This window comes from Saccharopolyspora tripterygii (assembly GCF_054778355.1).
Map to the genome: position 1 here is coordinate 1 of NZ_BAAGZP010000035.1, position 55,938 is coordinate 55,938.

The following is a 55,938-nucleotide window of genomic DNA, read 5'->3' on the forward strand; positions in this document are numbered from 1 at the left end:
GTCCCTTCTCATGCCCGCACCCACCCACCACCCAAGATCAAGTTCAGGAACAGGCTCTCAGACCGACGGCGTCGCCGGGTGGCGGGTGAGTCGGCGCAGCGCGTCCGCGACGTTCTCCCGGTGTTCCTGGAGGGCTTCGGCAGGAACGCCATCGGGCGTTGCCCTGGCCACCAGGTGGTCGGTGGCCTCGCGCAGGACCGCGCTCGTCGCCGCAGCTTGCATGCGAACTTCGAGGGTGTCGGCGGGCATGCCCATGCGCTCGGCGAGCACCTCCGCGAACGCGGGCTCGGCGCGTTCGCGCAGCACCAGGTAGAGCGCGCGCAGCGCGGGCTCGTCGTGGGTCATGCGGATGACCGCGAGGACGGCTTCGATGTCGTCGCCCGCGTCGAGCACCGGCGTGTAGGCGGCGCGCAGGTGCTCGGCGAGTTCGAGCTCCGGCGGCCAGGTGCGCAGCACCGACTGGAAGGCGTCGATGGACTTCGACAGCAGCGGCTCCACGCAGCTCTCCTTGCTGCGGAACCAGCGCCACAGGGTGCGCTCGGAGATCCCGGACGCGCGGGCGATCTGCTCGCCGGAGGTCCCGGCGACACCGTGCGCGCGGAAGAGCCGCACGGCCTGACGGGAGATGTCGAGGCGCTGCTGCTGGCGCTGCTCGTCGCTGGCCGGTGGTCGGCCGCGGCGGGGCCGTTCAACCATTGAGACCTCCCTCAGCTGTGCCGGGATCCGTGTTGACACATCGTAATCCGGCCAACATTCTTGTCAGTGACTGCCAATTAAGTCTCCCGAGGAGAGCTATGAGTTCTGTCGCCGAGCGACCGCAGCTGCCCTTCGAAAGGCCGAACGTGCTCGACCTCGCCCCGCTGTACGAGGTGCTGCGCCGGGAGGCACCGGTCGCGCCGGTCACCACCCCGGCAGGTGACCCCGCATGGTTGGTCACGCGGTTCGAGGAAGTCCGGACACTGCTGGGCGACAAGCGGTTCGGCCGTTCCCACCCCGAGCCGGAGCAGGCCTCGCGCGTGTCGACGGCCGCGGTGCAGAACGGCCCGACGGGCAACTACGAGACCGAGGAAGCCGACCACGCGCGGATGCGTCGCCTGCTGACGCCCGCGTTCTCGGCCAAGCGGATGCGGATGCTCACCGACCACGTGCAGACGCTGGTGGACGGCTACATCGACCAGCTGATCACCGCGCACGACGCGGGCGGCACCGCCGACCTGCACTCCAGCCTGGCCTTCCCGCTCCCGGTCGCGGTCATCTGCCAGCTGCTCGGCGTGCCGGAGAGCGACCACGAGCACTTCCACTCGCTCTCCGAGCGGATGGCGACGCTGTCCGCCGACGACGACCCGCTGCAGGCGCGCGAGGAGTTCAACCGCTACATGGTCGGGCTGACCGACATCAAGCGCGATGACCTGGGCGAGGACGTGCTCTCGGATCTCGTGCGCGCTCAGGACGAGGACGCGGATTACGACTACGACGAGATGATCCGGCTGTGCGTCGGGCTGCTGTTCGCCGGTCACGAGACGACCGTCAACCGGATCGGCCTCGGCGTGCTGTTCCTGCTCGCCCAGCCCGAGCGCTGGAAGGCGCTGACCGAGGACCCCGACGGCCGGGTCAACCGCACGGTCGAGGAGATCATGCGGCTGGGCGCGCCGGGTGATCTCGGGCTGCTGCGCTACGCGCACACCGACGTCGAGATCGCGGACGTGACGATCCGGCGCGGCGAAGCCGTCATCCTGTCGGTCAACTCGGCCAACCGCGACGAAACCGCCTACACCGACGCGGAATCCTTCGATCCTGACCGCGAGGAGCGCACGCACCTGGGCTTCGGGCACGGCGCGCACTTCTGCATCGGCGCCAGCCTCGCGCGCACCGAGCTGCGGATCGTGTTCAACACGCTCGCCAAGCGCCTCCCCGGGCTCCGCCTGAGCAAGGACATGGACGAGCTGGAGGTCCGCCCGACCATCACCGGCGGCGTCACCTCCCTGCCCGTGACCTGGTGAACGCACTTCAGCGGTGGCGGTTCCGGCGGGAACCGCCACCGCTGAGCCGTCACCGGCAGGTGGTGTCCTGCTCGGGCAGCCGCCCGTCGACCAGGAAGTCGGTCGTGGTGTTGAGGGCGCAGGCGTTGTCGCCCAGCAGGTAGACGCCGTGGCCGCTGCCTTCGACGCTGACCAGGCGGGACCGGTCGCCGAACTTCTCATCGAGGATTTCGGCGTTGCGGTGCGGGGTCACCGGGTCGCGGCGGTTCTGCAGCACCAGGACGTTCGCCGGCCCCTGGTCGTCGATGGCGACCGGCGGCTCCGCCGGGTCTCCCCAGAACGCGCACGGGAAGATGTTCGCGCTCGCGGCGCCGTACATCGGGTAGCGCTCGCGGTCTTCGGCGACGTCGCGCCGGTAGGTGCCCAGGTCCGAGGGCCAGTCCACGTCGTTGCAGGTCACGCCGAGGAACACGGAGAACTGGTTGTCGGTCGGGGGCACGTCGGGGGCGGCAGCGGGCTGCGGTGCCTTCCCCTCCCCCTGCACCGATTGCCAGGTCTGCGCGGTCGATCCGTAGGACGCCTCCGCGTACAGGCCGACGAACGTGGCCAGCCGGAACACGCGCCCGTCGATGCCGTTCACCGGAGCCGCGTCGAGGCGTTCAGCGGTCCGGAAGTACGTCTCGCGCACCTCTTCCGGCGTGCGCCCCAGGCCGTAGGCGTCGTGCCGCGCGGCCACCCACTTCGCGAAGTCCGGGAAGGTCTCCTCGAAACCGAGCGCGTACCGCCGCAGCGCGTCGCGATCGAGGTGGGTGTCGGACAGGTTGCTGTCGACCACGATGCGGTCGGATCGCTCGGGGAACATCGACGCGTAGGCCGCGCCGAGCGCCGAACCGTAGGAGTAGCCGAGGTAGTTCGTCTTCTCCTCGCCCAGCGCCGCCCGGATGCTGTCAAGGTCGCGGGCCATGTTCGCGGTCGAGAGGTGTCGCATCCGCCCGTCCCCGTCGTGCGCGGCGCACTGCTCGGCGACCTGCTTCGCGGTCTCGGCCTGCTCGGCGACCGCCGCGTCATCGACCGCGTAGGGCGGGATGTTGCCGAGGTAGTCCTGATCAGGGGTGAACCCGCAGCTCACCGGCGATGAATGCCCGATGCCCCTGGTGTCCATGCCGATCACGTCGTAGCTGTCGAGGACGCTCGCGGGCATGCCGCGCGAGGCCAGGAAGCCCGGGAACGCGAGACCGGATCCGCCCGGGCCGCCGGGGTTGAGCATCAGCACTCCCCGGCGCTTGGCCGGGTTCTTGCCGGCCAGCCGCGAGATCATGAGCTCGATCTGCTCGCCGCCGGGATCGCCGTAGTTCAGCGGCACGGGAATCGTGGCGCACTCCAACACCACCGTCTCGGCCTTCACGTCCGCCGGGCACGGACCCCACGCCGGCCCCGGCCGCTGCGCCGTCGCGGTGGGCGCGACCACCACCGAGCTCGCCAGTCCGAGCAGCGCGGCCACGACCGCTGCACGCCTTCGCTTCATCGTTCCCCATCTCTTCACCACCAAGGACTGAAGAATTCGAGCCCATGCCGTGGGGGCATGGTCAAGCCGCTTGACCGTGCCCCAGGGGCACGGTGTGCACTGGTGCGTGATGAGTTGGAGCACGCGTGAGCTGGCGGATCTGGCCGGGACGACGCTGAAGACCGTTCGCCACTACCACCAGATCGGACTCCTGGAGGAGCCCGATCGGGCGGCGAACGGCTACAAGCGCTACCGCATCAAGCACCTGATCCGGCTGCTGCGGATCCGCAGGCTCACCGATCTGGGGGTGGCGCTGTCGGACATCCCGGCGATCGAGTCCTCCGAGGAGACCGCGGAGGAGACGCTGCGCGCGCTGGACTCCGAGCTGAAGTCGAGCATCGAGCGGCAGCAGCAGATGCGCGACGAGATCAAGCTGATCCTGGAGCACCGCAGCCGCCCGGACCTCCCGCAGGGATACGACGGGGACGTGTCGGGGATGTCGGAGATGGATCGCACCTGGATGATGCTCTACTCGCAGGTCTTCGACGACAACGCGCAGGCGCTGCTGCGCGAGTCGACCGAGGACGAGAAGTCCGAGGCGCAGCGGGAGTTCGAGGAGCTGCCCGCCGACGCCGACGAGGAGACGCGGCAGCGGCTCGCCGAGGCCTACGCACCCCTGGTGCGCAGCCAGTTCGAAGCCGTTCCCGCCCTGGAGGACCTCGCGAAGAGCGACGTCCCCGCCAACGCGGTCATGCTCCACGCGGTCGTGGAGCTCTACAACCCCGCTCAGCTGGACGTCCTGCAGCGCCTCAACGCCCTGCTGAAGATCTCGGAACCCGACAAGGGCTGACCGGTCCGAGAACCGCAGCACTCATCCGAATCCTGCGGTGTCCCGGGGTGTTCGTCGGAACTACTCGCCCTTGGGGCGGCTGTCGAGGATCGCCGCTTCTTCCGGAGTGGGCGCGGTGCCGTCGAGGTGGGCGGGGAGCCACCAGCGCTCGTCCTCGCCTGCGGGTTTCTCGGGGTACCCGGCCTGCAGGTCGTCCAGGATCGCCGACATGCGAGCACGGAGGTCCTCGGTGAGCACGTCCGGATCGTCCTGCTGCGTGGGCCAGAACGGCTCGCCGGCGTGGATGTGGATCGGCAGGTGCCGCTTGGTCAGCGTGCGCGGCTTGCCCTTCGTCCACAACCGGTGCGTGCCCCACAGCGCCATCGGCACGACGGGCACTCCGGCCTCCGCCGCCATCCGGACCGCACCGGACTTGATGGGCTTGACGGTGAAGGATCGGCTGATGGTCGCCTCGGGGAACACTCCGACGACCTCGCCCGCGCGCAGCCGCCGCACGGCCTCGTCGTAGGACTCGCGTCCCGACGTCCGGTCCACCGGGATGTGGTGCATCCCGCGCATCAGCGGCCCGGCGATCTTGTTGTCGAAGACCTCCTTCTTGGCCATGAAGCGCACCAGCCGCTTGGCGGGGTCGGCGCCGAGACCGCAGAAGATGAAGTCGAGGTAGCTGACGTGGTTGCAGGCGATCACCGCGCCTCCGGTGCGCGGGATGTGCTCTGTGCCTGTCACACGTAGCCGGTTGTCCAGCACGCGGAACATGGCCTTCGCCGCCAAGATGACGGGCGGATAGACGATTTCAGCCATTTGAGCAGGTTACGCAGCCGTAGGTTCGCGCGGTGCACCCGTGCGTCAACAGTCACATTTCCCGAGGTGGAGGCGTGCCTCCGTTGGCGGGAACGCGTTCCGACCAAGATCCACCATGCGGTGCGGCCGTCGCATTTCGCTTCCGCGGCCCGGTTCTGGCCTAGCGCTCGCCGTAGATGGTTTCGCAGGGGATGCCGTCGGAGTCGTCGTCCATGTCCGAGGGCGACCCGAGCGAGTACCAGTAGCCGGTGACGTCGGTGAACGACATGCCGCGGGCTTGCAAGGTCGCGCAGTCGTGCGTGCCGCCCGGGGTGGCGGCCGGAGCGTTCTTCTCGCCGTAGACCGTTTCGCACGGGATGCCGTCGGAGTCGTCGTCCATGTCCGAGGGCGACCCGAGCCCGTACCAGTACTGGACGACCTCGTTGAAGTCCATCCCGGATCGCTGCAGGTCTTCGCAGTCGTGCGTGGAGCGCACCTGCGACGGCTGCGGACTCCGGGGAGGCTCCGCGGGGGACGCCTGCGGCGGTGCCTGCGGAGCGCTGGGCGGCACGATGTTGATGGTGCACCCGCCCGCGAAGGCCGCGAGCAGCACCGCACCGCCGAGAACCCGAGCCTGCCACCGTTCCACGAGAGCCAGGATGCGCAGCGCCTCCCCCGCCCACCACGGGACAAAGCCCCTGGCGCATCCGGCGATCGCCCCCGCACACCGGGTGAGCTGCATCGCAGAGGCATCACGTGAGCTTGCGATGACTCTTCCCTAGATATATCTTCCTACGAAGAAGACGTTCAGGAAGAAAGCTTCCGGACAGACACTTCGCGCGGACCGCGAGGTCGCCCCAGACCACTCAGAGGGGGGTGGGCACGGCGTCGGTGCCGGCATGGGGATGCCTGGCACCGACGCCGTGTGTCATGTCGGGGCCTTTCAGCGATTGCTCACCGGCCCGCGAGGTAGGCGCGGAACTCCTCCGGCGGGATCGGCCTCGAGAAGTAGAAGCCCTGGTAGGCGTCCACCGACACGGCGCGCAGCAGCTGGTGCTGCGTCGCCGTCTCCACGCCTTCAGCGATGCACATCCGACCCAGCGTGCGGCTGAGCTCGGTCATGACGCGGGCGATGCCGAGGTCATCGGGGTCGGTACCGACACCGGAGACGAACATCCGGTCCAGCTTGATGATCTGGGCGGGCAGGTCCTTGAGCAACGCCAGCGACGAGTAGCCGGTGCCGAAGTCGTCGACCGCGAACTGCACTCCGTCGGCGACCAGCTCGTTCATCTCCTGCAGCTGCTGGGGTTCGAGCCGCGCGAACACGGTTTCCACCATCTCCAGGACCAGATCGCCCGGCTCGGCCCCGGTTTCGCGGATCACCGCGCGCACGGAGTCGGCGAAACCCGGCACTTCTGGCCGCAGGCCGGTCAAGTTCACCGAGACCTTCACCCTCCCGCCGTCGGGACGCCGCCAGGACACCGCCTCTCGCAGCGCGGTGCGCAGCACGCAGGTGTCGAGCTCGGCGAGCACATCACCGCGCGACGCGATTTCGAGGACCACGTCAGGCGTGAGCGGGCCGACGTCGGGGTGGTTCCAGCGCAGCAGCGCCTCGGCGATCACGACATGCCCCTCGTTGTCGACGACCGGCTGGTAGTTCAGCTCGATCTCACCGCGGGCGAGGGTGTCGTGCAGATGCTGCTCGACCACCAGCTGGTCGGGGTCCGTCCCGGAGTGGACCTGGCCGCGCACGCGGGCGGCGAGCATCGCCGACTCGGCGGAGCGCAGCAGGTCCACGACATCGGTGTCCTTGTCCTCGACCGCCTTGACGCCGACCGCCGCCGAGACGTGGACCCGCCTGCGCCGCAGCGGAACGGTCATCCGGAACAGCCCGGAGACCTGCTGGGTGAGCGATTCGAGGTCCTGATCGTCCTCGACGCCCTCGCAGAGGATCACGAACTCGTCGCCGTAGAAGCGAGCGGCTTGGCAGCGCGACGGGAGCTCTTCGAGCAGCCGCCGCGCGACCGCGGACAGCAGTTCGTCACCCGCCTCGTGCCCGAGGGCGTCGTTGACCCGCTTGAAGTTGTGCAGGTCGCAGAACAGCACCGCGAGGCTCCCGGGCTCGGTCACCGGCAGCAGCTCGGTGAGCCGATCCCGGAAACCGCGCCGGTTGAGCAACCCGGTCAGCTCGTCGTGGGTCGCTTGGTGGCGCAGCGTCACGGCGCGGGCGAGCTGCTCGGTGATGTCGTGGACGGTGATCATCCAGCTGCGGTCGCCGTCGTCGCTCACCGACGCCGCGCTGTGCACCTGGCAGGGCACCGGCGAACCGTCGGAGCGCGCGAGCACCCGGTGCGGGACGAGCAGCTCACCGGTCGAGCGGGTGCTCCCGGCGACCAGCCCGCCTCCCGTGTCACCGGGGGCCAGCACGTCGACGTCGCGGCGCCCCACCAGCTCGCCGACCCGGTATCCGAGCAGGTCGCAGAGAGCCCCGTTGACGTCGAGGAACCGCCCGTCGTCGTCGAGCAGCGCGATGGCCGACGGCGCCAGCTCGAACAGGTCGGCCATCCTGCGCTTGGCCCGCTCGACGCGGGCGGCGGTCTCGCTCTCGTTGCGCACCACCTTGATGAACCCGTCGAGCTCACCGTCAGGAGTGCGCTGCGCGGCGATCACCACGTGCGCCCAGTACCGGCTGCTGTCCTTCCGGACTCGCCAGCCCCGGTCTATGAAGAACCCGTTGTCGGCCGCCTCCTGCAGCTCCCAGTCCGGGTAGCCCACGGCGACCTGCTCGGGCGGGTAGAACAGCGAGAAGTGGCGTCCGATGACCTCGGGGGAGTCGTAGCCGCCGAGCCGGGCGGCCCCCGGGTTCCAACTGGCGACATACCCCTCCGCATCCAAGGCGAAGATCGCGTAGTCCCTCATGTCCTCGGCGGTGAGGATCTTCTGCGCACCCGCCCGCACCGCCCAGGGTTCGCTCTCGTTGTGGTCCATGGCAGGCCCCGTCCCCTCGGCGTGCCCGCAACGTAAGACCAGGTAGGCGGTCCGAGCAAGCCAAGCAGCGAAAACGGCGGATCCGCCTCCGCACGCGGGCGCCTACGTGGTCGGCACGGAGGGCTGGATCGCGGGGGTGAGCCAGCGGCGCAGGAACGCGCGGAGATCGTCACCGCTGCGGCCGGGCAGCGGGTCGTTGACGAACGACAGCAGCACGCGCAGCAGGAATTCGAGCAGTTCGGTGAACTCCTGGCCGGAGAGCCCCAGCTCGTCCCAGTCGACCTCGGTGCGCGAGAAGGCGATCCGGCAGGCCTCGAAGGCGCGCACGGAGGTGGCGCCGCGCGAGAAGGCGTCCGGCCGACCCAGGTCGAGGAAGAGCCCGAGGTAGGGGTCCTTGGGGACCTGCTCGATGGAGTAGGCCATGGCTTCGACGATGACGTCCGCGGGCTCGCGGCGGCCGACGAGCTGCGCGACGAGCCGTTCCAGGAAGCTGTTGAGCGCGGCGTACCCGACCGCGATGAACAGCTCCTCGGTGCTCGGGAAGTAGCGGTAGACGGTCTGGCGGATGACCCCCAGCTCGCCCGCGACGTCCGAGAGGCTCGTCTTGCCCGGACCGTGCCGGTCGATGCACCGCATCGCCGCATCGATGATGCGGGCCTTGGCCTCCTCGCCGTCACGCGGCGGCGCACCGTTCCACGCCGGACGTTTCATGACTCGAGTATGGCCGAGCGGACCTGCGACGCTGCCCATTGCCTCCTGACAATCATACATCTACGGTATGTCTGTATGACGCGCTTCGGCAAGCCGAACGTGATCAACCCCGCGATCCGCGAGGAGGCAACGGTGCCTGACCCGACGATCCCGGCCGGACTCGACTTCTCCGATCCTGGGCTGTGGGCCCAGCGGACCCCGGTCGACGAGTTCAACTCACTGCGCAGGACAGCGCCCGTGTGGTGGAACGCGCAGACCGACGGCATGGACGCTCCCTACGACGACGGCGGGTTCTGGGTCGTCACCAGGCACGCCGACATCCGCGAGATCTCCCGCGACGCGAAGCTCTACTCCTCCGAGGCCAACGGCGCGATCATCCGCTTCCCCGGCTACACCACGCCGGAGGCGTTCGAGGCGATCCGCACGATGCTGGTCAACATGGACCCGCCCAAGCACACCAAAATCCGCTCGATCATCAACAAGGGGTTCACCCCGCGCGCGGTGGAGAGCCTGCGCGCCGCGCTGACCGAACGCGCCCAGGACATCGTGACCAAGGCGCGCGAGGAGGGCGGGGGCGACTTCGTCGAACAGGTCGCCTGCGAGCTGCCGCTTCAGGCCATCGCCGAGCTGCTCGGCGTGCCGCAGGACGACCGCAAGAACCTCTTCGACTGGTCCAACCAGATGCTCAACTTCGACGACCCGGAATTCGGCGACCCGGTCGCCGCGGCCGCCGAAGTGCTCGGCTACGCGATGACGATGGCCGAGGAGAAGCGCGCCTGCCCGATGGACGACATCGTGTCCAAGCTCGTCGCCGCCGACGTCGACGGTCAGTCGCTGAGCTCCGACGAGTTCGGGTTCTTCGTGATCCTGCTGGCGGTCGCGGGCAACGAGACCACCCGCAACGCCACGACGCACGGCATGAAGGCCTTCGTGGACAACCCCGACCAGTGGGAGATCTACCGGGAGCGGCGTCCCGCGACGGCTCCCGACGAGATCGTCCGCTGGGCCACCCCGGTCACCTCGTTCCAGCGCACCGCCACCGAGGACGTCGAGATCAGCGGCCAGCTCATCCGCGAGGGCGAGCGGATCGGCCTGTTCTACAGCTCGGCGAACTTCGACGAGGACGTCTTCACCGACCCGTTCCGCTTCGACGTATTGCGAGACCCCAACCCGCACTTGGGTTTCGGCGGGACCGGAGCGCACTACTGCGTCGGCGCGAACCTCGCCAGGCTGCAGCTGGACCTGATCTTCAACGCCATCGCCGACGTGCTGCCGAACCTGCGGCAGGTCGCCGAACCCGAACGGCTGCGATCCAGCTTCATCAACGGCATCAAGCACTGGCAAGTCAGCTACGAGTAGAAGGATTCGCGCATGGCAATCGTGAAGTCGCAGCCGGCCGCGGAAGACGGGCGGCGGCGTCTCTCCCTCAGCAATCCGGTGGACCGCCGTCACGTCGGTGACCTGGAGGTCAGCACCAAGGCCGAGGTCGACGCAGCGATCGAACGCGCCCGCAAGGCCCAGGACGAGTGGGCGGCGCGGCCCATCGCCGAGCGCGCCCGGATCCTGCGCAACGCGGTCGACGTGCTGGTGCGGCGGCGCGACGAGATCGTCGAGCAGGTTCGCGCCGAGACCGGCAAGCCCCGCCCCGAAGCGCTGACGATCGAGGTCGTCCCGGCCTGCGACTTCGTCAACTTCTGGTGCAAGCGCGCACCGAAGTCGCTGCGCGACGAGAAGCGCAGGCTGCACGGCTACCTGCTGCCGATGAAGAAGCTGCGCATCAAGTACCAGCCGCTGGGCGTCGTCGGCGTGATCACGCCGTGGAACGCGCCGTTCGTGCTGTCGCTGAACCCCGTCGTGCAAGCGCTGCTGGCGGGGAACTCGGTGGTGCTCAAGCCTTCCGAGGTCACCCCGCGCTCCGGCGAGCTCGCGGTGAAGGTGCTGCACGAAGCGGGCGTGCCGACCGACGTGCTGCAGTGCGTGCACGGCGACGGCGAGACCGGTGCGGCGCTGGTGGACGGGGCGGTCGACAAGATCTCCTTCACCGGCAGCGTCAAGACCGGCCGCGCGATCGCCTCGGCCTGCGCGAAGAAGCTCACGCCCTACACCCTGGAGCTCGGCGGCAAGGACGCGATGATCGTCTGCGACGACGCCGACCTGGAGCGCGCCGCTTCAGGAGCCGCTTACCTGTCGATGTTCAACTCCGGCCAGGTGTGCTTGAGCGTCGAGCGGATCTACGTCGTGGAGTCGGTGGCCGACGAGTTCGTCCGGCTGCTGAAGGAGAAGGTCTCGAAGCTGCGCTACGGCTCCGCGGACGGCGACGTGGGCCCGCTGTTCTTCGACGGCCAGATGGACGTGGTCAGCAGCCACCTGGAGGACGCGAAGGCCAAGGGCGCCGAGGTGCTGGTCGGCGGGTCGCGCGCGGACGGCGAAGGCCTGTTCTTCCAGCCCACGGTGGTCGTCAACGCCACCCACGAGATGGAGCTGATGACCGAGGAGACCTTCGGTCCGGTCGCCACGGTGATGCGGGTTCGCGACGAGGCCGAAGCGATCCAGCGCGCCAACGACTGCCAGTACGGCCTGGGCGGAAGCGTGTTCACCAAGGACGCGGCGAAGGCCGAGCGCATCGGCGGGCAGCTCAAGACCGGTTCGGTCGTGCACAACGACGCCGCGGTCATCTACGGCGTCCCGGAAGCGCCCTTCGGCGGCCGCAAGGACAGCGGTGTCGGGCAGGTCAACGGCCTGGACTCGCTGCGCGGTTTCACCCACGCGCAGCCGATCCTGCTCACTCGCGGGAAGTCGAACAACGAGAGCGTCTGGTACCCCTACACCGACAAGACGATCCGCAACGTCGACGGCCTGATCCAGTACGGCTTCGGCAACAAGTTCATCCGCAAGCTGCTGTCCTGAGGCTCGGCAGCGGGCGGTTTTGGTCCGAATCGTCCATGATCAATGTCCGTTTTGCCAGGTCAATTCGGACCAAAACCGCCCTCAGGCAACAAGCGCCCCATCGACACGACGTTGGTGAACATCCACGCGCGGAACCGGGGATCGAGCACCACGTCCCGGAACCTCGTGAGTTCCGCTTCCGTGACTCCCTCGGCGAGCAGCCGGGTTTCCATCTGGTCGATGTAGCACCGGAACAACCGGCCGCCTGCGTCACCACCGGTGAAGGTCTGCCCGAACCGGCGGCTGCGCACCTCGGAGAGCCCGGCCGCCACGAGCTGGGAGTCGACCTCCTCGGCCCACGTGTAGGAGATCCCACCGGCGGCCCCGATCCGGTGGCAGCACACGCCCACGACCTCGTTGAACAGCTCGCCATCGCCGGGCTCGGTCTCGGCGACGACCTCCAGCGGCGGCCCGACGAACTCGCTGAGCACCAGCCACCCGCCGGGTTTCAGGGCATCGATGAGCTGCCGCAGGACCTCCTCCCGCTCGGTCAGGTGCAGGAGCACCATCCGCGCGTGGATGAGGTCGAAGGGCCCGCCGGGCGCGCCGTCCCGGATGTCGTGGCGGCGCACCTCCAGGCCCGGCCGCGATCGGATGTGATCGGGGTGCAGCTCAACGGCGACGACGTCGCCGGTGCGCTCGGTGAGCCAGTTCGCGACGGTCCCCAGCCCCGATCCCACGTCCAGACACCGCCACCCGGGCTGGACGATCTCCCCGAGCACCCGGGTGGAGTCGTCGTCGAGCAGCTCGGACAGGCAGATCAGCTGCTCCAGCCCCAGGTCACCGCCCGAGGTCAGCTGGTACTCCGATTTCGCACTCGTCATGCGGCGATGCTGAGCTCGGATACTTTCGCGTCGCTTTCAGATCATCCGAGCCCGGCCCGGGGCCGCTCAACGGACGCGTCCGCGGTGGTGGGCAGCGGGCAGTTTTGGTCCGAACCGTCCATGATCAACGTCTCTTTTGCCCGGTCAATTCGGACCAAAACTGTCCCCAGCCCCGAACGCGCTCTCGCGACAAGGCCACATCACCCCCGCCGCACGGGGATCACCAGGCGGGACGGGTGCCCGGAACGCGTCGGCGCCGGAACTGCCGCGACGGGACGACGCGGGCTCGGTCGACCGCCAGGGCGAAGACCAGCGCGCCGGCCACCAGCCAGGCCACCAGCTGCAGCACTCCGCCGGCGGCGCCTCCGCTGCCGGTGACGATGGCCGAAAGCGCCTGCACCACACCCTGCGTGGGCAGCAGTCCGCTGATGTCGCGGAGGAAACCGGGCACCGTCGAGACGACCCCGGTGGCGGCGGCCAGCACGAGCACCGCGATCGAGATGATCCGCCCGACGCTGCCGAACACCGCGATCAGCGCCTGGTTGACCACCACGAACGCCAGCGCCGCCAGCAGCGTCACGCCCGTGAACGCGGCCCACCCGCCGATCCCGAGCCCGAGGAACGGCGCGAGGATCGTGCTGACCAGCACCGATCCGATCGCGGCGACGGCGGCTCCGGGCAGCACCGAGCCGAACACGAGGTTCCAGGTGGAGCGGCGCGAGGTCGCGGCGTCGGCCGGAACCGCCCTCGTCACCGCGTAGACGCCCATCGCCGCGGTCCAGAACGCGACGGCCACCAGCAACGCGATCAGCGACTTGCCGAAGCCCGGCAGGTTCGACTCCAGCGAAGCCGGGCTGGAGGCCACGCTCTTGAGGTGCTCGCGTTCCTCGTCGGAGTAGCTGGGGAGCTTGTCGCCCGCCGGCGCGATCTGGTCGGCGAACTGGCGGTTGCCGTCGGCGACCTGCCTGCTGCCGTCGGCCAACGCCTGCACACCGGTACCGAGCTGCTGCGAGGCGCCGTTGAACTGGTTGAGCCCGTCGGAGAGCTGCCGCGCTCCCCCGGCGAGCTGGTGCGCGCCGCCGTCGAGCTGCTGCCCGCCCTGGGCGAGCTGGCCGACGCCCGCGACGAGCTCACCGGACTTGTCGGCGAGCATCTGGTTGCCGTTGGCAACCTGCTCGGATCCGTAGGCCAGTCCCTGCATCCCGTCGCGCAGGTCGCGCGCGGGCTTCTGGATCTGCTCCTTGACCGAGTCCAGCGCGCCCTGCTGCTGGCTGAGCCGCTCGACCTCGTCGCGCAGCTTGGCGCACAGGTCGATGGTCGCGCCTTCCGGCGGGCACTGGTCGACGATCTTCTGCAGACCGTCGAGCGAGCTGGACTCGCTGGGGATCTTGTCGGTGACAGCGAGGATCTGGTCGGCCAGCGGCGTGAAGGTGTTGGCCATCTGCCGGTTTCCGGCCGCGACCTGCTTCGCGCCGTCGGCCAGCTGCTGGGTCTGCGCCGGCATCTGCTGGATCTGCTGGTGCAGCTGGGTCAGGCCGCCGGAGAGCTGCGAGACACCGCCCGCGAGCTGCTCGGTGCCGCCCGCCAGCTGGTTCCCGCCGTCGGCGAGCTGACCGGTGCCGCCGGTCAGCTGCCCGACGCCGGTGGAGAGCTGACCGACGCCGTCGGCGAGCTGACCGCTGCCGTCGGCGAGCTTGTTGGCGCCGTCGGCAGCCGTGCCGAGCTGGTCGTGCATCTCGGTGAAGCCGCCGTAGAAGCCGTCGAGCAGCTGCTCGAGGATCTGCTTGTTGAACACCGACACGCTGTCCCGGGCCGCGGCCGAGACAGCGGCGGCGTCGGCGGGCGCCGCCGCGGGCGAGGTCTTCACCTGGATGCCGGCGCGGGTGGCGTCCAGCGGTTCACCGGTCATGGCCGATGCGGCGTTCTGGGAGAACCGCGGCGGGATGATCACCGCGGCGGAGAAGCGGCCTTCGCTCAGGCCCTCCTCGGCGTCGTCGGTGTCGGTCATCTCCCACGAGTAGCCGGAATCGGTGCTGTTGACCAGCTTCGCGGCCATCTCGCGACCGAGCGGGGCCATCTGGCCGTTGATCGTCGCGGGTTCGTCGTTGTTGACCACGGCGACCTTGGCGGCGCCGTGCTCGGACATCGGCGCCCAGAACGCCCACGCCAGCACACCGACGATGAGCACCGGCACGAGCACCAGGCCGGTCCAGGTGCGCCACCCGACCGAGCCGCCTGCGCGCCTGCTCGCGTTCGTGAAGGGGTTCAGCATTTCCCTCATACCTCCAGGAGGCGGCCGGCGAACGCGGGAGCGTCCGGCCGCGCGGAAAGCCGCATCGTGCTCAGCCGGTGTTCCGGCAGCAGGCCGGAGACCAGGCTCGGGTTCTGGTGGGTGACCACGAAGGCCACCGGCTCACCGTCCGATGTGGACGCTTGGGCCAGCAGCGAGGCGATCTCGGTCCGCTGCCGGTTGTCGGCGACGGCGTCGAGTTCGTCGATGAGCACCAGCCGCACGCCGTCGGCCAGGGCCGCGGCGATCTCGGAAGCGGGCGCGACGCTCTCGCGGCAGCGCACGAGCGCGGCGCCCGAGCGGACAGCGCGGGCGCGTTGCGGCAGCAGGTGACCCAGCACCCGCACGTCGCCCTGCACCCCGGTGATCCGGCCGCCGAGGGCGTGCAGCAGAGCCGAGGACAGGTCGTCGTCATCGCCCTGGACCGCCAGCACCCCGCCCGGCCGCAGGCCGATCCGCACGCCTTCGAAGATCGGCTCCTCGCGGTCGTCGAGCACGCTGAATCCCCGTGCGCTGACGACCTCGTCGTTGCCCGGCCAGTTGGCGAGCTTGATCTCGTGCTCCAGCGCTTCGCCCTCGACGTCGAGCGCGGGGAGCTTGCGCGACAACCACTTCGGCAGCCACCAGGCCCGGTCGCCGAGCAGCGCCATCACCGCGGGCACGAGCGTCATGCGCACGATGAACGCGTCGACGAACACGCCGACGGCGAGTCCGAAGGCGATGGGCTTGATGTTGGAGTCGCCGTGCGGGACGAACGCGGCGAACACCGAGATCATGATGACCGCGGCGGCCACGACGACCGGGGAGACGTTGGAGAAGCCGGCTTCGATGGCGCGCTTGGCGTCGCGGTTGTGCGTGTAGTCCTCGCGCATCCGGGACACGAGGAAGACCTCGTAGTCCATGGCCAGGCCGAACAGGATCGCCATCAGCAGCAGCGGCAGGAAGCTGATCACGCCGCCGACGTGGGTGATGTTGAGCAGTCCGGCCAGGTTGCCCTGGTTGAACACGAACGCCGTGGCGCCGAAGGTCGCGCCGACCGACAGCAGATAGCCCAGGGCCGCCTTGACCGGCACCCACACCGAGCGGAACACCATCGCCAGGAGCACCAGCGTCAGGCCGACGACGATGACGCCGAAGGGCAGCAGCGCGTCGCTGAGCTTCTCCGACAGGTCGATGCCGATGGCGGTCATGCCGGTGACGGCGATGCCCGCGCCGTAGGTCTGCTCGAAGTGCGGGCTGAGGTCGCGCAGCCGGTGCACCAGGTCCTCGGTCTGCTGCGATTCACCGCCGGAGGTGGGCACGACCTGGATGATGCCGGTGTCGATGGTCTCGTTCGGGCTGGCCATCGGCACCGCGGCGACGCCGGGCAGCTTCCGGATCTCGTCGGCCATGCCGTTGACCTGGCCGAGCGGATCCTTGGTGCCGATGACGTCGGTGGTGACGATCAGCGGCGAGTTGTACCCGGGGCCGAACTGCTCGGCGACGGCGTCGTAGGTGTCGCGCGCCGGGGTTCCCACCGCCTGCGCACCGGCGTCGGGCACCGAGAGCCGCAGGTCGGCGGCCGGCAGCGTGCAGACGCCGAGCCCGAGGATGACGACCACGATGGTCAGCAGCGGTGCCTTGGTGACCGCGCGGACCCAGCGGAGGCTGAACTTGGTGCGCGGGCGGGCGCGGGTGGTGCGCTTGGCGCGGGCCGCCTTCGGGCGCAGCCGCTCACCGGCGAAGCTGAGCAGCGCCGGGATGATCGTCAGCGACGCGGCGACGCCGACGGCGATCGACACACCGGCGAGGATGCCCATGACGGTGAGGAACGGGATCCCGGGAACCGCCAGCGCCAGCAGCGCGATGATCACCGTGACGCCCGCGAAGATCACCGCGGAACCGGCGGTGGCCACCGAGCGCGCGATCGATTCGGGGACGGAGAGCCCTTCGCCGAGCTGTTCTCGGTGTCTGGAGACGATGAACAACGAATAGTCGATGCCCACCGCGAGCCCGAGCATCAGGCCGAGCATCGGGGCGGCCGAGGACACGGTGACGAAGGCCGTGGACAGCAGCACGATGGTCATCGACACGCCGACGCCGACGAGCGCGGTGATCAACGGCATCACCGCTCCCACCAGCGACCGCAGCATCAGCAGCAGCACGAGCAGCGCCACGATCACGCCGACCGCCTCGGTCGCGCCGACGGCGGGCATGTTGACCGCGAAGATCGAGCCGCCCGCGTGGACGTCGCTGCCGGGCCCGAGCTGGCGCTCCAGGGTGTCGGCTTCGGAGAGGAGGCTGTTCTTGACGGCTTCCGGGACCGCGGTGGGCGCGTAGCTGAGCTGCACGGTGATCAGCGCGGTGTCGCCGTCCGGGGAGACCTGGTTCTTGACCATGTCGGACAGCGGGTCCATCACCGCTGTCACGCCCTCCTGGCCCTCGACCCGGTCGATCACGGCCTCGATGGCCTCGCGTCCCTGCGGCGAGTCGATGCGCTCACCGGGCGCGGTGGTGGCGACCAGCTGGGCGCTCGAACCACTCATCTGGGGGAAAACGTTGTTGAGGTGGTCGAGCGTGTCCTGCGACTCGGAGCCGGGGATCGCAAGCTCGGTCTCCATGCCCTGCTGGAAGAGGGCAGCGCCGGTGCCCAGCACCGCGAGCAGGACTAACCACGCGACCAGCACCCAGGCTCGACCGCGGACCACTGCCCGCCCCAGCCGGTAAAGCAACGAAGACAAGGGGAACACTCCCGGTATTTCGATACACGGTGTATGCGATACAGACTGTATATTTCCCGAGATCCACGTAGCTCGTGCCCGCAGGCAACTGTGAGGCGAAACACCGCAGGAGAATCCGGGGCATGACCGACCAACCGCGCCAACGGGAAACACGGCGACGGGCGCAGACGCGTCGACGCTTGATCGACGCCGCACGCGAGGTGTTCTCCGAGCACAGCATTCGCGACACACCGGTGGAGCTGATCTGCGAGACCGCGGGCTTCAGCCGCGGAGCGTTCTACTCGAACTTCGACACCAAGGAGGACCTGTTCCTCACGGTGTACGAGGAGGAGATGAGCCTGCGCATCCAGAAGACTCGCGCGATCGTCGACGACGTGCTCGTCGCGGGCATCGCCGACCGCGGGTCGCTGCACGAGGCGATCGTCAAGGTCGGCACGGCCTGCGCGGAGTCGCTGATCGCCGATCAGAACTGGTACATGCTGGTCACCGAGTTCCGCGCGCACGCCCTGCGGCATCCGCACCTGCGCAAGCGGGCGGGCGAGTCGCTGGACCACCTCAACGACTCGATCGCCGAGCTGCTGCACGAGGCGCTCGACCGGCTCAACCTCCGCCTGGTCGTCGACACCCGCGACGCGGTCCGCGCCCTGACCTCGGTGTACGAGGGGCAGCTGGAGCACGCCGCCTTCAGCGACCCGTCGTCATCATCGACGAAACCGCTTTTCACCCAGATCTTCCCGAGGATGGTGGAGTCCTTCATCGAACCCGCGGATTCTGCCGACTGATCAGCGGATTACGCATCCTTCCTCTTCATAACCTAAAATGAGAGCCGATGCAGGAAGATATGTATTCGGTAGAGCAGGTCGCGGCGCTCCTCGGCCTGCACGTCCGCACGGTTCGCAGCTACATCCGCTCGGGCAGGCTCCACGCCGTCCGCATCGGCAAGCAGTACCGGATCTCCAAGTCCGACCTGGAGCAGCTCACCGGCAGACCCGCCGAAACCGCCCACACCGCAGGCGCTGTGGAGGTTTCCAGCATCGTCCAGATCGACGGCGTGGACCGCTCAGCAGCAGACCGCCTCGGCACCCTCGTGCTCGCCGGAGTCGGCGCCGACCGCACCCTGCGCGTGCAGACCATCCACGACGAGGACCGCAAGCGCCTCAAGATCATCGTAGTCGGCGAGCTGGCCGAGACCGCCGAGGTCCTGCAACTCCTCGACTCAGTCCTCAACAGCGAAAGCGGCCTCTTCACAGCGGAGTGACCCCCGGCCGACCGCAGGCGATCCCAGTTCCGGTCGTGATGCCCGAGATGTCTGTTCAGTGGGGTGGGGAAGTTTTCATGAAAACTTCCCCACCCCACTGAACAGACATCTCGGGCGCGAAACCCTCTCGATGTGGACTAGCAATGGGAATCCCCGAGCAATGCCCAGGTGAAATCCGCTTCCCCCGGCTAGCTTGAGCGGATGGGAGGCCCAGCTCCCCGAGCAGGTCCGCGAACTCGTCCTGGAAGACCAGCGGCGGCGCAACGACATCTGCTGGTCGGTCTTCGACTGCTGACTCAGGGGTCGTTGCAGAATCGCCTTGCTTGGCGGTGCGGGCTGAGTCCCACACCTGAGGCAACGGCTCCGCCGCATCCTGCAACGACCCCTCAGTCGAGGCAGAACTCGTTGCCCTCGATGTCCTGCATCAGCTGGCACGACTCGTTGAACTCGTCGGCGAGCAGCAACTCACCCCGAACGGCCCCGAGCTTCTCCAGGCGCGAGCACTCGGCCTCCAGCGCGGCCAGGCGCTCCTCCCCCACGAGTCCGGCCCCCGCCCGGACGTCCAGGTGCACCCGGTTCTTGACGACCTTGCCCTCCGGAACCCGCTGGAAGTACAGGCGAGGCCCCGCGCCGGTCGGGTCGACGCACACGAATCCAGCACCTTGCCGCTCCACGGGCAGCGTCCGGTCGAACTCGGCCCACGACGCGAACCCCTCCGGCGGCGGAGGGACGACATATCCCAAGATCTCGCACCAGAACCGGGCGACCTGCTCCGGCTCCGCGCAGTCGAAGGTGACCTGGACCTGCTTGACCGACCCCATCAGCCCACCGTAGCGACCCGACGTCCCGCTGTCCCCGCCTTTTTCGACCAGCGCTCGTTCACGAAGCGGGCCGCTCAGCAGCGTCGAACGCGGGCGTGAGCGGTGCCAGCGCCACGCGGATCCGGTCGGCCAGCGAGCCGGACGGCACGACCAGCCCCGCGCCGGGATCCCCTGCGTTCCCGCCCTGCTGAAGCCAGTCCTCCAACGCGATGCGCACCGCCGCGGCCACGCTCGCCGCGAGAACGCGGGCCGCGTGCGATCCGGTGTCGGCCAGCCGTTCGGCGATCGCCGCCGCGAGAGCGGGCTCGACGTCGGCGGTGGCGCCGAGGAACGCGTCCCGCAGCGCGGTCCGGGTGGTGATCAGCAACAACGCCTCGTGCCGGCCTTCACCGGTGTCCGCGTACTGCTCGACGACGGCTTCGGCGACGGCGTCGGCCAGGCGCACGTCTGCGGGCCGGGCCGCGACGGCCGACGCGACCCGCGCCTCGCGGTCCGCGGTCACGGCGGCGACGATCGCCTGCTCGCGGCTGGCGAAGTAGTTGTTGTAGGTGCGCGGCGAGACTCCGGCCGCCTCGGCGATGTCCTCGACCCTCACCTGTTCCGGCCCGCGTTCCAGGGCGAGCCGCAGCGCCGCCTCGCGCAGCGCGTCGCGCGTGGCCTGCTTCTTCCGCTCTCGCAGCCCTGGTGAGGTCGTCACGGCGCCAGCGTTCCACACGAGATGCGTGCACGCAAACTTGCGTGCACGCACTTTTGATGCCAGTCTCGACCGGACCGAGGCCGACAGCGAGGACGTCATCATGCGAGCACGAGGAATGACCTACGACACGGGATTCGTCGTGCACGGCACGACATCTCGCCCGGACTTCGACCTCGCGGTGGTCCGGCGCGAGCTCGCCATCATCCGCGATGATCTGCACTGCAACGCGATTCAGATCATCGGCGGTGACCCGGAGCGGCTGGAACTGGCCGCCGACGCGGCCGCCGAACTCGGCTTGGAGGTCTGGCTCTCGCCCTATCCGCTGGAACTGGAGCAGGGGCAGGTCCTGGAGCTCTTCCGCGACTGCGCCGAGCGAGCGGAACGGCTCCGGCAGCGGGGTGCGGCGGTCGTGTTCGTCGCGGGGGTCGAGCTGAGCGTGATGAACCACGGGTTCCTCCCGGGCGAGAGCCAGGAGGAGCGCGTCGCACAGCTTATGAGCGACCCGGCCGAGGCGATGCGCGATCTCGGGGTGCGTCTCAACGCGTTCCTCCGCGACGCCGCGGCCGCGATCCGCGAGCGCTTCCTGGGCGAGCTCACCTACGCAGCCATCCAGTTCGAGCAGGTCGACTGGGAACCCTTCGACTTCGTGACGTTCGAGCTGATCCGCTCGGCCGAGGTCGCCGACCGCTTCCGGGACGCGGTGCGCACCTTGGCCCGGGGCCCGAAACCACTGGCCATCACCGGTTTCGGCACCGCGGCCTACCGCGGCGCCGGAGACCGCGGTGGACGGGTGCTCGACGTGGTCGAGCACGACCCGGAGACCAGGGCCCCGATCAGGCTGAACGGCGTCCACGAGCGCGACGAAGCCGGCCAGGCCGCCTACCTGGACGAGCTGCTGGAGATCTTCGAGACCGAGGGCGTGGACAGCGCGTTCGTGTTCCTGTTCGCCCTGCCCGGCTACCCGCACCGCCCGGACGGAGACCCCAGGGACGACCTGGACCGGGCGAGCCTGAGCATCGTCAAGCTCCTCGAAGGCCGCCGAGGACACACCTACCCGGACATGACGTGGGAGCCCAAAGCCGCCTTTTCGGCCGTGGCCCGGCGATACGCGTCCGGCGACCCGCGCTAAGCGCGGCCCAGGAAGTAGGCGAGACCCGAGGCGGCCAGCATGACCGAGGTGAGTCCGGCCAGCTGCAAGATCGAGCGGTTCGTCCGGTCCCCCATCGACACGAGAACGATCGCCAGCCCCGCCAGCCACAGCGAGAGCCAGATCCCGAAGAACAGCTTGAGCAGCTGGTAGTCGGTGACCTCGCTCCCGACCTCGTTCGGGTCGAAGCCGGCCCACGCCGACCTCAGGTACAGGACCCACGGCCACAGGCTGAAGGCCAGTGCGAGACCGCCGATGACTCCACCGGTTGCACTCGCCGGATCCGACCGATCCTCTTCGCGCTCTTCCTCCACGGCGTCCGAGCACCCCCATCAGCTCGAAGGACAAGCATGACCAGGGGCAAGCCTGACCGAGGTGAAGATCATCGAGGGGACGTTCGCGGGAACGCCGCTACTCATCTTCGACCTGAGTAGAAACCCTTCGCTCGATCGAGCGCCGGATCAGCGGGAGGCCACCCCGATCAGGTCGGCCAGGTGGTCGAGCAGGAGGGCGTTGACGGCTTCGGTGCGTTCGAGGTGGACGAGGTGGCCCGCTTCCGGGATGGAGTTGACGGCGCGCAGGCCGGGGACGTTCGCCCTCAGGGTGGCGAGGGGATCGTGCCCGCTGAAGCCCTCCATGTCGGTGTCGCGTTCGCCGTAGAGGAAGTAGGTCGGGGCGGTGACCACGGCATCGGCGTAGTCGGCGGTGAGCTCCCAGTTGCGGTCGATCGCGCGGTACCAGTTCAGGCCCCCGGTGAACCCGATGCGCTCGAACTCCCCCGCCAGCACCTCGAATTCGGCTTCCGACAGCCAGCTCCACGGCAGTTCCGGCGCGGCGGGCAGCACGTCGAGGTAGCCGGTGCCCTCCGCGGGATAGCTCCAGGTGTCGAGGTAGTGGTAGTCGCCGCTGAGCGCGTAGTAGACGCGGGCGAGGAAATCCCGCGGGTCGGCGGCGAGTTCCGCGTCCGCGACGCCGGGGCGCTGGAAGTAGTCCAGGTGCAGGAAGTGGCGCTGCGCGGCCTTCGCCCACAGCTGCGACGGCAGGCGGGGTGCGCGCGGGACGAACGGGTTGTTGAGCACGATCGCTCCGGTGACGCGCTCGGGCGCGCGCAGGGTCAGCTCCCACACGAGGGCGGCCCCGAAGTCCACGCCGACGAACACCGCGTTCTCGGCACCGATGTCATCGAGCAGCCCCAGCAGGTCGCCGATGACCTCGCGGTTGGCGTAGGCGCCGACGTCGGACGGCGCCGAGGTCTTCCCGTATCCGCGCAGGTCGGGCGCGATGGCGCGGTAGCCGGCCGCCGCGACGGAGGCCATCTGGCGATGCCAGATGTAGCCCGTGTGCGGGAAGCCGTGGCAGAAGATCACGGGGTGGCCTCCACCCTGCTCAGCCAGGTGCATCCGGACGCCGTTGGTCGTCACGAACCGCTCGGTGCGCTCCACGGCCACCCCCCAATTCCTAGAACATGTTCTATTCGTAGGGTACTGTCGCGAAGTCATGAGCGGAACACCTCGGCAACTCCACGGGAAGATCGCAGTCGTCACCGGCGCGAGCCGCGGCATCGGCAAGGGCATCGCCCTGGAACTCGGCGCTGCAGGCGCCACCGTCTACGTGACCGGACGATCGAAGTCCCCGGGCAAGCTCCCCGGAACCCTCGACGAGACCGCGGCCGAAATCGACGCGCTCGGCGGCACCGGCGTCCCGCACGTCTGCGATCACCGCGACGACGACGCGGTCCGCGATCTGTTCACCACCGTCCGAGCCGAGCACGGCCGCCTGGACGTGCTGGTCAACAACGTCTACAACTCGCCGGCCACCGCCCGCTGGATCGGCAAGCCGTTCTGGGAGGTCCCCCCGGAAGCCTGGGACGAGACCTTCGACATCGGCGTCCGATCCCATTACGCGGCAAGCGTGTTCGCGGCCCCGCTGCTGATCGAGTCGAACGGCCTGATCGTCAACGTCTCCTCCCCCGGCTCGACCAGGTACATGCACAGCGCCGTCTACGGCACGGCGAAAACAGCCCTCGACAGGCTCACCGCCGACTTCGCCCACGACCTCACCGACACCGGAGTCACCGCCGTCTCGATCTGGCCAGGCATCGTCGACACGGAATTGCTGCAACTCGTTCCACCAGACGCCGAGGGCAACCGAATCGTCGAACTCCCCGGAGAAGGCCGCTTCGACCTCGCCGAAGCAGAAACCCCCCGCTTCGCCGGCCGAGCAGTCACCGCCCTCGCAAGCGACCCGGATCGCCGCACCCGCACCGGCGTGGCATGGCGAGTCGCAGACCTGGCGGAGTCCTACGCCTTCACCGACGTGGACGGCCGGGTGCCACGGGGGGATTGATCTGATGGCCGTAATGGTGGCGTTCAGGCTGCCGCTGTCCGATCACTTTCTGACGACGGACCAGCGCGAACGAGGCGAGCGGCTTCAGAGCAGCCGACTTCGTCGGAGAGCAAGCGACGGCCAAATGCTCGCGACTACTGAGCACAACAAGGCGGCCCCGGCGCCCCTGAGCTGTTCGAGTGATGTGCGTCAGACGCCCCTTGAAGCAGACCATAGGCCGATCGCAGTCCGATACGGTACGCCAACGTCACGCAGTCGGAGAGGTGATCGTTGTGCGCTGGGACGGCGGCCAGCCGTTGGGGAACGACGGGCAGCCAGCGACTCCCGCCGTGTTCGGATCCGAATACTCTGGGTTTGAGTCCGATTACGCAGTACAAACGGCATATCTGCCCTGCGAACGCGTCGGGCCTCGCGATCGTGAAGCAAACATCGAGCTTCGCAAGGACAGTGACCAGCGAGTAGTGATGTTGGCCTACTCCTCGCTGGAGGAGCTGATTCGTGGCTGCGGCGAGGCACAACCATGGATAGCTGTCCCCGTCGATCGAGTCTCACAGGTACAACGAGACACAGCCGCCGAAATCGTACTCTGGGACCTCAATCTCCCCGATGAAGCACGGCGTCAGAGCGAGGCAAGGGAGGACCAGTGAGCGACCTGAATGTCTCGCCGGAAGCGCTCCATCGGATCGCAGGTGACATGCGAAATTCCGCTGCTGGGCTAGACGAAGCAGCATCGAACCCTGTCGGAGATCTGAACGCAGGAGAATCGACGCCACAAGTACAGATCGCTATCGCAGCCTTGACTCGTGCAGCTGCAGGCTTACTGGATGGCGCGAAGCACACAGCAGACGAGGTCGAAGCTGGCAAGACCGACTACATGACGACCGATGAGGGCGCTGGCAACAGCATGCCCAATGTGGGCGGAGGCAACTGATGCCGGACTCCCTGAATACCGTTGTCGAGTCTGACGCAGAATCCTGCCGCACAGCTGCTCGCTGGATCCGCCAACTATACACGGGCGTGCATGACCTCGGCACCGGACTCCACAAGGCCGAATCTGAATCAGAGTCAGTGTGGGAAGGTCGAGCTGGGGACGCTTTTCGCGCTCTAGTCAGCAGTAACGGCGGCGATGCTGATCAAACCGCGGAGTTTCTAAACCGCCTCCGCATTGCACTTGAGTCGTTCGCAGACTCCATCACTACTGTTGTTGCTCGAATCAACCAGGCACGAGGAGTTGCCCAAGAAGGCGGACTTGTCGTCACTCCGACAACGATCGAAGAACCGCCAAAGCCCAACATCCCGCTCTATTCACCAGCGCCCGGCGCACGCAGCGAGAACCGCGAACGTTCGCCAGAAGATCAACAAGTCCTGGCAGAGTTCCAGGCCTTGGTCGATGCCTGGAACGAAGTGAAGGTGACGGTCGATGATGCGCGAAGTACGGAGCAGAAAGCCCACGAAACGCTGACCGCAAGCCTCAAGATGATGAAGGATTTCACGAGTTACCTCGTTCCTCAGGGGTGGGCGTGGGCACCGGTTACGACCGGGGCGTACTCAGGGCCATACGTCACTGCTCGAGACTTGACCGCTGCTGCCTCAACGGCACAGGCAAAAGCCGATGGCGCGCTCGCCGTACTCATGGATCCAGGTCTCAGCCCAGCCGACCGCCAAAAGGTCTTGTCGAATCAGGAGTTCTGGGCAGGCAAGGTCGACGCCGCGCGAACCTCGGCGCAGTCGGCTAAGAACATCGACGCTCGAATTCCAGGCGCACCGGGGTTCAAAGGGCTGGTGGGTTGGTCGGCACGCGGAGTCGGGGCGGCTGGCGCAGTCATCACGGCATACCAAACGTACGACGCGATCCAGAAGGGCGTTGCTCCTGACAAGGCGATCACCAAGGGTGCGGCGACAACGGCAGGAGGGGCAGCGGTAGGAGTCGGGATGTACGCGCTGGCAGGCGCCGGTTATATCAGCGGCGCCGTCGCCACAGGAGGAACGCTGGTGGTCGGGACCGCTGTGGCAGCCGGCATCGGCTACCTGGTGGACCAGCACTATTACGACTGATTGGATCAGGTTCAACAGATGAGCACTGAGCTCCCGCCCCGGCCAGATGCGACAACAGGCGAGCCACGCCCTCCAGCCGGCCCGACCGTACTGGGGCCGCCGCCGCAGGAAAGCGACGAGCTTCAGTCAGCCGGGAAACCCCCTGCGGAACGCGGCCCGGCGCTGGAAACAGTCGGACACCAGCGGCTTCAGATGCTCGGCGGCTTCGCTCTCCTCGTGCTCGTCGTGGGCATCGCGTTCACATGGATCCACGGAGACCTCACGTGGATGCAAGACCCATTTCCCTGGGGTCTCATCGGTCTTCTGATCGTCTTCGCCATCGTGCGTGATTGGAACAACACCCACCTGACGGCCGGAGCCGACTGGCTGCGTGTCAACCGACATTGGGTCAACACGTATGACCTGGCTGAAATCCGCCTATCCGGAGCTATCAGAGGTTGGACGCTCCATCTGACCGATCGAGACGGCCACAAGGTTCGCACCTACATCGCAACGATCGAGACGAACCGCAAGCTGTGGGCCTTGGTCTACAACGGAATGTCCCATTCCGTGCACAACGGAGCTAAGATAAATAACCTCGCAGCCGGCATCCTCCGACTGCGCCCCGGGTTCGAAGAACTCAGGACCGAAGCTCACCGTCCCACGATTCCAGACCGCGTTGCGTGGACGTTCCTGTTCCTCATCGTTGCTGTCTTCGCCGCCGTATACGTCTTCCGCCCAGATCTGCTCGGCCCAGCGCTCGCCGTTTTCGCCGTGGTCGTGCTTGTAGCCTTCGCCGCAATCGGGTTCGCACTCAGCAGAACCAGCAAGCGCGAAAAAGCCATCGACGCAGACTCCCCCGATCTCAAGCAAGACGAGGAGGCTTAAAGACGGCATCAGATCACCGATTGCCGCGCTATTGGCACTAGGCATCACCACCGCACTGCCCCACGCGACACCGAGTCGTCGCAGCTGATCGAACTACGTCTCGGACGACTCCGTCGAACGGCTACCAGAATCAGTTGATTCCCCGACTGCACGCCACGCCCAACGCCGAAGGACACCGGGTCGGCCTTCACTGGCACCGGCACAGCTGGTCCAACGATCTTTGGTTTTCCATCCTGCGACTCGGACATCGAATTCCTCTTCCCTTTTGAAGCTCCTCCAGTTCGGCACACTCAGCTGCTCGTTGCTACTCGTCCCCGAAAGCACGCACAGCCTCAGGGTCGATCCCGGCCTCAGACAGCAAGGCGAGGCGGCACTCGCCGCAGGACTTGAACGTCACCCAGTCCATCTCCGAGGGCTGAGCCATCGCGGCGCGACGACCGCACACGGCCTCCTCGGCCGCTTGCCCTTCCCATCGCCGACCGCGGAAGGCGTGACGCACTCCGCGTTCTCCCTCGACAACCGGCAGCCAGTAGTGACCTGGGCTAGCCATAGGGAACCCACAGGTCATCCACGCGCTCGTTCGCCAACCCAGGAGCACCTGGCGAACCGTGCGGCGCGAGTTCGAGCAGCTCCATGACCACATCGGCGACGCCCCCGTGCCTGTGCCAAAGAGCTGGTGGCGTACAGCCGCTCGCGAAATCCTCTACCCGGAAACGAGCTGCAGAGGCGCGGTCAGCGGACTCGGCGACGAACACGTCCATCGCTCCGCTCGCGACACGAAACCCCTGCACACATGCCAAGTCATCAAGAGTTGGCAGATACCGGAAGCGGAAACCCGCAAGGACACTGGCTTCCAACGCGGCGAGATGCGACCGCAGCCAGGATTCCGGCCGCACTCCATATCGCCGAGCTTGTGTCTTCAAGTTGCCCTCCAGATTCAGCCCGAGCTGAGGCCCCCGACACGACCAGTCGAAGTTAAGGTGAGAGTACAACTTGCAATGCAAGTTAGCGTCTACACGAAAGGGGCGTCTTGCTTGGCAAGCAGCACTGACCAGGCAAACTTGGCTGGCCCAGACGATCACTGCCGCAAGGAGGCAACCCGCATGGCGAAGCCCGGCCGCACAGGGAAAGTCCCTGGCCCCAAGGTCCTTCGGCTTCAGCTAGGCCGGGAACTCCGCCGCCTCCGGGAACAAGCCGGCGTGACCTCACGCGACGCGGTCGCCACTCCCCTCGGCTGGGACGTCAGCAAGGTCAGTCGCGTTGAACTCGGGCAGAGCACGGTGACGTTGAAGGAGATCGACCAGCTCCTGGAGCTGTACGGCGCACCGAAGGATGACTCCGCACATGTCCGGAGCCTTGGCGAGGCTGCTCGGAAACGCGGTAGCTACGGGAAAGTTCCCGATTGGGCCAAGGGCTACATCGGTATGGAAGCCGATGCCGACATCCTCAAGATCTACTACGGCGAACTGGTGCCCGGTCCGCTCCAGACCGACGACTACGCGCGAGCGATCCTCTCGACCTCCGTCACGGTCGCAGCTGCCGACATAGATCGTCTCGTCCAGACGCGGGCTCGCAGGCGCGAAATCATCGCTCAGGACGACCCGCCAGAAGTTCAGATCGTTCTGGGCGAAGCTGCACTACGCAGGCAGGTCGGTGGACCTGACGTGCTGCGTGCTCAACTGGATCACCTGCGCGAAATCGCAAAACTGCCACACGTGACTCTGCAGGTTCTCCCATTCAGCTCCGGCGAGCACGCAGCGCTGGAAACACCCTTCACCCTGCTCTACCTGACCGAGGTCGACGCCACCTACGTCTACCTCGAAGACCTGACCAGCGCAGACTTCTGGGACCGCGCCCCACACGTCCCCGTCTACGAGATGGTCTTCGATCGACTGCAGATCGCCGCGCTCGGAAAACGTGAGACACTGTCAGCGCTCGACCGAGCGATCCAGGACCTCGCGTAGTGGAGCTGAGCGCATGTTATCGCCGGACCTCACCAACGCCGTGTGGCGAAAGAGCAGCCGCAGCAGCGGAGGTTCAGCCAACTGCGTCGAGCTGGCCACCGACGGCACCACCTGGGCAGCCATCCGCGATAGCAAAGACCCGGCCGGGCCGGCGCTCGTCTTCCCGCGCAGCTCGGTGAGCTCATTGCTACTGCAGGTCAAGGAAGGCAGACTCGACCTGCGGTAGCTGCCATTCTCCAGCACCTGAATGCGCCACAGCTGACTTCCCGCAATCGGAAGAACCTATTTTGCGGATGCAGACTCTTCCTTCTTCTCTTCGTCTGGCACGGCTTGAGCCCCACAGCAAGCCCTGATGGCGTCAGGCGTCAACTTGACTCCCTCAGGCGCGTTGCGAAGCACGAAGTGAAGTTCGGGATCCTCGACGAGCGTCTGAAACTCGGGCGGCAGGGTGTCCAAGCGGATCGGCTCCGAGCCGTCGCCCATCGAGTTGAGGTTCGCTTCCAGGTACTCGGTCAAGATAGGCCAACGCGTCTGCAGGACGAGCCAGAAGGCAAGCAGGTCACTACCGACATCACTGCCTTCAATTGTCCGGACCGATCTCAGCACTCCGTACGTATTGGTGAACCGCTTGAGGCTGCGAGGGTTGCTGTCGAGCAGGTGACCGAACTTCTGGAGACTGTGCTCACGAATCTTCGACACCTCAGCGGACTCAAGGCGCTCAACTGCCTGTTGCTTATTGAGTTCCCGGGCTTCCGGCGAGGCAGCACTCCACGCGGCCACCACCTCCTCCTCGCTTTCGCTGTACCGGATCTCGCTACTCAGCTTGTCGCCCTCTTCGCTGGAACCCGTCCGTGATGCGTTGATCTCCTCAACCTCAAGAACGCTGTTAAGGAACGTCTGCTTGGTACCAGCGCTCAAGGTCGGCATCGGAACTGTCAGCTGGAACAGCTTGTTGATGAAGAGATGCCCCAGGCCACGGCCGGGCTCGTCAACCGCGCCCTTGAAAGACCCGTGCGCAGTCTCGTAAGCACGACGTAACCAGTTCCCGTGCGCGGCAACAACGAAGTAGGCAGCCTTCCCGCCGTGGTTGGGAGAGTCACGGACCAGGGTCTGGACTGAATCAAGAAGATCCACCACATGGCGATCACTGCAGCGGTCGAGGTCGTCCAAGAAGAAGACCACTCGTTTCGGCGAGCTCTCGAGCAGCCAGCTGAAGTACCAGGAAACTTCATCCATCGGGTTCTTGTGAACTTGCTCAAGCCTCTTCGCGCCACGAGCCGAGTCCCACCACACGAACCGGCTTACGACCAACGCAACTGCGCCAACGACGCCGGCCATGCTGATCCAAGTCTTCACGTTGCTGACGATGGGCCCGACAGGCTTCGAGCCGAACAGGTAGGACCAGGCAGCCCACGCAGCTACGGCGAGGCTGCCTATGAAGAGTCCGGTCGCGATGTAGGGGGTACTTCCCCGGAGAGCCCGCTTCCTTACCTCCGAGAGCCTGAAACATACGCGGCGCCACAGTGATCCTCGATCATTCGAAATCTCAGTTCGTAGCTGAGCAAGCAACGCCCACCACGATGGCGTGACGCTCGCATGCTTCCAGGCATCGAACTCGACGACCAGGTAGTCGTCACTAATCTTCTGCTTGAGCAGCTCAAGGATCGTGCTCTTTCCTGTCCCCCAAGGCCCATCGATGTGAATCAGGAACGAGGAGTCCGCATCATCCTTGGAGAAGTTCCTGATCCGACCAGCTATGACCCGAGCGAGCCCATCCCGTTTGAGCTCGTCCTTCGTCGCCGGCCTATCGCTACTCCACTTGTCGTGGGCAGATACTGGAGCTTGTGATGGCTGCTCGTCATCAGCTTCGGGTGCGGGATCGGCGTTGAAATCGCTGGCGACCGCTGCGTCGACGTCACCGCGTACCTTGGGGCGTTCATCGTCGGAGATAACCGGCGGCTCTACGATCGAGGGATCCAGAGGCTCAAGCCTGAACACGATGACCCGCCGTCGCTGACCATCGCTTCCTTCAGACTCGCCGTAGTACCAAGGTTCCTCATTCGCGAGTCGGAACTCACCCACGTACTCGACATAGGCCTTCTTGCTCCCATCCCGGAAGAGACGCACCTTGCGTCCGGGAGTCGCGAGGGCGTTGTTCCCACGCGCAAAGGTCTGGTCGCCGGTCTGGCCTTCCCCCGTGTAGTGGTAGGTGCCGTCCTCGTGCCAGCCGTCGTACGTGTAGCCGTACTGCCCACCGCCACCCCCGGTGAAAATCAGGATGTTCGGGGAGTCCGCAATCGGCGCGATCCCACTCTGGCGGTTGCCTCCATACTGCGCGTGCAGCTCGGTCCGGCGGAGCTCAGCCCCCGGCTCGATGTTCCATCCATCAACGTCGATCGCCACAGCGAGGCACCCTATTCGGTGTCACCCCATTGCATGATCAAAATGCTCAACTACATGCGGGTATTTCGTAGGCTCACACGAACGGAGTACCGTCGAACAGGGCATCGGGTGGCAGCGTCGGCAGACCAGGTTCAACCTTGCTCAAGCCCATGCGCGAACCTAACGACGCGATCGAGACGTCAGAACTCATGAACACTGACCCTGTTTTCCACCGAGGATTCGTCCCAGGTAACCGTAGAAGGCGCTTGCGTCGATTTCCTCGACGACGGTGGCGGTCGGTTCGAGTCCGTGGATGCCCCAGGACATTGCTGCGTAGCCGCGGGTGAGTTCGCCTTGGGTTTCGACGTCGACGTGGTACTGGCCTGTGTGGGTGACCAGCTCCGGATGGAGCAGGATGGCGGCTGTCAGGGAATCCGGGTGGGTGGTGCCGTTGATTCCGACGCTGCGGTCGAACTCGAGGGTTGTAGCGCAGACTCGGGTGAAGAAGTCGGACAGCGGGGTGTTGAGGGCTGCGATCTCGTCGAGTTGGGGTTGTCCGAAGAGTGCGCAGTCGAGGGTCAGGGGTGCCCAGGGAATGACCGTGATGGTGAAACCGGCTGCGAAGACGGCCTTCGCCGCTTCGGGGTCGACGTAGAAGTTGAACTCCGCTGCGGCGGTAATGTTTCCGCGGGCGTTGTTGCTGCCGCCCATGACATACAGCGCTTTGACGTTGTCGACGAACGTCGGGTCTTTCACCGTGGCTGTGGCGATGTTGGTGAGGGGGCCGATGCAGACGATGGTGAGTTCGCCCGGGGATTCGGCCGCTAGGCGGATGAGGGCGTCCACCGCGTGTTCCGGATCCGGGGCGAGGCCGGTCATGTCCATGGTCATGCCGCCTACTCCGTCGCCGTGGACGTTCTCGGCGCTTTCCCACGGGCGGACCAGGGGGCGTCGGCAGCCGAGGTGGACCGGGACCTCGCCCAGGCGGCCTGCGACGTTCAGGGTCAGGAAGGCGTTGTGGATCTGCTGGTCGAAGCCGACGTTGCCGGCGACCATGGTGATCGCGCGGAGGTCGGCTCGGGGGTCGAGGAGGCCGACCAGGAGGGCGATGCAGTCGTCCTGCGCGGTGTCCGTGTCGATCACCATCGGGACCTTCGGGGTGGTCATGTCGGCTCCTGTTCGGGCGGATGTCGGGCGCAGCCGCAATACTCGCCCCGCGATCAGCCGACGCACCAGGGAGGCGACATGCCGACGCAGATCTCGACGTTCTTGATGTTCCAGAACGGCAAGGCCGAAGAGGCGATGAACTTCTACATCGGCCTGTTCGACGACGCCGAAGTGCTCGCCATCAGCCGTTACGGGCCCGGCGAGCAGGGAGTTGAAGGCTCCGTGCAGCACGCCACGTTCACCTTGTGCGGGCGGCAGCACATGTGCATCGACTCGCCCGTGTCGCACGCCTTCGACTTCACGCCGTCGGTGTCGCTGTACGTCGACTGCGTCGACGAGGAGCAGCAGGACCGGCTCCACCAGGCGCTTTCCGAGGACGGCGCGGTGATGATGCCGCCGGACGACTACGGGTTCTCCCGCAAGTTCAGCTGGGTCGAAGACCGGTACGGGGTGTCCTGGCAGCTCAACCTCCCCAGCAGCTGAACGATCTTGCGGCGCTAAGGTCTGCGCATGACGACCGTCAGCGCAGCAGAATCGCTCACCGTGCTCCGGCCGGACGTCCGCGAAGCCGCCGAGAACGCCGACGCCGCGGTGCTCCGCCCCGACCACGCGTCCCAGCTCGACCACGCCGACCGGGCGCGGATCGCGCTGCGCGTCGCGCTGGTCAACGAATCCCCCTCCTACGCCGACGCCGTCTCGGCCGAGCTCGGTGCCGACGACGCCGACGTGGTGCGGGACGTCGAACGCTGGGGTGAGCTGCCGGAGGCGACCCAGGCGCTGCTGGCGCACTGCGAGCAGGTCGCGCTCGACCCCGCCGACGCCGGTGCCGAGGAGATCGCCGAGCTGCGCCACCACTTCTCCCCCGCCCAGGTCGTCACCGCCACCCAGGTCGCCGCCTACGCGAGCTTCCGGGTGCGGTTGGAGAGCGGGCTGCGGCTGGTCGCCGACGCTGGAGACGGTCCCGCGTCCCAGCCGGGTCTCACCATCGAGGCCGGTGCGGCGGCCGACGGGTTCGCGCTGTCCACACCCGACCAGGCGTTCCCGTCGATGCGGTGGGTGTCGTGGGTCGTGCCCGGCGGCGAATTCGTCGAGACGCTCAAGCTCGACGCCGCAGTGCTGTCGGCGCAGGCGCTGCTGCGCGAAGCGATCATGACCGGGCACGGCGCTCTCGACCGCGCCGATCGGGAGCTCGCGGCGCTGGCCACCTCGCTGATCAACGGCTGCGGCTACTGCACCGCCGTGCACGGCAAGCGGCAGGTGGAGCTCTCCGGCGATCCGCTGACCGCCGTCGCGCTCGCCGAAGCCGGACCCGCCGCGATCACCGACGAGCGGCTGCGGGCCGTCGTCGACGTCGCAGGCGCGCTGAGCTACACGCCCGCTGCCCTCGGCGCCGCCGACATCCGCCGGCTGCACGCGGTCGGCCTCGACGCCGACGACGTGCACGACCTCGTCGCGGTCGGCTCCATGTTCGCCTGGGACAACCGGCTGATCATGACCCTCGGCAACGCGAGCCGCTCGTGAGGAATCCTGACCAGGCCTCCTAGGTCCACCCTGCGTCCCCGGCCGAGCCGGGCGACAGTGGGGTGACCTGCGGCGTGTCGCATGGGACCCGCCGGGGTAGCCGCCTGAGTGCGGAAACCGAGGGAGGCTCCCGATGGTTCAGCTCACGACCGAACCCGTGACCGTCACCACCCCCGCCGGAGAACTCGAAGGTGACCTCGTGATGCCACCGCCTGCTCGGGCGGTGGTTTTGTTCGCGCACGGCTCCGGCAGTTCGCGGCGCAGTCCGCGCAACCGCGCGGTCGCCGAATCCCTGCAGAACGCGGGCTTCGGCACCCTGCTGCTGGACATGCTCACCTCCGACGAAGCGACCACCGACCAGCGCACGCACGAGTTCCGCTTCGACATCGACCTGCTCGCCGAGCGGCTCATCCCCGCCATCGACGCGCTCGGCTCCTGGCAGGCCACCCGCGGCATGCCGATCGGCCTGTTCGGCGCGAGCACGGGCGCGGCCGCCGCGATGAAGGCCGCCGCGCGCCGTCCCGACCGGGTCACCTCCGTGGTGTCGCGCGGTGGCCGTCCCGATCTCGGCGGGGACGGGCTGGCCGAGGTGCAGTCGCCCACGCTGCTGATCGTCGGCGCCGACGACCGCGAAGTGCTCAACCTCAACCGCCAAGCCGCCGCACTGCTGACCTCGCTGCCGCTGACCGACGTCAAGATCGAGATCGTGCCGCACGCCGGGCACCTCTTCGAGGAGCAGGGCGCCCTGGAGAAGGTCTCCGAGCTGGCCGGCCGCTGGTTCTGCCAGTACCTCGGGGCCGGGCACAGCAAGCAGACCGGCCCCGACGGTGGTCACTTCAAGCCGCCGGAACCCCGCCGCCGGCCGCCGATGATGTAGTCCTGCACGGCTCCGTAGCCGGGTACGTCCGCCGCGGTCACGCCGCCGGAACGGATCTCGCGTGCGGTGCTGACCGCTGCGTTCAGCGCAGCGCGGTAGAGCAGCGAGCCCGTGCTGATGCGGCGGACACCCAGGGCCGCCAGCTCCTCGACGCTCTGGCCCGGCTTGTAGAGGACGTTCACCGGGACGTCCACCGCGCCCACCAGCGCCCGGACGTCGTCGTCGGCGCTGATTCCCGGCACGAAGACCCCATCGGCGCCGGCACCCGCGTAGCGACGGGCTCGTTCCAGGGCGTCGGGCAGCTGCGGGTCGTTCCCCAGCCAGTACGTGTCGGAGCGGGCGTTGAGGAACAGACCCGGCGCTCGCCCGCGGATCTCGGTGATCCGCCGCTCGTGCAAGCTCGGGTCGCAGAGCTCGTCCTCGATGTTGATCCCCGCGACGCCCAGCCCGGCGAGCTGAGCCGCATAATCCCCGATCTCCTCGGGCTCCAGGCCGAAGCCGGCCTCGACGTCGACGGTGATCGGCACCGGGAGGTCGACGAGCGCGCTCGCCAGATCGAAGGTCTCGCCTCGCGTGCCGCCCGTGCCGTCGGGAACGCCGTGCGCAGCGGCGACGCCCAGGCTCGTCGTGCCGATCGCCTCGAAACCCGCTTCGACCAGAGCGGCGGCCGTGGTGAAGTCCCAGGCGTTGGGCAGGACCAAGGGCTGAGCACCGTCGTGCAGCGCGTGGAAGTCCATGCCGAGCACCGTAAAGCCCGTGCCCGACACGCCGCGCCGGGTCACCGAGATCCCAATTTCGCGCGAAATTGGGATCCAGCCGGGAAAGCGGGGCGCTGAACTGCTGAGACACGCCCGGGCGCGGGGAGGGATTCCACATTCGCGCGAAATTGGGACAGGCTGGATCGCGCTCGAAGAACGGCCGCTCAGCGGGGCATGCGGCGCCAGATCGGCTGGGGGACGTAGTGCATGGCGGCGAAGACCCAGCGGAGGATGCCGGGGACCCAGACGACCCGTCGCCCGCGCGCCAACGCCTTGTCGGTGGCGTCGGCGACCTGATCGGGAGTCGAGGACCACGGGGCCGGGTCCATGCCGGTGGTCATCCGTCCGATCACGAATCCCGGCCGGACGATCAGCAGCGAGACACCGCTGCCCACCAGCGCGTCGGAGAGGCCGTTGGCGAACCCGTCGAGCCCGGCCTTGGCCGAGCCGTAGACGTAGTTGGCGCGGCGGACCCGCACACCGGCGACCGAGGAGAACACCACGATCTTGCCGTGGCCCTGTTCGCGCAGCAGGTTCGCGAGGTGCGTGAGGACGTTGACGTGGGCGACGTAGTCGATGTGCACGACGTCGACCGCGTGCGCGGCCTCGGACTCGGCGCGCTGCTGGTCGCCGAGGATGCCGAAGGAGATGACGGCGGTGTCGATCGGCCCGTGCTCCCGCGCGACATCGCGCAGCAGGGCTTCGTGGGTGTCCAGCTGAGCGGCGTCGAACTCGACCCGCACGACCTCGGTCGCACCCGCTTCGCGCAGCGCCGCTTCCTGGCCGTCGAGGTCGGCAGAACGCCGAGCCGCGAGGACCACCTTGCCGTTGCCGCGCCGCACCAGGCGGTCGGCCACCTCCACGCCGATCTCGCTCCGGCCACCCAGGATCAGTACCGCTCCGCTCATCGCGGCCATCCTGCCACTCCCCCGGCAACGCCGTTGCCGGTGACCCCCGGATTCTTGCGGGACAACGGTTTCCGAGGAGCTAGACGTCTCTGGACCGACTCAGTCGCGCAGCTCACCACCGGCAAGACCGGACGGCTGTTTACCCCTTTAACCGCTCCGCATACTCTGTGTGCGAGATCGTTCCACACGAAGCAACCGAGCGGACCACTCTCATGTCTGACGCCCGACCCCCGCAGATCGACACGACCAAGCCCAGCATCGCGCGCGTCTACGACGCGTTCGTCGGCGGCAAGGACAACTTCGAGGTCGACCGGGAAGTGCTTCGGCAGATCCAGGAGCTCGTCCCCGAGGCGATCCAGGTCGGCAGGCAGTGCCGCGCCTGGCTGATCCGCGTGGTGCGCTTCATGGCCGGCAACGCCGGTGTCGATCAGTTCCTGGACCTGGGATCGGGTCTGCCGACGGCGGAGAACACCCACCAGGCCGCGCAGCGGATCAACAACGAGGCCACGGTCGTCTACGTGGACAACGACCCCTCGGTCGCGGCGCACGGCCGCGCGCTGCTGGAGGAGAACGAGCTCACCCACTTCGCCGTGGCGGACCTGCGCAAGCCCGATGAGGTCCTCAACCACGAGACGGTGCGCAAGCACCTGGACCTGGACCGGCCGGTGGGCTTGATCCACAGCAACACGCTGCACCACGTCCCCGACGCCGACGATCCCGCCGGGATCATGCGCAGCTACCTCGGCGCGCTCGCGTCCGGCTCTTACCTGGCGATCTCGCACCTGCACAACCCGGCCGACGGCAGCTCGCGCGCCCAGCTCGCCGACGAGTCGGAGGTCAAGTTCAACTCGATGATGGGCAGCTGCTTCTACCGCAGCCGCGAAGGGATCCAGGAGCTGTTCGCGGGCCTGGAGATGATCGAGCCCGGGCTGGTCAACCTCTTCGACTGGTGGCCCGACGGCCCGCGCCTGACCGAACCCTCGGAAGGCGAGTACAACCTGCTCGGCGGCGTCGGCCGCAAGCCCTGACGCGAAGGGGCGCCTCCCCTCCGGCTTGAGGGCGGTTCAGCTCTGCGAAACCGCCGTCAACGTCCGGCGAAGGCGCCCGTTCGAGCTCACATGGCCTGGCGCTGCGTCCAGTGCTTCATCGCGTGCTCGACGAGCGCGATGAGGGTCCGCTTGGTGGATTCCCGGTCCCGGGCGTCCACCGGCCCCATCGGCACCTCGGGCCCGATCGCCATCGCTTCTCGCACCTGCTCCAGCGAGTGCAGCATCTGCCCGTCGAACATGTTCACGCCCACCAGGTAGGGCAGTCCGCGATCCTCGAAGAAGTCGATCGCGGAGAACGAGTCCGCCAGCCGGCGGGTGTCGACCAGCACGACGGCGCCGATGGCACCGCGGACCAGGTCGTCCCACATGAACCAGAACCGCTGCTGCCCGGGGGTTCCGAACAGGTAGAGGATGAGGTCCGAGGCCAGCGAGATGCGGCCGAAGTCCATTGCCACGGTGGTCGTGGTCTTGTTCGGAGTCGCGTCGAGGTTGTCGACGCCCTGGGACGCCTCCGTCATGACCGCTTCGGTGGTCAGCGGAACGATTTCCGAGACCGAACCGACGAACGTCGTTTTGCCCACACCGAACCCGCCCGCGACGACGATCTTCGCCGACGTCGAGCTGGTGCCACCCCGGTTGGCAGGCTCCGGCATCGAGCCGAGCTGGGGTGCGCTATAGCCGACGGAGTCCACTCAAAACCCTTTCCATCAACATCATGTGTGGTGCGCTGCCGCTTTCGCTCACCGTGCTGTGCACGGTGATCAATCCGAGTTCGGCCATGTCGGCCAGCAGCACGCGGGCGACCCCGATCGGCACTGACAGCAGTGCTCCGACCTCGGCCACCGAACGGGGTTGCTGGCACAACTCGGCGATCGACTGGTGTTCCAGCCGGACCGGTGCGCCGGGTCGGTAGTTCTCGCCGACCGAAACCAGGGTCTCGATGGCCAGTTCGTAGTTCGACTTGGTCCGGCCGCCGGTCCAGGTGTAGGACCGGATGCTGGAGGCCGCAGGCTGCTCGGGGACGACGTCAGCAGGGTCCTGCGACTCCGTCCGCGCGCGCTGGTCCAGCTCCTGGGCCTGTGCCGGCTCCGACTTCTCGCGCTCCTCGCGCTTGCCCCGCTTGGGCTTGGCGCCGAACGTGAAGGCGTTGACGACGTCGGCGAAGCTGTCGTCACCGGAGTTCTGTCGTCTTCGGTCTCGGCGTGGGTAATCCGAGCGTCTGCTCATCGTTTCCTCACACCAGTTGACCCGAAGCAGTGTTGGCGTTGTTCTGCAGCTGGGTGCGGATCTCCGGGGTGAGCATCTGGCCGACTCGCTCGACCAGCATGGTCATCTCGTAGGCGATCAGCCCCATGTCGCACTGCGGCGCGGCGAGCACCGTCAGGCACGAACCGTCGCTGACGCCCATCTGCAGCAGGGTGCCACGATCCATCTCCACGATCGTTTGCACGACCTGGCCGGCTTCGAAGCACTTCGCCGAACCCTGCGTGAGGCTCAGCAGACCGGAGGCGACCGCCGCGAGCTGGTCGGCGCGATCCCTGGGCAGCGTCGCCGAAGCGGTCAGCACCAGTCCATCAGCCGAAACCACGATCGCGTGCGCCACACCCTGCACACGTTCGGTGAAGTCCGTGATCAGCCAGCCGAACCTGCGGGAAATGGTCTGTGCGCTCATGCAACCTCCTGTTCGTTGCCGAGATGATCACGTGTCTTGTCGCGTGTGTCCACCACTCAGCCCTCGTCCGTCATCCGGTGACGACCACGACTCACGCCACCTTGGAAGTCCGAGAGCCTGTTGCGCAAGGCGTCCGGGTCGCGCTGGAACCGCCGAGGCTGGCTCGGCTGCTGCGACTGGTCGGAGACGCTGCCCGGGACCAGGTTCGCCTTCGGCTTCCGCCGGGGCAGTCCCGCGCTGGTGAACGACGTCTCCTGCGGGTTCGCAGCGGATTCGGCGGCCTCGCGGGCCTTGTCCGCCGCGAAGTCCCATGCCTGCGCCTCCGGGGTCTGCGGGATCCACGGCTGCGCCTGCGGCAGCTCGGGAGCCTGCTCGCCCGGTTCCGGCGGCCACGGCTTGTAGGCCGATTCCGGATCGGTCCGGCCGAACTGGACGCCGTTGTGCGCGAGCTGCTTGCTGATGTCCCCCGCGCTGCGGCTCTGCGGGGCCTCGTCCGCCGGCTCCGCCGGGGACGGGTTGCGCGGCTTGCGCCGCGGCAGGCCCGAGGAGGTCAGGCTCGGCTCGTCGTCGGCCGACTGCTCGGAGGTGAACAGGGCGGAGTCGCCGTCCTTGGTCTCCGGCCAGTGGAACTCGCCGGTCTCCGAGACCGAGTCCGAGGCCGCGGGCATGAACCACTGCCCCGCCAGGTCGTTGCGCACCGGCTCGGGCGCGGACTCCTCGGCCTGGTGGTCCTGCGGTTCGTAGTCCAGCGAGGAGCCGAAGAAGCTGCTGGTCTGTGAACCCTCACCGCCGGCCGGGGTGAAGAAGTCGTTGGCCTGGCCGTCGGCTTCCGCACCGAAGTAGCCACCGTCGAACTGACCCGAGTGCTCGCCCTGCTCGTGCGGGAAGATCGGCTCGAACAGGCTGGTCGGCGCGTTGGCGTTGTAGTCCTGGTCGTACTGCTGCTCCCAGGACGGGTCCTGGCCCTGCCAGGCCGGTTCCTGCGTCTGCCAGCCCTGCTCCTCCGGCTGCTCCGCCGGGATCCGGCGCGGCAGCGGAGCACTCGTGCCCGGGAACGATCCCGAGCTCTGCAGGCCGGGCAGCGAGTGGCCGTTGACCTGCGCGGGCGGCGTCGACGGAGGCATCTGCGAGGGGCCGCCCTGCTGCGCGGAGACCACGTGCTCGGCCGGGACCAGAACCGTCGCCCGCACGCCCTCGACATCGGGGCCGCCGTGCAGCTCGACGCTGATGCCGTGCCGCGTGGCCAGGCGACCGGCCACGAACAGGCCCATCCGGCGCGAGGTCGAGATGTCGTCCTCGGCGACGCGCGACAGCCGCTGGTTGGCGTCGGCCAGGTCGTCGTCACCCATGCCGATGCCGTTGTCCAGGACGTCCAGCACGACCGTGCCGTCACCGGACTGGTAGCTGGAGACGGTCACGACGGTGTCCGGCGCGGAGAAGTTCGCGCCGTTGTCCATCAGCTCGGCGACCAGGCGCACGAGGTCGCTGGCGGTGTTGCCGCGCAGCTTCACCGACGGGGTCGGCTGGACCGCGATCCGCGGGTACTGCTCGATCTCCGAGACCGACGAGCGGAGCACGTCGGCGAGCTCGGTGGGCTGGGTGAACCGGCGGGCCAGGTCGCTGCCGGAGAGCACCATGAGGTTCTCGTTGTTCCGGCGCATCCGGGTCGCCAGGTTGTCCAGCTGGAAGAGCCTGGACAGCTGGTCCGCGTCCTCCTCGTCCTGCTCCAGCTCCTCGAACAGGCGCAGCTGGCGCTCCAGCAGCGCCTGGCTGCGGCGGGAGACGCTGACGAACGCGTCGCTGTAGCCGCGGCGCAGGTCGGCCTGCTCGACGGCCAGGCGCAGCGCCTGCCGGTTGACCTCGTCGAAGGCCCGCGCCACCTGGCCGACCTCTTCGGTGGTGCTGACCGGCAGCGGCGGGACCTCGGCCTCGGCGCCCTTGCCCTCGCGGACCGAGGTGACCGCCTGCGGCAGGTCGTACTCGGCCGCGTCGAGCGCACCGATCCGCAGCTCGCGCAGCGATCCGAGCAGCTGGCGGGTGATCATGATGATCACGGCAGCGGCGGCGATCAGCGAGGCCAGGAGCATGACCGAGTCCCAGCCGGCGCGGTCGCTGGCGTCGTCGGCCAGTCCCTGCGCGATGGTGCGGACCTCGGTCGCCAGCTCACCGCGACCGCCCTCGATGGTCTCCACGGAGCCGTTGCTGGTGGCGTTCCACGCTTCGCGCTGGACGGTGAACCCGCCGCTGGACTTGCCGTCGGTGCTCTCCACGATGACCGAGGCGAGCATCTGGTTGCGCTGCACGATCGCCGGGACCTGCAGCTGCTGCATGAGTCGCTGCTGCCAGTGCTTGGCCACGCTGGAACCGGCGTCGTTGATCTTCGACTCGAGCCGGGCGCGGGAACCGGAGAGGTTGTTGAGCGTCGGTGGGTCCAGCGAGCCGTCGCTGAGGCCCGAGAGCACCAGGGCCTGCTGCAACCGGACCTCTTCGGTCAGGCCGAGCATGTCGGTCAGCGCGGTGGCGGTGTTGGAGATCGCCGGGTCGGCGACGCTGGTGGTCAGCGCGCGGTCCAGGTTGAGCGTGGCGCGGATCGCCAGGCTGTAGGCGTCGATCGCCTGGTTCGCCGTGACCTTCCTGGCCTGAACGCCGGCGCGCAGCGCGGTCAGGCTGTCCAGTGCCCTGCGCGTCTCGGCGAAGCGCGCCTGGACGACCTCGGTGTAGACGTCGTTCTCGGTGAGGATGAGGCGCAGGTCTTCAGCGGCCTTGTCGGTGGCGCCGACCTGGTCGGTGAACTGGTTGATCTGGCCGTCTCCGACCAGGTTCTCCACCGCGCGGTTGCGCTCCAGCTGGAGACCGCTCATCAGCGGTTCCATCTTCTTCTCGGCGTCGAGCACCTTCGCGACCCGGCCGTAGTCGTCGGCCTGCTCGACCTGCCACTGAATCTGCCCGACACCGAGCGTGATCGCGAAGATGACGGGCACCAGGACGACGGCGGCCAGCTTCGTGGGCAGCGACCAGTTGCGCCACTGCAGGAAGCCGGCGGTCCGCCGACCCCCGCTCACGAGCGATCTCCCTGTGCGTCTCCGCGCTGGTCAAGCAGGCGTGTCGAACAAAGCGTAGGCGAACGGCGCATGCGTGCGGTCCCGCAATCGTCGTGCTGATGGTCTGGGGTGAAAGGCGGCCGCGTCGGGAGGACTCGGGGCCGGCGAACCAACGCGGGTCTCCGTGCCATCAAGATCTCGTCGACACTCAGCGTCACCGATGGCTGCCCCGGCCAACACATTCCGGACACTGGTATCGAACCGTGACCCTTCCCGTTCCGACGACTACCTCTCAGTGTCCAAGCACTATATGCCCTTGGCGCAAGGAAAGCACCGGGGGCTTTTCAGCAATCCGCTACGCCAAACAGGCGAGATCACGCCGAGTGTTCGATCAGTTCGGGGGACGCCTGACGCAATTTCACCCGTTCGGCCCAAAAGAAGGCCTCAACTCTGGCCCGTGAGACGATGTAACAGCTGGTCAACGACTTCCGATCTTGAAAGCGCAGGTCCCTGACCTGGCCTTACCGACCAGTAACCGAGAGTCGCCCATCCGTCGCTGCCTGTTGACTCCGTTGCTGCTCAGACGGGTGAAATGGAGGCTTCGAAGTGTTGCTCCCCACAGTGTCGATAGAGGTAGAAGAGTGGTAAGAATTGCCCGCCTCCGCCAGCTCGGCGACCCCGGCCGGCACACCGCGAAGCCCAGGAAGGATGCATGAGCAACGCAACGCAATCCGCGCTGCGCGGTTCGCCGCGCGAGCCCGGAAATCAACGCGCGGCGTTCGGCGGAATCGAGAAGAGCGCGGTTCGCACTACCGCCGACGGGCCCGATTTCACCGCTATCCAGCAGAGCGCCGAATTCCGCAGCCTCCGCCGTCGCCTTAAATGGTTCGTTTTTCCCGCGACGGCGTTTTTCCTGATCTGGTACCTGGGCTACGTGCTGGCCGCGGCCTACTTCCCGGAAGAGCTGGCGGAGCCGGTCTACGGCGAGGTCAACGTCGGATTGCTGCTGGGAATCGGGCAGTTCGTCACCACCGTCGGGCTGACCACCCTCTACGTCCGGTTCGCCCGTCGCCACATCGACCCGCGCGTCGACGAAATCCGTGAGCAGGCCGGAGAGTTCGACCGATGAACCTTGCCCAGTCCACCGTCATCCCCGACGACAGCATCATCATCAACGTCAGCGTTTTCGCGGCGTTCGTGCTGATCACGCTGTTCATCGTCTACCGCGTCAGCAACCGCGGCACCGCCAGCGACTACTTCGTCGCGGGCAGCGCCTTCAGCGGTGCGCAGAACGGTATCGCGCTGTCCGGTGACTACCTCTCGGCGGCGTCGTTCCTGGGCATCGCCGGTGCGATCGCGATCTACGGCTACGACGGCTTCCTCTACAGCATCGGCTTCCTGGTCGCGTGGCTGATCAACCTGCTGCTGCTGGCCGAACGCACCCGCAACACGGGCCGATTCACCATGGGCGACGTGCTCAGCTTCCGGATGAAGCAGCGCCCGGTGCGCGCCGCGGCCGCGACGTCCACGCTGGCCATCACGATCATGTACATGATCGCCCAGATCGCCGGCGCCGGTGGTCTCGTCGCGCTGCTGCTCAACGTGCACGGCCATTTCGGACAGATGCTGGTGATGGCCGGCGTCGGCGCCGTCATGATGGTCTACGTGCTGGTCGGCGGGATGAAAGGCACCACGTGGGTGCAGATCATCAAGGCCACCATGCTCGTGCTCAGCGCGGTGCTGATCACGATCTTCCTGCTCGGCAAGTTCAGCTACAGCATGACCGAGCTGCTGGGAGCCGCGGCGGACAACAACCCGCACGGCCGCGCGATCTTCGCGCCCGGCACGCAGTACGGCAAGTCCGAGATCAGCAAGCTGGACTTCATCTCGCTGTCGCTCGCGCTGGTGCTGGGCGTCGGCGGTCTGCCGCACGTGCTGATGCGCTTCTACACCGTGCCCAACGCGCGCGAGGCGCGGCGTTCGGTGGTGTGGGCGACCTGGACGATGGCGATCTTCTACCTCTGCACGCTGATCATCGGCTACGGCGCCAGCGCGCTGGTGGGCACCGACGCGATCCTGGCAGCGCCCGGTGCGGAGAACTCCGCAGCGCCGCTGCTGGCCTACCGGATCGGCGGCACCGTCCTGCTGGGCATCATCTCGGCGGTCGCCTTCGCCACGATCCTGGCGGTGGTCGCAGGCCTGACGCTGACCGCATCGGCGTCCTTCGCGCACGACGTCTACGCGAGCGTCGTTCGCGGCGGTGAGGTCGATTCCGGCCGCGTGGTGTGGGTGGCCCGCATGACGGCCCTGGTCATCGGCGCCACGTCGATCCTCGGCGGCATCCTGGTGATCGGGCAGAACGTGGCGTTCCTGGTCGGTCTGGCCTTCGCCTTCGCGGCGTCGGCGAACCTCTCCACGCTGCTCTACACGCTGTTCTGGAAGAGGTTCAACACCACCGGCACCCTCTGGGGCATCTACAGCGGCTTGATCTCCTGCCTGCTGCTGGTGATCTTCTCCCCGGTCGTGTCCGGGTCCTCGGACTCGATCATCCCGAGCGTGGACTTCGCGTTCTTCCCGCTGAAGAACCCGGGCATCGTCTCGATCCCGATCTCGTTCCTGTTCGCCGCCATCGGCACCTTCGTGGGCAAGCAGGAGCGGGACGTCGAACGCCAGGCCGAGATGGAGGTCCGCTCCCTCACCGGGATCGGATCGCGCAACAGCTGACCGGTAGAAACACGAGTTCGAAGGGCGCCAGGGGACCACGTGTTCCCCTGGCGCCCTTCGTCATCGCGGACCGGGTCGATGTTGGTCGGCCCCTCACCCGCCCGAGGTGTTGCGGAACGAGTCCCGGCCGCTGCGCGTCACCGGGTTCCGTGCGTGCCCCGCACGAATTCGCCTTACCCGATCGGACACTGCTGTTCCGGGTCCTGGTCAATAAACTGGGAATCGGCCCGGACCCGCCCACACATTCGCCGAAAATCCGGTCGAAAAGCGAAAGCCCGGGCCAAGTGGGGGTTTGTGATGCGCAAGCTTCGGAATGCCCTGTTAGGCATGGCGGTGGCCGCGATCGTGCCCATCACCGGGCTCGGAACCCAAATCGCGACCATCGCCGTTGAAATCCGAGACGTCCTGGTCCAGGCCGCGCAGGCGGCTCCGGCACAGGACACCACCGACTTCCTCGCCTTCGGAACGCGGATCCGCTCAGAACCCGGCACCAGCGCATCCGTGCGTGGAATCGGCAATCCTGGGGACACCGCCACGATTCACCGCAGAATCGAGGGCGAACCCATCGTCTGCGAGGACGGCAGAACCGTGACGCAATGGCTCGACGTCACCAACGAGAGCAGCCAGATTTCAGGATTCGTGAGCGGCTGCTTCCTGTGATTCCCCATTTCTCATCCCGCCGCTGAAGCGGCCCTTCCAGCCTGCCCGCCCGAGAACCGGGCAGCCGCCGAGGAAGGTGCGCGCCCAGGCCCGGCCTCATGCAGGTCGTCGGCCACCGAAGCCGGCGACCTCGCGAGCCGCGTCCAGCGGCCTCATCCCGTCGGTGAGCCCCGGCCGTCCAGGACGGTCACCAGGCCACCGCGGGGCTCGCGGTTCCACGGCTGAGCTCCACCGCGATGATGAAGGGCCCGACCCACGGGTCCTCCCGTCCGGTGGGGCTCAGCTACCGCACACCGGACTTGATGCCTCGATCGTGGTGCATCCGGCGGAGATCGCGGGCCGATCTTCCGCTGATCCGGAATGCCTTTCCACGCCTGGGAATCCACCCATAGGTGGTGTATCCGGCGAATTCGCTGGAAACGGTTCCGCTCGGCCGCCAATCTTGCTCCAACGCGGCGAACTGCGCCGCATCCTGGATCGAATTCCCCTTCATCGAAAGGAATCCCGTCATGTCCTCCTACGCGCCCGGCCGGCCCGCGGCCGACCGCTTCCGATCCCGCTGGTCGCTCGCGCTGGGGCTGCTGCTGTCGACGGCGCTGTCGTTGGCCGCGCTGCTCGCCGGACCACCGGCCGACGCCGAGGTGTCCCGGAACACCTGCCCCGAAGGGTCTTTCTGCGTCTGGCCCGAGACAGGGTTCGGCGGTCAGCCACGCGATCTGGCGCTGCGCACCACCGGCATCGAGCAGTGCACGGCGCTCGAAACCGACTGGGAGGCTTTGTCCTTCGCCAACAACACGGGCCATCCGGTGACGGTGTACCAGGATCCGCGCTGCGACGAGGAGGCTGATTTCGACACGCACCCCACGGGTTCCCAGACGCCGCAGGCCGGATACGTGGCCCGGGCCATCAAGGTCTGGAGTCACTGACCTCGGTCGGCCAGGTTCCACACCAGGTCCAGGAGTCGTTCGGCGGAGTTCTGCCAGGTGAACTTCGCCGCCTGGGTCCGGGCCGCCGCGACCAGGTCCGCGCGCGCCTGGTCGTCCTCCAGCTCGCGCACGGCATCGGCGAAGTCCTTCGGCCTCCCCGACTCGAAGAACTTCGCGTGCCCACCGGTGACCTCGTGGAAGATCTCCAGATCGCTGCAGACCACCGGCGTCCCCGCGTTCATCGCCTCGATGACCGGCAACCCGAATCCTTCGTCCCGAGACGCCGTGACCAGCGCGCTGGCCCGGGCCAGCAGCCGCTGGTACTCGTCCTCCCCGATCCCCCGCCAGAACACCACGTCCGCGCCCGGCGGCAGCTGCTCGCGCAGCTCGGCCTCCCGCTGCGGCGCGATCCGGCTGACCAGGTGCAGCCGGTGACCAGGAAGGAAGGTCATGCCCGCCAGCAACGTCTCGACGTCCTTGTACGGCATGAACGAACCCATGTACACCAGCTCGCGCGGACCGCCGTCCGGCGCGTCCGGTGCGGCCGGTACGGCCCGGGGCTGAGGTGCGTTGTGCACGACGGTGACCGGCCTGCGAGCCAGCCGGTGACGCTCGATCAACCGCCGGGTGGTGTCGCTGACCGTCACCACGGCGTCGGCGCGGTTGAGCATCACGCGCTGCGGCCAGTACGCCTGGTGGTAGAGCCGCCAGGCCACCTTGACGGGCAGCGGGAGGAATCCCGGCGGTTCCGGGTGCCGGTAGTAGATGAGGTCGTGCAACGTGAGCACCAAGCGGTAGTCGCGGCCGAACCCGCCGATGATCTGCATCGGGCTGAACACCACGTCGGCGCCGAGGCGGTTCAGGGTGCGCGAGACCCACAGCTCGCGCGGTGACATCGGGCTGTTGATCAGCACGTGCGGAACCCCGTCGGGCAGCAGGTCGAGCTGCCGCTCGTCGTGGATCAGCATCGTCACGGGGTGGAGCTGGTGCAGCGCTTCGATGAGGCTCGCGCCGTAGCGGCTGATTCCGTCGTGCTGATCGGTGCGCGTCCACCGCGCGTCGACCACGAGCTTCATCGAGTCTGCTCCGGGATCGCGAGCCTCTCCCTGTGGTCGCAACGTCCCAGGAACCGGACGATCTCGGCCGCGGCGGCTTCGGGCGTCTCGTAGTGCACGAGGTGCCCGACGTCCGAGATCACCACGAGTTCGGCGTCCGGCAACCGGGCGGCGAGCGCGCGCTGGCCGGCCACGGGCGCGATCTCGTCGTGCTCACCCGCGACCAGCAGCACCGGCATCCGCAGCTGATCGGCGTAGTCGGTCACGGTGTGGGTCACCGAAGCCTGGAAGGACTGGTTGACCACGGCCGGCGAGTGGAAGCGGCTGAAGTGCTGCAGGTGGTTGTCGTCGATGAACCCGCGCAGCTTCTTGTCCCGGGTCCGGGTCATCGCACGGCTGGCCGCGAGCACCACCCAGCGGTTGGTCAGCAGCGAACGACCGGCGCGGGAGGGCAGCCGCTCCCCGAGCGAGTAGTAGGCCGCGGTCAACCCCGCCAGCGCCGCGTGCGGACCGCGCAGCGCGGAGGTGGCGATGGGGTTGATCAGCACCAACCGGTGCACCCACGACGGGCGGGAAGCCGCCAGGCGGGAGGCGACGATCGAACCGAACGAATGCCCGACCAGCACGATCGGCCGCTCGGCGCCGCCGAGCCGATCGATCAGCTCGGCGATCACCTCGGCGTAGCCGGCGACGTCGTGCCGCCCGGTCAAGGGCCCGGAGTCCCCGAACCCGGGCAGGTCCGGGATCACGACGCGCTTGCCCGCCAGGCCTGCCGCGATGAGCTCCAGACCGTGGTGCGTGCCGCGCAGCCCGTGCACGATCAGCACGGTGTCAGCGGTGGGGCCGAGCTCCTCGCGGTAGACCCAGTAGTGCAGGTCCGAACCGTTGATCCGAGCTACGCGCTCCTTCGGGTGCAGGTCGGGGGTGATCATGATCAGCTCGCCAGTTCGGTGCTGATCTCGTCGAGCTCCACGGCGCTGTTCGGGTCGATCACGTGGTGGTAGAGGGTTTCGAAGCGGCCGAGGATCTCATCGATGTCGTGGCGGGAGACCAAGCGCTGGCTGGCCTCGCCCATCCTGTCGATGGTGGCTCGGTCGGCCAGTACGTCGCTGATCGCGCCCGCGAGCGCATGCACGTCGCGCGGCGGGTACAGCCAGCCGTTCTCGCCCGGGCGGACCAGGTGCGGCAGGGCCATCGCGTTGGCCAGCACGACCGGGGTCGCAGCGGACATGGCTTCCATGGTCGCCAGGCTCTGCAGCTCGGCGATGCTGGGCATGCAGAACAGGTCTGCCCTGGCGTAGGCCTCCAGCAGCTCCTCGTCGCTGAGGAAGCCGTGGAAGTGAACCCGGTCGCCGACGCCGAGCTCGGTGGCCAGCTGCTCGAAGTACTCGCGGCGAGCACCGTTGCCGACGATCTCCAGCCGCGTCCGGACCTCGGTGCGCAGCAACGACATCGCCCGCAGCAGGTCGTCGATGTGCTTCTCCTCGTCGAGCCTGCCGACGAACAGCACGGTCCGGGTCTCCGGGTCCGGGTTCTGCTCGCGGTAGCGGGCGGCGGGGCGCCGGTAGCGGTCGACGTCGATGCCGCAGGACACCGGCAGCGCCGTGCGGTCGAATCCGTTGTCCTGCAGCAGTTGCACGGCGCGCGGCGTCGGCGCGGTGACCATCTGCGCCTTGCGGTAGTGCTTGATCAGGTTGTGCCAGAGCAGGCGCGCAGCCGCGTTCTGCAGGAAGGGAGGGATCTTGAAGTAGCCGAAGATGTTCTCCGGCATGAAGTGGTTGGTCGCCACGACACCGATGCCGCGCTTGCGGGCGGAGTCGATCAGGCCGCGGCAGATGAAGAAGTGCGACTGGACGTGCACGATGTCGGGCTGGATCTCCTCCAGCAGACCGTCCGCCTGCCGGGCCTGCCACGGCATCAGCCCGCGGATCGTCGGGTGGAACGGCGAGCTGTAGGAGCCCACGCGGTGCACCAGCACGCCGTCCTCGACCTCGGTGCGGGGTTCGCGGCTGTCGGAGTGGCACACCACGTGAACCTCGTGCCCCCTGGCGGACAGGCCCGTGGCGAGCCGGTGCCCGAAGTTGGCGGCCCCGTTGACGTGCGGCGGGTACGTGGTCGCACCGACCACGATCCGCAGCGGGCGCCTGCGCGACGGTTGCGAAGTCAAGAGGAACTCCCGTTAGGACGAGGGGACGTGCGGTGTCCGGCGGTACCGGTGGGAACTTCGGTGGGCGACTGGTCAGCCCCGCCAGGGGCACCCTCCAGCCTGTCCGACGTGCGCCGTTCGGTCGTGTCGGGGTGGTGCCGCGCGAGGGCGAACACCCCGGCGCAGGCCACCAGCGCGCAGACCGCCTCCGCCGCGGCGACCCAGCCGCTGACGTGGTCGGCCTCGCCGAGCAGGCCGATCCCCAGGCCGACGGCCACCAGCGGATCGATGACGGTCAAGCAGGCCACGACCAGGTCGGGCGGGCCGCTGGCGTAGGCGTGCTGCAGCAGCCAGCCGCCGGCCACCATCGCCACGGAGATGCCCAGCACGGAGAGCAGGTTGATCGCGAGCAGATCCCAGGTGCCGACCTGCTGCGCCACGGCACGGGCCATCAGCGACACGTACCCGTAGGCCACGGCGCACCCGGCGGCGAAGAGCACGCAGCGCACCTTCGAGCGGGTCGCGACCGCGACCACGCCGAGCACCAGCACGGCCACCGCGACGATCTGGGTGGCGGTGAACTGATCGGCGTCCCCGACCGGTGTGGGCGTGGCGCTGCCTGCGGCCAGCAGCACGAACACGGCCAGTCCGCCGGTCGCGGCGAGCACCGCCACGACCATGCTCGGGCTGACCTCGCGCCGGCTGTAGCCCTGCTCCCGGAAGTTGAGCAGCACGGTGATGGGCAGCGCGAGCACCCCGATGGGTTGCACGACGCTCAGCGGGGCGAGCCCCAGCGCGCACACGTGCAGTCCAGCCCCGCTGCCGAGCGCGGCCAGCCCGGCCAGCCAGCGCGGGTTGCGCACGAGCTGGGCCTGGCTGCGCAGGCCGAGGCCGCCACCGTCCATCGCGGCGTGCACCGCCGCGTGCTGCAGGCGGGCTCCCACCGCGTACCCGCAGGCGCCCAGCGCCGCCAGCACCACCGCAAGCGCGGTCATCGCAGATCACGCCCTAGCGCGCGTTGCATGACACCCTGTCCGTCCACACCGCTCAATCTCGCGTCTCGCGAGCCCGGCGCACATCCGGGGCCGGACCCCCAATTTCCCTGAGGCGAACCGTGCTCGCATTCCAGCGGCGGTTGCCACCCGCAAGCCACCCTCGTGCCGAGCCCGCGTTCTGGCTGCGAGAACCCATCTCAGAGTCACCCGGAGGGTGCCCTGAGTTGCCCCGGCTGAACCCAGGGTGATCCCGCAGTGCGGGCCAGGAGCCACAGCAAAGCACGAATTGTTCACCGCCAGGCCGACGTTGAGCGGAATTCGCGGGAACCGATCCGGTGAACACTTCTCGACGCCCCGACAAATCGCGCACGCCGATAGCGCACTTCGCGCGCACAAGTGCGTCATCCACCGGAACCACGCCGCTGACTCTAGAACAACAACGCTGAGGACTTTGTCAGCAACACATCCGACAACCGCGGTCGGCGGTCCCGGTACCACTCCCCGACAAATCGCCGAGATTGAAGCCTTTCCGCCCCGCACGCCTGGGGAGCAGGCACGTCGATCGAAATGAAGATCAACATTCGGGCCGCGAAAACGGTGACCCAAACGACATGGGGAGAACATCACGTCCACTGCGGCGATCGCGCTCAGGCACATTTCCCTCACGATGCGTGATCTGCGGCAACTACTTCCTCCGAAGGCACGTTCGGGTGAGATCATGCGGAACGTGGCTGTTCACGAAGCGGTATCCCGGAACGAGCAGAGCGAGCAGAACCGTCCGCGCACTGCGAAAGCGCTGGTCGTCGTGGCTCTGCTGGGCGCCGCTCTGCTGACCGCGCTCGCCGCCACCGCCTACACCGACGTCGGCACCATCCCCGGCCTGCCCGAGCTGCCCCCGCTGGTCCGCTTGGGCATCCCGGTGGCTCGCGCGCTGCTGGACCTGGCCGCGCTCGCCACCGTCGGACTCTCGATGCTGCCCAAGCTGCTCGGCTTCGACCAGCCCGCGCGCACCGAGCCGGTGGCCGCCCGGGCCCGCCAGCTCACCGTCGTCACCGGCCTGGTGTGGATGCTCGCCGCGCTGGTCGCGCTGGTCCTGCAGGCCATGGAAGCCAGTCCGGGCGCACCGGCCACCACCGGGCTGCTGGTCGCCTACGTCGAGAACGTGCCCGCCGGTCCCGGCCTGCTCGCCAGCGCCGGTGGCGGGCTGCTCTGCGCCGTGGTGGGGCTGTTCGCGGTGCGCTTCGGCGAGTCGGTGCCCACCGAGCTGCGCACCATCGTCGCGCTGCTCGGGCTGCTGCCGATGCCGTTGACCGGCCACGCGACCGACTGGCAGTACCACGACTTCAGCATGATCTCGATGGAGCTGCACGTGGTCGGCGCCGCCATGTGGGTCGGCGGCCTCGCCGCGGTGGCCCTGTTCGTGGCGCCGCGGCGCGGACTGCTCGCCGAGGCGGTGCCGCGCTTCTCCAAGCTCGCCGGACTCGCCCTGCTGGTGGTCGGCGCTTCCGGCCTGTTCAACGGCCTGATGGAACTGATCATCACGCCGAGCGTCGGCCTCGCCGGCCTGGTCACCACGCAGTACGGCCAGATCCTCATCGGCAAGGCGGTGTGCCTGGTCGTGCTGGCCGTGATCGGGGCCCAGATGCGATTCCGGCTCCTGCCGCGCATCGCACGGCAGGAGCCGACGGCCTTGCTGACCTGGGTGATCTTCGAAGTCGCGGTGATGGGCGTCGCCTACGGCCTCGGCGTCGTCCTCTCCCGCGCCCCGCTCATCGTGTGACCGGTCGCGGACGCGACACGGTGTGACCCGGTCGCGTCCGCGTAGTGCGGGTCGCGGACGCGACCGGGGCTGGCTCAGTCGCGGACGCGCCAGTCGCGCACCGTGGCCAGGTATTGCTCGATGCGCCGGACGCCACCCGAGCCGAGGTGCTCGAACAGCCACCACAGCACGGCCAGCAGCACCACCACGTACAGCGCGGAGGCGAAGTCCGACGGCGGCGCGGCGATGTAGGCGTGCTGCAGCCACAGCGCCGCGTAGGCCGCGGCCGTGACCGCCACCGCCCCGGCCAGCGGGCGCAACCGCGTCACCAGCTGGCAGGACAGGTCGATCGCCAGCGCCCCGATCAGCAGGAAGAACGGCACCGTGGAGAGCGGGAACCCGGCGGCGGCCAGCAGAACCCAGGCCACGCAGCGGAAGGCGAGGTAGCCGGCCGCGACCGTCGTGGCCGTCCAGCGGCGCCCGACCAGGATCCGCGCGAGCAGCAAGGTGCCCAGCCCGGTCAGCACCGCCCAGGTCGGGTAGAGCCAGTCGGGCGTGGGAAGCGTGAAGTTCTCCACCGCGATGTAGTCCAGCGGCCGGTGGAGCTGGTCGGCGGCGAACTGCAGCAGGCTGTCCTCGGCGTAGGGCGTCCCGCGCTCCCACGCCGCCAGCCCGAGCACGCCGTACTCCTGGTGCTGGTTGAGGAACATGAAGTTGTCGATCACGGTGAACCACAGGAAGCACGCGACCGGGTAGTAGTACCGGTCGGTGCGGCCGAGCCGGTTCCAGCCCACCAGCAGGCCGATGCTCATCATCCCGGTTCCCAGGTAGAGCAGGGCGTGCGACGGGCTCCAGGCGGTGATGTCGAGGCCGTTGACCCGGTGGTTGATCACGTCCAGCGGCGCGGCGACCAGGAAGATCCCCAGACCCCACTGCATCCAGCGCAGCGTGGTCTTGTCGGCGCCGATGCCGGTGTAGCTGTGGTAGACGACCAGCCCGATCACCATCACCGTGCCGACGGTGTTGAGCAGGTGCGGTGGCGCGAGGTCGTCCCGCAGCCACCGGAAGTGCCAGGAGATGTCCCAGGTGGCGCCGAGGATCTTGAACACCATCGCGACGACCCACCAGCGGTACAACGCCCTGACCAGCTCGACCGGTGCGTCCCGGCCGGGTTCACCGCGGGTCCAGCTGGACCGGACCAGCGCAGCGACGTCCGCCATCGCGTTCACCTCCACCTCGGGTGATGTTCACCAAAACGGTAACCCGAGTTGATCGCGGGAGAACCGGGAACCGGCTTTTCCGGACGAACCTTTTCCCAATGGAGATCTGCGCGGGACAACATCTCCGCGTGGCGCGGGTTTTCGCGTTCTCCCCGTCAGATCAACGCTTTTCGCGCTCCCACGCGCAGCGGCCCGGACGATGAGCCGTCCGGGCCGCTGGGGAACGCGGGGCCGCCTGCGCCGAAGCGCCCGCTGCTTCGCTATCGGGGAATCTTGAGGACCTGACCGACGTAGATCAGATCGGGATCGGCGATCCCGTTGACGCGAGCGATCTCCCGCCAGTCGACGCCGACCTTGGCCCCGACTCCGGAGAGGGTGTCGCCGGGTTGCACCACGTAGGTCTCCTGCGGTGCGGGCGCAGGCGGCGGAGGCGCACCGGCTCCGGTGAGCACCTCCACCGGCACCAGTGAGACGTTGAGGTCGGTGTCGGCGGCGATGCCGGGCACCTTCCCGTCCGAGGCGTGCTGGTGCACGACCACGCGGTCGGTCATGTAGCCGGGTTCGCCGGGGTTGCGCCCGTAGTGCGCGACCCACAGGAACACACCCGGATCCACCCAGGTCTCCGGCGCGATCTTGTCCTGGAACCAGGAGCTGGAGGCGTAGACGACGATCTCGTGGCGGCCGGTGTGACCGCGGAGGGCGTCGATGAATCCCTTGATCCACCCGCCCAGGTTGGGCGCGTCGGTCTCCATGTCCAGGCACGGCGGGAGGTTGCCGGGACCGGCCGAGTTCGTCCGCGCGAGCTGCGCGGCGAAGTCGGCGGCTTCCTGCTGCGGCGTGTTGGTGTCGGGTCGCGCGAAGTGGTAAAGCCCGGTGACCATGCCGGCCCCGCGCGCGCCGTTGAGCTGGGAATCGAGAACGGGACTGACGTACCCGATGCCTTCGGTCGCCTTGACGTAGGTGAAGACGTACCCGGCGCCGCGCACCGCTCCCCAGTCGGGCTCCCCTTGGTACCTCGCCACATCGATGCCGGGAATGCGTTCGGCCATGATTTACCCCCTGCACTTCTGGCCTCTGCCGCTGCTCAAACTATCGAAGTCCGATAAACCGCCAGTTCCGCCATTCGGGTTAAGATCGCCGTTCGAAAGAGCCGGGAAAGCTCTACTAATGCAATCAATGCGTATTCCTACTCGCCTGATCTAGTGACGCACTGCTCCCAGTCGCGAGTTTTCTTCACTAGATGCACAGTGGGGCGGAGCCCGCGGTCCGCCGCCGTTTCTCCGGCGCGGGCAACCATTTCCGGCTGCGGGCGTCTTCCAAGTGCAGAGCAATGACCGAACCAACCCGCTGGGGCGGCGGGAACGGGGGTGATGGCCGTGAACCGGCGCATCGGAGCACGCATTCTGCAGACGTCCGCCGGCCTGCTGGCCGCCGGAGCACTGGCGGGCGCGGCCCTGCCTGCTCAGGCGCAGGACGCACCGCAGACGCCGCGTGATCCGCGCTGCCACACCTCCCAGCTCACCGGCAGCATGTCGCCGGTCGAGGCCGGGGCGGGCCAGCGCTACGCGGACCTGTCGCTGACCAACTCCAGCGATCAGTTCTGCACGCTCTACGGCTACGGCGGGATGCAGCTGGTGGACGCCGCGGGCAACCCGCTGCCCACGAACGTCACCCGCACGCCGAACCCGGGACCGGCGCTCATCGACCTCCCACCCGGCGCCTCGGCGTCCGCGACGCTGCACTGGACCGCGGTGCCGCACGAGGGCGAGGGCGACCCGTGCCAGCCCTCCCCCACGGGCCTGCAGGTCATCCCGCCGGACGAGACCGAGTCGCTGCCGGTCACCTGGACCGGAGACGTGGTCTGCGGCGGCGGGGCGATCGGCGAGAGCGCCTACCACTAGGGCTGCTCGCGTCGACGTTCTCGACGCGATCCGCTGAGAAGACATGTCGATCACCCTTGAGGTGGTGGCCGGATCAGCACCGGTGTGCTGGGGTGGCGACATGATCGAGTCAACGGACCGCGAGGTAGCGGGGAGCCTGGGCACGCTGGCCGTGCAGGAGTGGTCATCGGACAACCCGGGGTGGATCGCGCTGATCTCGCACGGCTACGGCGAGCACTCCGGGCGTTACCAGTGGGTCGCGGAACAGCTGGTCCACTCGCGCGCGTTGGTCTGGGCACCGGACCACCTCGGCCACGGGCGCTCGCCGGGCGACCGGGTCTACTTCGAAGACGCCGAGGCCTTGATCGCCGACCTGGAGGCGCTGCGCCGGGAGGTCACCGCGCAGCACCCGGATCTCCCGGTCGTGCTGATCGGGCACTCGATGGGTGGC

53 protein-coding genes (1 of these 53 only partly in view) are annotated in these 55,938 nt (G+C 68.0%); 25 read left to right on the forward strand and 28 right to left on the reverse strand.

Annotated features, from left to right (window positions below; all coding sequences use genetic code 11):
• Window positions 1-57: 57 nt before the first annotated feature.
• Window positions 58-696: a TetR/AcrR family transcriptional regulator gene (locus tag ACYVF3_RS24615; protein WP_461156632.1), complete on the reverse strand. Its 639-nt coding sequence runs from the start codon at window positions 694-696 to the stop codon at window positions 58-60.
• A 98-nt stretch (window positions 697-794) separates the two neighbouring features.
• On the opposite strand from ACYVF3_RS24615, the gene ACYVF3_RS24620 reads away from it, so the two are divergent.
• The gene (locus ACYVF3_RS24620; RefSeq protein ID WP_461156633.1) at window positions 795-2,000 is read left to right on the forward strand and encodes a cytochrome P450; all 1,206 of its coding nucleotides are present in this window, start codon (window positions 795-797) and stop codon (window positions 1,998-2,000) included.
• A gap of 49 nt (window positions 2,001-2,049) precedes the next feature.
• On the opposite strand, the gene ACYVF3_RS24625 is transcribed toward ACYVF3_RS24620, so the two are convergent.
• Entirely contained in the window at window positions 2,050-3,504 is a 1,455-nt protein-coding gene (locus ACYVF3_RS24625; RefSeq protein ID WP_461156634.1) for an alpha/beta hydrolase, read from the reverse strand.
• Between the two features lie 109 nt (window positions 3,505-3,613).
• Between ACYVF3_RS24625 and ACYVF3_RS24630 the strand changes: the two genes are divergently transcribed.
• Window positions 3,614-4,333 carry a helix-turn-helix domain-containing protein gene (locus ACYVF3_RS24630; protein ID WP_461156635.1) on the forward strand — a complete coding sequence of 240 codons (720 nt, stop codon included), beginning with the start codon at window positions 3,614-3,616 and terminating at the stop codon, window positions 4,331-4,333.
• A 60-nt stretch (window positions 4,334-4,393) separates the two neighbouring features.
• Here the strand turns inward: ACYVF3_RS24630 and ACYVF3_RS24635 are convergent, their stop codons facing one another.
• The 4 genes from ACYVF3_RS24635 to ACYVF3_RS24650 form a co-directional block, all read right to left on the reverse strand.
• Window positions 4,394-5,134, reverse strand: a complete 741-nt coding sequence (locus ACYVF3_RS24635; protein WP_461156636.1) for a lysophospholipid acyltransferase family protein — start codon at window positions 5,132-5,134, stop codon at window positions 4,394-4,396.
• A gap of 160 nt (window positions 5,135-5,294) precedes the next feature.
• Window positions 5,295-5,762, reverse strand: a complete 468-nt coding sequence (locus tag ACYVF3_RS24640) for a hypothetical protein (protein WP_461156637.1) — start codon at window positions 5,760-5,762, stop codon at window positions 5,295-5,297.
• A 305-nt stretch (window positions 5,763-6,067) separates the two neighbouring features.
• Entirely contained in the window at window positions 6,068-8,101 is a 2,034-nt protein-coding gene (locus ACYVF3_RS24645) for a putative bifunctional diguanylate cyclase/phosphodiesterase (RefSeq protein WP_461156638.1), read from the reverse strand.
• Window positions 8,102-8,203: 102 nt separating this feature from the next.
• The gene (locus tag ACYVF3_RS24650; protein WP_461156639.1) at window positions 8,204-8,812 is read right to left on the reverse strand and encodes a TetR/AcrR family transcriptional regulator; all 609 of its coding nucleotides are present in this window, start codon (window positions 8,810-8,812) and stop codon (window positions 8,204-8,206) included.
• Window positions 8,813-8,944: 132 nt separating this feature from the next.
• Here ACYVF3_RS24650 and ACYVF3_RS24655 point away from each other — a divergent pair, with 132 nt between their 5' ends.
• Window positions 8,945-10,171: a cytochrome P450 gene (locus ACYVF3_RS24655; protein WP_461156720.1), complete on the forward strand. Its 1,227-nt coding sequence runs from the start codon at window positions 8,945-8,947 to the stop codon at window positions 10,169-10,171.
• 12 nt (window positions 10,172-10,183) lie between these two features.
• Window positions 10,184-11,719: an aldehyde dehydrogenase family protein gene (locus ACYVF3_RS24660; RefSeq protein ID WP_461156640.1), complete on the forward strand. Its 1,536-nt coding sequence runs from the start codon at window positions 10,184-10,186 to the stop codon at window positions 11,717-11,719.
• Between the two features lie 59 nt (window positions 11,720-11,778).
• Here ACYVF3_RS24660 and ACYVF3_RS24665 read toward each other — a convergent pair whose 3' ends face one another.
• From ACYVF3_RS24665 to ACYVF3_RS24675, 3 genes are all read right to left on the reverse strand, one after another.
• Entirely contained in the window at window positions 11,779-12,582 is an 804-nt protein-coding gene (locus ACYVF3_RS24665) for a class I SAM-dependent methyltransferase (protein ID WP_461156641.1), read from the reverse strand.
• A 220-nt stretch (window positions 12,583-12,802) separates the two neighbouring features.
• Window positions 12,803-14,854 (reverse strand): ABC transporter permease, encoded by a 2,052-nt coding sequence (locus ACYVF3_RS24670; protein ID WP_461156642.1) that lies wholly within the window; start codon window positions 14,852-14,854, stop codon window positions 12,803-12,805.
• Between the two features lie 5 nt (window positions 14,855-14,859).
• A complete protein-coding gene (locus tag ACYVF3_RS24675; RefSeq protein ID WP_461156643.1) occupies window positions 14,860-17,592 on the reverse strand; it encodes an MMPL family transporter in 2,733 nt (910 codons plus the stop codon).
• 122 nt (window positions 17,593-17,714) lie between these two features.
• Here ACYVF3_RS24675 and ACYVF3_RS24680 point away from each other — a divergent pair, with 122 nt between their 5' ends.
• Both ACYVF3_RS24680 and ACYVF3_RS24685 read left to right on the forward strand, forming a co-directional pair.
• Window positions 17,715-18,374, forward strand: coding sequence for a TetR/AcrR family transcriptional regulator (locus tag ACYVF3_RS24680; RefSeq protein WP_461156644.1), 660 nt, complete (start codon window positions 17,715-17,717; stop codon window positions 18,372-18,374).
• A gap of 47 nt (window positions 18,375-18,421) precedes the next feature.
• Window positions 18,422-18,850 (forward strand): helix-turn-helix domain-containing protein, encoded by a 429-nt coding sequence (locus ACYVF3_RS24685; protein ID WP_461156645.1) that lies wholly within the window; start codon window positions 18,422-18,424, stop codon window positions 18,848-18,850.
• 386 nt (window positions 18,851-19,236) lie between these two features.
• Here the strand turns inward: ACYVF3_RS24685 and ACYVF3_RS24690 are convergent, their stop codons facing one another.
• Both ACYVF3_RS24690 and ACYVF3_RS24695 read right to left on the reverse strand, forming a co-directional pair.
• Entirely contained in the window at window positions 19,237-19,671 is a 435-nt protein-coding gene (locus ACYVF3_RS24690) for a VOC family protein (protein WP_461156646.1), read from the reverse strand.
• Between the two features lie 58 nt (window positions 19,672-19,729).
• The gene (locus tag ACYVF3_RS24695) at window positions 19,730-20,368 is read right to left on the reverse strand and encodes a TetR/AcrR family transcriptional regulator (protein ID WP_461156647.1); all 639 of its coding nucleotides are present in this window, start codon (window positions 20,366-20,368) and stop codon (window positions 19,730-19,732) included.
• 100 nt (window positions 20,369-20,468) lie between these two features.
• Here ACYVF3_RS24695 and ACYVF3_RS24700 point away from each other — a divergent pair, with 100 nt between their 5' ends.
• On the forward strand, window positions 20,469-21,497 hold the full coding sequence (locus ACYVF3_RS24700; protein ID WP_461156648.1) for a hypothetical protein: 1,029 nt from the start codon (window positions 20,469-20,471) through the stop codon (window positions 21,495-21,497).
• Here the strand turns inward: ACYVF3_RS24700 and ACYVF3_RS24705 are convergent.
• Window positions 21,494-21,829: a hypothetical protein gene (locus tag ACYVF3_RS24705; RefSeq protein ID WP_461156649.1), complete on the reverse strand. Its 336-nt coding sequence runs from the start codon at window positions 21,827-21,829 to the stop codon at window positions 21,494-21,496. The two genes, ACYVF3_RS24700 and ACYVF3_RS24705, sit on opposite strands and share 4 nt — an antisense overlap.
• 147 nt (window positions 21,830-21,976) lie before the next feature.
• Window positions 21,977-22,963 (reverse strand): alpha/beta fold hydrolase, encoded by a 987-nt coding sequence (locus ACYVF3_RS24710; RefSeq protein WP_461156650.1) that lies wholly within the window; start codon window positions 22,961-22,963, stop codon window positions 21,977-21,979.
• 49 nt (window positions 22,964-23,012) lie between these two features.
• On the opposite strand from ACYVF3_RS24710, the gene ACYVF3_RS24715 reads away from it, so the two are divergent.
• The 5 genes from ACYVF3_RS24715 (at window position 23,013) to ACYVF3_RS24735 (ending at window position 26,783) form a co-directional block, all read left to right on the forward strand.
• Window positions 23,013-23,861 (forward strand): SDR family NAD(P)-dependent oxidoreductase, encoded by an 849-nt coding sequence (locus ACYVF3_RS24715; RefSeq protein ID WP_461156651.1) that lies wholly within the window; start codon window positions 23,013-23,015, stop codon window positions 23,859-23,861.
• Between the two features lie 182 nt (window positions 23,862-24,043).
• Window positions 24,044-24,508 (forward strand): SAV_915 family protein, encoded by a 465-nt coding sequence (locus tag ACYVF3_RS24720; RefSeq protein WP_461156652.1) that lies wholly within the window; start codon window positions 24,044-24,046, stop codon window positions 24,506-24,508.
• Window positions 24,505-24,792, forward strand: a complete 288-nt coding sequence (locus ACYVF3_RS24725) for a hypothetical protein (RefSeq protein WP_461156653.1) — start codon at window positions 24,505-24,507, stop codon at window positions 24,790-24,792. The genes ACYVF3_RS24720 and ACYVF3_RS24725 overlap by 4 nt, the downstream gene beginning before the upstream one ends.
• Entirely contained in the window at window positions 24,792-25,916 is a 1,125-nt protein-coding gene (locus ACYVF3_RS24730; protein WP_461156654.1) for a hypothetical protein, read from the forward strand. Before ACYVF3_RS24725 ends, ACYVF3_RS24730 begins: the two co-directional genes overlap by 1 nt.
• Window positions 25,917-25,934: 18 nt before the next feature.
• On the forward strand, window positions 25,935-26,783 hold the full coding sequence (locus tag ACYVF3_RS24735; RefSeq protein WP_461156655.1) for a hypothetical protein: 849 nt from the start codon (window positions 25,935-25,937) through the stop codon (window positions 26,781-26,783).
• 542 nt (window positions 26,784-27,325) lie between these two features.
• Here ACYVF3_RS24735 and ACYVF3_RS24740 read toward each other — a convergent pair.
• The gene (locus tag ACYVF3_RS24740) at window positions 27,326-27,706 is read right to left on the reverse strand and encodes a hypothetical protein (RefSeq protein ID WP_461156656.1); all 381 of its coding nucleotides are present in this window, start codon (window positions 27,704-27,706) and stop codon (window positions 27,326-27,328) included.
• Between the two features lie 180 nt (window positions 27,707-27,886).
• Between ACYVF3_RS24740 and ACYVF3_RS24745 the strand changes: the two genes are divergently transcribed.
• Together ACYVF3_RS24745 and ACYVF3_RS24750 are read left to right on the forward strand one after the other, a co-directional pair.
• Window positions 27,887-28,747: a helix-turn-helix domain-containing protein gene (locus ACYVF3_RS24745; RefSeq protein WP_461156657.1), complete on the forward strand. Its 861-nt coding sequence runs from the start codon at window positions 27,887-27,889 to the stop codon at window positions 28,745-28,747.
• A 13-nt stretch (window positions 28,748-28,760) separates the two neighbouring features.
• Window positions 28,761-28,973, forward strand: a complete 213-nt coding sequence (locus ACYVF3_RS24750; RefSeq protein WP_461156658.1) for a DUF397 domain-containing protein — start codon at window positions 28,761-28,763, stop codon at window positions 28,971-28,973.
• Window positions 28,974-29,029: 56 nt separating this feature from the next.
• Here ACYVF3_RS24750 and ACYVF3_RS24755 read toward each other — a convergent pair whose 3' ends face one another.
• Together ACYVF3_RS24755 and ACYVF3_RS24760 are read right to left on the reverse strand one after the other, a co-directional pair.
• On the reverse strand, window positions 29,030-31,150 hold the full coding sequence (locus ACYVF3_RS24755; protein WP_461156659.1) for a KAP family P-loop NTPase fold protein: 2,121 nt from the start codon (window positions 31,148-31,150) through the stop codon (window positions 29,030-29,032).
• Window positions 31,151-31,336: 186 nt separating this feature from the next.
• A complete protein-coding gene (locus ACYVF3_RS24760) occupies window positions 31,337-32,296 on the reverse strand; it encodes a nucleoside hydrolase (protein ID WP_461156660.1) in 960 nt (319 codons plus the stop codon).
• A 78-nt stretch (window positions 32,297-32,374) separates the two neighbouring features.
• Between ACYVF3_RS24760 and ACYVF3_RS24765 the strand changes: the two genes are divergently transcribed.
• The 3 genes from ACYVF3_RS24765 to ACYVF3_RS24775 all read left to right on the forward strand — a co-directional run bounded on the left by ACYVF3_RS24765 (window position 32,375) and on the right by ACYVF3_RS24775 (window position 34,694).
• Window positions 32,375-32,779: a VOC family protein gene (locus ACYVF3_RS24765; RefSeq protein ID WP_461156661.1), complete on the forward strand. Its 405-nt coding sequence runs from the start codon at window positions 32,375-32,377 to the stop codon at window positions 32,777-32,779.
• Window positions 32,780-32,806: 27 nt separating this feature from the next.
• Complete coding sequence (locus tag ACYVF3_RS24770) at window positions 32,807-33,817, forward strand: peroxidase-related enzyme (protein WP_461156662.1); 1,011 nt, start codon at window positions 32,807-32,809, stop codon at window positions 33,815-33,817.
• Between the two features lie 133 nt (window positions 33,818-33,950).
• On the forward strand, window positions 33,951-34,694 hold the full coding sequence (locus ACYVF3_RS24775; protein WP_461156663.1) for a dienelactone hydrolase family protein: 744 nt from the start codon (window positions 33,951-33,953) through the stop codon (window positions 34,692-34,694).
• Here the strand turns inward: ACYVF3_RS24775 and ACYVF3_RS24780 are convergent.
• Window positions 34,649-35,431: an isocitrate lyase/PEP mutase family protein gene (locus ACYVF3_RS24780; RefSeq protein ID WP_461156664.1), complete on the reverse strand. Its 783-nt coding sequence runs from the start codon at window positions 35,429-35,431 to the stop codon at window positions 34,649-34,651. The two genes, ACYVF3_RS24775 and ACYVF3_RS24780, sit on opposite strands and share 46 nt — an antisense overlap.
• A 185-nt stretch (window positions 35,432-35,616) precedes the next feature.
• Entirely contained in the window at window positions 35,617-36,360 is a 744-nt protein-coding gene (locus ACYVF3_RS24785; RefSeq protein WP_461156665.1) for an SDR family NAD(P)-dependent oxidoreductase, read from the reverse strand.
• Window positions 36,361-36,572: 212 nt separating this feature from the next.
• Between ACYVF3_RS24785 and ACYVF3_RS24790 the strand changes: the two genes are divergently transcribed.
• Window positions 36,573-37,388: an SAM-dependent methyltransferase gene (locus ACYVF3_RS24790; protein ID WP_461156666.1), complete on the forward strand. Its 816-nt coding sequence runs from the start codon at window positions 36,573-36,575 to the stop codon at window positions 37,386-37,388.
• 86 nt (window positions 37,389-37,474) lie between these two features.
• On the opposite strand, the gene ACYVF3_RS24795 is transcribed toward ACYVF3_RS24790, so the two are convergent.
• The 4 genes from ACYVF3_RS24795 to ACYVF3_RS24810 are packed head-to-tail and all read right to left on the reverse strand — an operon-like array spanning window position 37,475 to window position 42,143.
• Window positions 37,475-38,101: a GTP-binding protein gene (locus ACYVF3_RS24795; protein ID WP_461156667.1), complete on the reverse strand. Its 627-nt coding sequence runs from the start codon at window positions 38,099-38,101 to the stop codon at window positions 37,475-37,477.
• Window positions 38,082-38,636: a DUF742 domain-containing protein gene (locus tag ACYVF3_RS24800; protein ID WP_461156668.1), complete on the reverse strand. Its 555-nt coding sequence runs from the start codon at window positions 38,634-38,636 to the stop codon at window positions 38,082-38,084. The genes ACYVF3_RS24795 and ACYVF3_RS24800 overlap by 20 nt, the downstream gene beginning before the upstream one ends.
• A gap of 7 nt (window positions 38,637-38,643) precedes the next feature.
• On the reverse strand, window positions 38,644-39,081 hold the full coding sequence (locus ACYVF3_RS24805) for a roadblock/LC7 domain-containing protein (protein ID WP_461156669.1): 438 nt from the start codon (window positions 39,079-39,081) through the stop codon (window positions 38,644-38,646).
• A 56-nt stretch (window positions 39,082-39,137) separates the two neighbouring features.
• Entirely contained in the window at window positions 39,138-42,143 is a 3,006-nt protein-coding gene (locus ACYVF3_RS24810; RefSeq protein ID WP_461156670.1) for a sensor histidine kinase, read from the reverse strand.
• Between the two features lie 691 nt (window positions 42,144-42,834).
• Between ACYVF3_RS24810 and ACYVF3_RS24815 the strand changes: the two genes are divergently transcribed.
• From ACYVF3_RS24815 to ACYVF3_RS24830, 4 genes are all read left to right on the forward strand, one after another.
• Window positions 42,835-43,251: a DUF485 domain-containing protein gene (locus ACYVF3_RS24815; RefSeq protein WP_461156671.1), complete on the forward strand. Its 417-nt coding sequence runs from the start codon at window positions 42,835-42,837 to the stop codon at window positions 43,249-43,251.
• Entirely contained in the window at window positions 43,248-44,846 is a 1,599-nt protein-coding gene (locus tag ACYVF3_RS24820; protein ID WP_461156672.1) for a solute symporter family protein, read from the forward strand. The genes ACYVF3_RS24815 and ACYVF3_RS24820 overlap by 4 nt, the downstream gene beginning before the upstream one ends.
• Window positions 44,847-45,173: 327 nt before the next feature.
• Window positions 45,174-45,506 carry a hypothetical protein gene (locus ACYVF3_RS24825; RefSeq protein WP_461156673.1) on the forward strand — a complete coding sequence of 111 codons (333 nt, stop codon included), beginning with the start codon at window positions 45,174-45,176 and terminating at the stop codon, window positions 45,504-45,506.
• Window positions 45,507-45,901: 395 nt separating this feature from the next.
• Window positions 45,902-46,432: a peptidase inhibitor family I36 protein gene (locus tag ACYVF3_RS24830; RefSeq protein WP_461156674.1), complete on the forward strand. Its 531-nt coding sequence runs from the start codon at window positions 45,902-45,904 to the stop codon at window positions 46,430-46,432.
• Here the strand turns inward: ACYVF3_RS24830 and ACYVF3_RS24835 are convergent.
• The 4 genes from ACYVF3_RS24835 to ACYVF3_RS24850 are packed head-to-tail and all read right to left on the reverse strand — an operon-like array spanning window position 46,426 to window position 50,628.
• Window positions 46,426-47,508, reverse strand: coding sequence for a glycosyltransferase family 4 protein (locus tag ACYVF3_RS24835; RefSeq protein WP_461156675.1), 1,083 nt, complete (start codon window positions 47,506-47,508; stop codon window positions 46,426-46,428). The genes ACYVF3_RS24830 and ACYVF3_RS24835 overlap by 7 nt on opposite strands.
• Window positions 47,505-48,419 carry an alpha/beta fold hydrolase gene (locus tag ACYVF3_RS24840; RefSeq protein WP_461156676.1) on the reverse strand — a complete coding sequence of 305 codons (915 nt, stop codon included), beginning with the start codon at window positions 48,417-48,419 and terminating at the stop codon, window positions 47,505-47,507. Before ACYVF3_RS24840 ends, ACYVF3_RS24835 begins: the two co-directional genes overlap by 4 nt.
• A 2-nt stretch (window positions 48,420-48,421) precedes the next feature.
• Window positions 48,422-49,654 carry a glycosyltransferase gene (locus ACYVF3_RS24845; RefSeq protein WP_461156677.1) on the reverse strand — a complete coding sequence of 411 codons (1,233 nt, stop codon included), beginning with the start codon at window positions 49,652-49,654 and terminating at the stop codon, window positions 48,422-48,424.
• Entirely contained in the window at window positions 49,651-50,628 is a 978-nt protein-coding gene (locus tag ACYVF3_RS24850) for a DMT family protein (protein WP_461156678.1), read from the reverse strand. The genes ACYVF3_RS24845 and ACYVF3_RS24850 overlap by 4 nt, the downstream gene beginning before the upstream one ends.
• 727 nt (window positions 50,629-51,355) lie before the next feature.
• On the opposite strand from ACYVF3_RS24850, the gene ACYVF3_RS24855 reads away from it, so the two are divergent.
• On the forward strand, window positions 51,356-52,408 hold the full coding sequence (locus tag ACYVF3_RS24855) for a copper resistance D family protein (protein WP_461156679.1): 1,053 nt from the start codon (window positions 51,356-51,358) through the stop codon (window positions 52,406-52,408).
• A 74-nt stretch (window positions 52,409-52,482) separates the two neighbouring features.
• Here the strand turns inward: ACYVF3_RS24855 and ACYVF3_RS24860 are convergent, their stop codons facing one another.
• Together ACYVF3_RS24860 and ACYVF3_RS24865 are read right to left on the reverse strand one after the other, a co-directional pair.
• The gene (locus ACYVF3_RS24860) at window positions 52,483-53,607 is read right to left on the reverse strand and encodes a hypothetical protein (protein WP_461156680.1); all 1,125 of its coding nucleotides are present in this window, start codon (window positions 53,605-53,607) and stop codon (window positions 52,483-52,485) included.
• A 260-nt stretch (window positions 53,608-53,867) separates the two neighbouring features.
• Window positions 53,868-54,656, reverse strand: a complete 789-nt coding sequence (locus tag ACYVF3_RS24865) for a GH25 family lysozyme (RefSeq protein ID WP_461156681.1) — start codon at window positions 54,654-54,656, stop codon at window positions 53,868-53,870.
• A 327-nt stretch (window positions 54,657-54,983) separates the two neighbouring features.
• Between ACYVF3_RS24865 and ACYVF3_RS24870 the strand changes: the two genes are divergently transcribed.
• Complete coding sequence (locus tag ACYVF3_RS24870) at window positions 54,984-55,508, forward strand: DUF4232 domain-containing protein (protein WP_461156682.1); 525 nt, start codon at window positions 54,984-54,986, stop codon at window positions 55,506-55,508.
• 100 nt (window positions 55,509-55,608) lie between these two features.
• Window positions 55,609-55,938 carry the start of an alpha/beta fold hydrolase gene (locus ACYVF3_RS24875; protein WP_461156683.1) on the forward strand. The gene runs 474 nt beyond the window's last position, so the window shows 330 of its 804 coding nt (coding positions 1-330); its start codon is at window positions 55,609-55,611; its stop codon lies off the right edge, out of view.

What these genes read in the sequence shown, in the direction of transcription:
- ACYVF3_RS24615 (WP_461156632.1), bottom strand. Translation starts at nt 696, where the DNA reads ATGGTTGAACGGCCCCGCCGCGGCCGACCACCGGCCAGCGACGAGCAG.
- ACYVF3_RS24620 (WP_461156633.1), top strand. Translation starts at nt 795, where the DNA reads ATGAGTTCTGTCGCCGAGCGACCGCAGCTGCCCTTCGAAAGGCCGAAC.
- ACYVF3_RS24625 (WP_461156634.1), bottom strand. Translation starts at nt 3,504, where the DNA reads ATGAAGCGAAGGCGTGCAGCGGTCGTGGCCGCGCTGCTCGGACTGGCG.
- ACYVF3_RS24630 (WP_461156635.1), top strand. Translation starts at nt 3,614, where the DNA reads ATGAGTTGGAGCACGCGTGAGCTGGCGGATCTGGCCGGGACGACGCTG.
- ACYVF3_RS24635 (WP_461156636.1), bottom strand. Translation starts at nt 5,134, where the DNA reads ATGGCTGAAATCGTCTATCCGCCCGTCATCTTGGCGGCGAAGGCCATG.
- ACYVF3_RS24645 (WP_461156638.1), bottom strand. Translation starts at nt 8,101, where the DNA reads ATGGACCACAACGAGAGCGAACCCTGGGCGGTGCGGGCGGGTGCGCAG.
- ACYVF3_RS24650 (WP_461156639.1), bottom strand. Translation starts at nt 8,812, where the DNA reads ATGAAACGTCCGGCGTGGAACGGTGCGCCGCCGCGTGACGGCGAGGAG.
- ACYVF3_RS24660 (WP_461156640.1), top strand. Translation starts at nt 10,184, where the DNA reads ATGGCAATCGTGAAGTCGCAGCCGGCCGCGGAAGACGGGCGGCGGCGT.
- ACYVF3_RS24665 (WP_461156641.1), bottom strand. Translation starts at nt 12,582, where the DNA reads ATGACGAGTGCGAAATCGGAGTACCAGCTGACCTCGGGCGGTGACCTG.
- ACYVF3_RS24670 (WP_461156642.1), bottom strand. Translation starts at nt 14,854, where the DNA reads ATGCTGAACCCCTTCACGAACGCGAGCAGGCGCGCAGGCGGCTCGGTC.
- ACYVF3_RS24680 (WP_461156644.1), top strand. Translation starts at nt 17,715, where the DNA reads ATGACCGACCAACCGCGCCAACGGGAAACACGGCGACGGGCGCAGACG.
- ACYVF3_RS24685 (WP_461156645.1), top strand. Translation starts at nt 18,422, where the DNA reads ATGCAGGAAGATATGTATTCGGTAGAGCAGGTCGCGGCGCTCCTCGGC.
- ACYVF3_RS24690 (WP_461156646.1), bottom strand. Translation starts at nt 19,671, where the DNA reads ATGGGGTCGGTCAAGCAGGTCCAGGTCACCTTCGACTGCGCGGAGCCG.
- ACYVF3_RS24700 (WP_461156648.1), top strand. Translation starts at nt 20,469, where the DNA reads ATGCGAGCACGAGGAATGACCTACGACACGGGATTCGTCGTGCACGGC.
- ACYVF3_RS24715 (WP_461156651.1), top strand. Translation starts at nt 23,013, where the DNA reads ATGAGCGGAACACCTCGGCAACTCCACGGGAAGATCGCAGTCGTCACC.
- ACYVF3_RS24720 (WP_461156652.1), top strand. Translation starts at nt 24,044, where the DNA reads ATGTGCGTCAGACGCCCCTTGAAGCAGACCATAGGCCGATCGCAGTCC.
- ACYVF3_RS24730 (WP_461156654.1), top strand. Translation starts at nt 24,792, where the DNA reads ATGCCGGACTCCCTGAATACCGTTGTCGAGTCTGACGCAGAATCCTGC.
- ACYVF3_RS24735 (WP_461156655.1), top strand. Translation starts at nt 25,935, where the DNA reads ATGAGCACTGAGCTCCCGCCCCGGCCAGATGCGACAACAGGCGAGCCA.
- ACYVF3_RS24745 (WP_461156657.1), top strand. Translation starts at nt 27,887, where the DNA reads ATGGCGAAGCCCGGCCGCACAGGGAAAGTCCCTGGCCCCAAGGTCCTT.
- ACYVF3_RS24750 (WP_461156658.1), top strand. Translation starts at nt 28,761, where the DNA reads ATGTTATCGCCGGACCTCACCAACGCCGTGTGGCGAAAGAGCAGCCGC.
- ACYVF3_RS24760 (WP_461156660.1), bottom strand. Translation starts at nt 32,296, where the DNA reads ATGACCACCCCGAAGGTCCCGATGGTGATCGACACGGACACCGCGCAG.
- ACYVF3_RS24765 (WP_461156661.1), top strand. Translation starts at nt 32,375, where the DNA reads ATGCCGACGCAGATCTCGACGTTCTTGATGTTCCAGAACGGCAAGGCC.
- ACYVF3_RS24770 (WP_461156662.1), top strand. Translation starts at nt 32,807, where the DNA reads ATGACGACCGTCAGCGCAGCAGAATCGCTCACCGTGCTCCGGCCGGAC.
- ACYVF3_RS24775 (WP_461156663.1), top strand. Translation starts at nt 33,951, where the DNA reads ATGGTTCAGCTCACGACCGAACCCGTGACCGTCACCACCCCCGCCGGA.
- ACYVF3_RS24780 (WP_461156664.1), bottom strand. Translation starts at nt 35,431, where the DNA reads ATGGACTTCCACGCGCTGCACGACGGTGCTCAGCCCTTGGTCCTGCCC.
- ACYVF3_RS24785 (WP_461156665.1), bottom strand. Translation starts at nt 36,360, where the DNA reads ATGAGCGGAGCGGTACTGATCCTGGGTGGCCGGAGCGAGATCGGCGTG.
- ACYVF3_RS24790 (WP_461156666.1), top strand. Translation starts at nt 36,573, where the DNA reads ATGTCTGACGCCCGACCCCCGCAGATCGACACGACCAAGCCCAGCATC.
- ACYVF3_RS24800 (WP_461156668.1), bottom strand. Translation starts at nt 38,636, where the DNA reads ATGAGCAGACGCTCGGATTACCCACGCCGAGACCGAAGACGACAGAAC.
- ACYVF3_RS24805 (WP_461156669.1), bottom strand. Translation starts at nt 39,081, where the DNA reads ATGAGCGCACAGACCATTTCCCGCAGGTTCGGCTGGCTGATCACGGAC.
- ACYVF3_RS24815 (WP_461156671.1), top strand. Translation starts at nt 42,835, where the DNA reads ATGAGCAACGCAACGCAATCCGCGCTGCGCGGTTCGCCGCGCGAGCCC.
- ACYVF3_RS24820 (WP_461156672.1), top strand. Translation starts at nt 43,248, where the DNA reads ATGAACCTTGCCCAGTCCACCGTCATCCCCGACGACAGCATCATCATC.
- ACYVF3_RS24825 (WP_461156673.1), top strand. Translation starts at nt 45,174, where the DNA reads ATGGCGGTGGCCGCGATCGTGCCCATCACCGGGCTCGGAACCCAAATC.
- ACYVF3_RS24835 (WP_461156675.1), bottom strand. Translation starts at nt 47,508, where the DNA reads ATGAAGCTCGTGGTCGACGCGCGGTGGACGCGCACCGATCAGCACGAC.
- ACYVF3_RS24840 (WP_461156676.1), bottom strand. Translation starts at nt 48,419, where the DNA reads ATGATCACCCCCGACCTGCACCCGAAGGAGCGCGTAGCTCGGATCAAC.
- ACYVF3_RS24850 (WP_461156678.1), bottom strand. Translation starts at nt 50,628, where the DNA reads ATGACCGCGCTTGCGGTGGTGCTGGCGGCGCTGGGCGCCTGCGGGTAC.
- ACYVF3_RS24860 (WP_461156680.1), bottom strand. Translation starts at nt 53,607, where the DNA reads ATGGCGGACGTCGCTGCGCTGGTCCGGTCCAGCTGGACCCGCGGTGAA.
- ACYVF3_RS24865 (WP_461156681.1), bottom strand. Translation starts at nt 54,656, where the DNA reads ATGGCCGAACGCATTCCCGGCATCGATGTGGCGAGGTACCAAGGGGAG.